The organism is Paenarthrobacter sp. DKR-5, assembly GCF_018531425.1.
Lineage (GTDB): Bacteria > Actinomycetota > Actinomycetes > Actinomycetales > Micrococcaceae > DKR-5.
Genome location: NZ_JAHBOI010000007.1, coordinates 1 through 56885, shown reverse-complemented (window position 1 = coordinate 56885; position 56885 = coordinate 1). Strand labels below are relative to the sequence as shown.

General features: G+C 66.2%; 54 protein-coding genes and 4 pseudogenes (1 of these 58 running past the window's edge). 37 read left to right on the top strand and 21 right to left on the bottom strand.

Going from position 1 to position 56885, the window contains the following annotated elements; genetic code table 11:
* From KIH31_RS15110 to KIH31_RS15100, 3 genes and pseudogenes are all read left to right on the top strand, one after another.
* Positions 1-421, top strand: partial view of a hypothetical protein gene (locus tag KIH31_RS15110; protein ID WP_214427974.1) — the 3' portion only. The gene continues 167 nt to the left of window position 1, outside the view; only the last 421 of its 588 coding nucleotides appear in the window; its start codon lies off the left edge, out of view; its stop codon occupies positions 419-421.
* Positions 422-500: 79 nt separating this feature from the next.
* Positions 501-878: pseudogene (locus tag KIH31_RS15105) on the top strand (helix-turn-helix domain-containing protein); the annotation flags it as partial.
* Positions 872-1345 carry a ZIP family metal transporter gene (locus KIH31_RS15100; protein WP_250546087.1) on the top strand — a complete coding sequence of 158 codons (474 nt, stop codon included), beginning with the start codon at positions 872-874 and terminating at the stop codon, positions 1343-1345. The pseudogene KIH31_RS15105 and the gene KIH31_RS15100, both read left to right, overlap by 7 nt.
* Before the next feature lie 296 nt (positions 1346-1641).
* Here the strand turns inward: KIH31_RS15100 and KIH31_RS15095 are convergent, their stop codons facing one another.
* On the bottom strand, positions 1642-2382 hold the full coding sequence (locus tag KIH31_RS15095; RefSeq protein ID WP_214427972.1) for a DeoR/GlpR family DNA-binding transcription regulator: 741 nt from the start codon (positions 2380-2382) through the stop codon (positions 1642-1644).
* Between the two features lie 219 nt (positions 2383-2601).
* Here KIH31_RS15095 and KIH31_RS15090 point away from each other — a divergent pair, with 219 nt between their 5' ends.
* From KIH31_RS15090 to KIH31_RS15060, 7 genes are all read left to right on the top strand, one after another.
* Entirely contained in the window at positions 2602-3924 is a 1323-nt protein-coding gene (locus tag KIH31_RS15090; protein ID WP_214427971.1) for an extracellular solute-binding protein, read from the top strand.
* Between the two features lie 6 nt (positions 3925-3930).
* Positions 3931-4875, top strand: a complete 945-nt coding sequence (locus KIH31_RS15085; RefSeq protein ID WP_214427970.1) for a carbohydrate ABC transporter permease — start codon at positions 3931-3933, stop codon at positions 4873-4875.
* Positions 4875-5711, top strand: a complete 837-nt coding sequence (locus KIH31_RS15080) for a carbohydrate ABC transporter permease (protein WP_214427969.1) — start codon at positions 4875-4877, stop codon at positions 5709-5711. The genes KIH31_RS15085 and KIH31_RS15080 overlap by 1 nt, the downstream gene beginning before the upstream one ends.
* On the top strand, positions 5708-6670 hold the full coding sequence (locus KIH31_RS15075; RefSeq protein ID WP_214427968.1) for an ROK family protein: 963 nt from the start codon (positions 5708-5710) through the stop codon (positions 6668-6670). Before KIH31_RS15080 ends, KIH31_RS15075 begins: the two co-directional genes overlap by 4 nt.
* Positions 6671-6958: 288 nt before the next feature.
* A complete protein-coding gene (locus KIH31_RS15070) occupies positions 6959-8113 on the top strand; it encodes an SIS domain-containing protein (protein ID WP_214427967.1) in 1155 nt (384 codons plus the stop codon).
* Positions 8114-8202: 89 nt separating this feature from the next.
* Complete coding sequence (locus KIH31_RS15065; protein ID WP_214427966.1) at positions 8203-9183, top strand: 1-phosphofructokinase family hexose kinase; 981 nt, start codon at positions 8203-8205, stop codon at positions 9181-9183.
* On the top strand, positions 9174-10052 hold the full coding sequence (locus KIH31_RS15060; protein WP_214427965.1) for a class II fructose-bisphosphate aldolase: 879 nt from the start codon (positions 9174-9176) through the stop codon (positions 10050-10052). The genes KIH31_RS15065 and KIH31_RS15060 overlap by 10 nt, the downstream gene beginning before the upstream one ends.
* A gap of 21 nt (positions 10053-10073) precedes the next feature.
* Here the strand turns inward: KIH31_RS15060 and KIH31_RS15055 are convergent, their stop codons facing one another.
* The 3 genes from KIH31_RS15055 to mobC are packed head-to-tail and all read right to left on the bottom strand — an operon-like array spanning position 10074 to position 12861.
* Complete coding sequence (locus tag KIH31_RS15055; protein ID WP_214427964.1) at positions 10074-10832, bottom strand: hypothetical protein; 759 nt, start codon at positions 10830-10832, stop codon at positions 10074-10076.
* Between the two features lie 12 nt (positions 10833-10844).
* Entirely contained in the window at positions 10845-12515 is a 1671-nt protein-coding gene (locus KIH31_RS15050; protein WP_214427963.1) for a relaxase/mobilization nuclease domain-containing protein, read from the bottom strand.
* Positions 12466-12861, bottom strand: a complete 396-nt coding sequence (gene mobC, locus KIH31_RS15045; RefSeq protein ID WP_214427962.1) for a plasmid mobilization relaxosome protein MobC — start codon at positions 12859-12861, stop codon at positions 12466-12468. The genes KIH31_RS15050 and mobC overlap by 50 nt, the downstream gene beginning before the upstream one ends.
* Before the next feature lie 291 nt (positions 12862-13152).
* Between mobC and KIH31_RS15040 the strand changes: the two genes are divergently transcribed.
* The 4 genes from KIH31_RS15040 to KIH31_RS15025 all read left to right on the top strand — a co-directional run bounded on the left by KIH31_RS15040 (position 13153) and on the right by KIH31_RS15025 (position 17392).
* A complete protein-coding gene (locus tag KIH31_RS15040) occupies positions 13153-13458 on the top strand; it encodes a hypothetical protein (protein WP_214427961.1) in 306 nt (101 codons plus the stop codon).
* A 942-nt stretch (positions 13459-14400) separates the two neighbouring features.
* On the top strand, positions 14401-14856 hold the full coding sequence (locus tag KIH31_RS15035) for a MarR family winged helix-turn-helix transcriptional regulator (protein WP_214427960.1): 456 nt from the start codon (positions 14401-14403) through the stop codon (positions 14854-14856).
* On the top strand, positions 14834-15388 hold the full coding sequence (locus tag KIH31_RS15030; RefSeq protein ID WP_214427959.1) for a hypothetical protein: 555 nt from the start codon (positions 14834-14836) through the stop codon (positions 15386-15388). Before KIH31_RS15035 ends, KIH31_RS15030 begins: the two co-directional genes overlap by 23 nt.
* Before the next feature lie 681 nt (positions 15389-16069).
* On the top strand, positions 16070-17392 hold the full coding sequence (locus tag KIH31_RS15025) for a hypothetical protein (protein WP_214427958.1): 1323 nt from the start codon (positions 16070-16072) through the stop codon (positions 17390-17392).
* Between the two features lie 210 nt (positions 17393-17602).
* Here KIH31_RS15025 and KIH31_RS15020 read toward each other — a convergent pair whose 3' ends face one another.
* Positions 17603-17947, bottom strand: a complete 345-nt coding sequence (locus KIH31_RS15020) for a rhodanese-like domain-containing protein (protein ID WP_214427957.1) — start codon at positions 17945-17947, stop codon at positions 17603-17605.
* A 149-nt stretch (positions 17948-18096) separates the two neighbouring features.
* On the opposite strand from KIH31_RS15020, the gene KIH31_RS15015 reads away from it, so the two are divergent.
* From KIH31_RS15015 to KIH31_RS14945, 15 genes and pseudogenes are all read left to right on the top strand, one after another.
* A complete protein-coding gene (locus KIH31_RS15015) occupies positions 18097-18369 on the top strand; it encodes an SHOCT domain-containing protein (RefSeq protein WP_214427956.1) in 273 nt (90 codons plus the stop codon).
* Positions 18369-19826, top strand: coding sequence for a multicopper oxidase family protein (locus KIH31_RS15010; RefSeq protein WP_214427955.1), 1458 nt, complete (start codon positions 18369-18371; stop codon positions 19824-19826). Before KIH31_RS15015 ends, KIH31_RS15010 begins: the two co-directional genes overlap by 1 nt.
* A 54-nt stretch (positions 19827-19880) precedes the next feature.
* The gene (locus KIH31_RS15005; RefSeq protein WP_214427954.1) at positions 19881-20291 is read left to right on the top strand and encodes a DUF302 domain-containing protein; all 411 of its coding nucleotides are present in this window, start codon (positions 19881-19883) and stop codon (positions 20289-20291) included.
* Between the two features lie 495 nt (positions 20292-20786).
* Complete coding sequence (locus KIH31_RS15000; RefSeq protein ID WP_214427953.1) at positions 20787-21260, top strand: DUF6153 family protein; 474 nt, start codon at positions 20787-20789, stop codon at positions 21258-21260.
* Between the two features lie 131 nt (positions 21261-21391).
* Complete coding sequence (locus KIH31_RS14995) at positions 21392-22024, top strand: DUF305 domain-containing protein (RefSeq protein ID WP_250546072.1); 633 nt, start codon at positions 21392-21394, stop codon at positions 22022-22024.
* 128 nt (positions 22025-22152) lie between these two features.
* Complete coding sequence (locus KIH31_RS14990; protein WP_307857672.1) at positions 22153-23706, top strand: multicopper oxidase family protein; 1554 nt, start codon at positions 22153-22155, stop codon at positions 23704-23706.
* A 69-nt stretch (positions 23707-23775) separates the two neighbouring features.
* On the top strand, positions 23776-24120 hold the full coding sequence (locus tag KIH31_RS14985) for an NADH-quinone oxidoreductase subunit A (protein WP_214427952.1): 345 nt from the start codon (positions 23776-23778) through the stop codon (positions 24118-24120).
* Positions 24111-25292 carry a hypothetical protein gene (locus KIH31_RS14980; RefSeq protein WP_214427951.1) on the top strand — a complete coding sequence of 394 codons (1182 nt, stop codon included), beginning with the start codon at positions 24111-24113 and terminating at the stop codon, positions 25290-25292. Before KIH31_RS14985 ends, KIH31_RS14980 begins: the two co-directional genes overlap by 10 nt.
* Entirely contained in the window at positions 25289-26221 is a 933-nt protein-coding gene (locus KIH31_RS14975) for a complex I subunit 1 family protein (RefSeq protein WP_214427950.1), read from the top strand. The genes KIH31_RS14980 and KIH31_RS14975 overlap by 4 nt, the downstream gene beginning before the upstream one ends.
* A 4-nt stretch (positions 26222-26225) precedes the next feature.
* Positions 26226-26801, top strand: a complete 576-nt coding sequence (locus KIH31_RS14970) for an NADH-quinone oxidoreductase subunit J (protein ID WP_214427949.1) — start codon at positions 26226-26228, stop codon at positions 26799-26801.
* The gene (locus KIH31_RS14965) at positions 26801-27103 is read left to right on the top strand and encodes an NADH-quinone oxidoreductase subunit K (protein WP_214427948.1); all 303 of its coding nucleotides are present in this window, start codon (positions 26801-26803) and stop codon (positions 27101-27103) included. Before KIH31_RS14970 ends, KIH31_RS14965 begins: the two co-directional genes overlap by 1 nt.
* On the top strand, positions 27100-28935 hold the full coding sequence (locus tag KIH31_RS14960) for a proton-conducting transporter membrane subunit (RefSeq protein WP_214427947.1): 1836 nt from the start codon (positions 27100-27102) through the stop codon (positions 28933-28935). Before KIH31_RS14965 ends, KIH31_RS14960 begins: the two co-directional genes overlap by 4 nt.
* Positions 28936-28937: 2 nt before the next feature.
* Positions 28938-30425 (top strand): NuoM family protein, encoded by a 1488-nt coding sequence (locus KIH31_RS14955; RefSeq protein WP_214427946.1) that lies wholly within the window; start codon positions 28938-28940, stop codon positions 30423-30425.
* Positions 30426-30428: 3 nt separating this feature from the next.
* Complete coding sequence (locus tag KIH31_RS14950; RefSeq protein ID WP_214427945.1) at positions 30429-31877, top strand: NADH-quinone oxidoreductase subunit N; 1449 nt, start codon at positions 30429-30431, stop codon at positions 31875-31877.
* A gap of 105 nt (positions 31878-31982) precedes the next feature.
* A pseudogene (locus KIH31_RS14945) lies at positions 31983-32147 on the top strand (helix-turn-helix domain-containing protein); the annotation flags it as partial.
* Positions 32148-32299: 152 nt separating this feature from the next.
* Here the strand turns inward: KIH31_RS14945 and KIH31_RS14940 are convergent.
* Positions 32300-32689, bottom strand: coding sequence for a heavy metal-responsive transcriptional regulator (locus tag KIH31_RS14940; RefSeq protein WP_214427944.1), 390 nt, complete (start codon positions 32687-32689; stop codon positions 32300-32302).
* A gap of 172 nt (positions 32690-32861) precedes the next feature.
* On the opposite strand from KIH31_RS14940, the gene merA reads away from it, so the two are divergent.
* Complete coding sequence (gene merA, locus KIH31_RS14935) at positions 32862-34304, top strand: mercury(II) reductase (RefSeq protein WP_214427943.1); 1443 nt, start codon at positions 32862-32864, stop codon at positions 34302-34304.
* A 95-nt stretch (positions 34305-34399) separates the two neighbouring features.
* Here merA and KIH31_RS14930 read toward each other — a convergent pair.
* The 4 genes and pseudogenes from KIH31_RS14930 to KIH31_RS14915 all read right to left on the bottom strand — a co-directional run.
* A pseudogene (locus KIH31_RS14930) lies at positions 34400-34946 on the bottom strand (ATP-binding protein); the annotation flags it as partial.
* 220 nt (positions 34947-35166) lie between these two features.
* Entirely contained in the window at positions 35167-35373 is a 207-nt protein-coding gene (locus KIH31_RS14925) for a hypothetical protein (RefSeq protein WP_214427942.1), read from the bottom strand.
* Between the two features lie 13 nt (positions 35374-35386).
* On the bottom strand, positions 35387-35965 hold the full coding sequence (locus KIH31_RS14920) for a sulfocyanin-like copper-binding protein (protein ID WP_307857671.1): 579 nt from the start codon (positions 35963-35965) through the stop codon (positions 35387-35389).
* Entirely contained in the window at positions 35962-36213 is a 252-nt protein-coding gene (locus tag KIH31_RS14915) for an SHOCT domain-containing protein (protein WP_214427941.1), read from the bottom strand. The genes KIH31_RS14920 and KIH31_RS14915 overlap by 4 nt, the downstream gene beginning before the upstream one ends.
* Positions 36214-37055: 842 nt before the next feature.
* Between KIH31_RS14915 and KIH31_RS18330 the strand changes: the two genes are divergently transcribed.
* Positions 37056-37190 carry a hypothetical protein gene (locus tag KIH31_RS18330; protein WP_284676030.1) on the top strand — a complete coding sequence of 45 codons (135 nt, stop codon included), beginning with the start codon at positions 37056-37058 and terminating at the stop codon, positions 37188-37190.
* A 246-nt stretch (positions 37191-37436) separates the two neighbouring features.
* Positions 37437-37559, top strand: coding sequence for a hypothetical protein (locus tag KIH31_RS18325; protein WP_284676029.1), 123 nt, complete (start codon positions 37437-37439; stop codon positions 37557-37559).
* Between the two features lie 136 nt (positions 37560-37695).
* On the opposite strand, the gene KIH31_RS14910 is transcribed toward KIH31_RS18325, so the two are convergent.
* From KIH31_RS14910 to KIH31_RS14900, 3 genes are all read right to left on the bottom strand, one after another.
* Positions 37696-37935, bottom strand: a complete 240-nt coding sequence (locus KIH31_RS14910) for a hypothetical protein (RefSeq protein WP_214427940.1) — start codon at positions 37933-37935, stop codon at positions 37696-37698.
* Positions 37932-38192 (bottom strand): ribbon-helix-helix protein, CopG family, encoded by a 261-nt coding sequence (locus KIH31_RS14905; RefSeq protein ID WP_214427939.1) that lies wholly within the window; start codon positions 38190-38192, stop codon positions 37932-37934. Before KIH31_RS14905 ends, KIH31_RS14910 begins: the two co-directional genes overlap by 4 nt.
* A gap of 287 nt (positions 38193-38479) precedes the next feature.
* A complete protein-coding gene (locus tag KIH31_RS14900) occupies positions 38480-39721 on the bottom strand; it encodes a UPF0158 family protein (protein ID WP_214427938.1) in 1242 nt (413 codons plus the stop codon).
* 129 nt (positions 39722-39850) lie between these two features.
* On the opposite strand from KIH31_RS14900, the gene KIH31_RS14895 reads away from it, so the two are divergent.
* From KIH31_RS14895 to KIH31_RS14885, 3 genes are all read left to right on the top strand, one after another.
* Entirely contained in the window at positions 39851-40834 is a 984-nt protein-coding gene (locus tag KIH31_RS14895; protein ID WP_307857670.1) for a sulfurtransferase, read from the top strand.
* A 260-nt stretch (positions 40835-41094) separates the two neighbouring features.
* Positions 41095-41451 carry a tetratricopeptide repeat protein gene (locus KIH31_RS14890; RefSeq protein WP_307857679.1) on the top strand — a complete coding sequence of 119 codons (357 nt, stop codon included), beginning with the start codon at positions 41095-41097 and terminating at the stop codon, positions 41449-41451.
* A gap of 487 nt (positions 41452-41938) precedes the next feature.
* Positions 41939-42859 (top strand): LysR family transcriptional regulator, encoded by a 921-nt coding sequence (locus tag KIH31_RS14885; RefSeq protein WP_214427936.1) that lies wholly within the window; start codon positions 41939-41941, stop codon positions 42857-42859.
* A gap of 1507 nt (positions 42860-44366) precedes the next feature.
* On the opposite strand, the gene KIH31_RS14880 is transcribed toward KIH31_RS14885, so the two are convergent.
* The 5 genes and pseudogenes from KIH31_RS14880 to KIH31_RS18510 form a co-directional block, all read right to left on the bottom strand.
* Positions 44367-44960, bottom strand: coding sequence for an HPP family protein (locus tag KIH31_RS14880; RefSeq protein WP_214427935.1), 594 nt, complete (start codon positions 44958-44960; stop codon positions 44367-44369).
* 57 nt (positions 44961-45017) lie between these two features.
* Positions 45018-45932, bottom strand: a complete 915-nt coding sequence (locus KIH31_RS14875) for a LysR family transcriptional regulator (protein ID WP_214427934.1) — start codon at positions 45930-45932, stop codon at positions 45018-45020.
* 174 nt (positions 45933-46106) lie between these two features.
* On the bottom strand, positions 46107-47294 hold the full coding sequence (locus KIH31_RS14870; RefSeq protein ID WP_214427933.1) for an NAD-dependent formate dehydrogenase: 1188 nt from the start codon (positions 47292-47294) through the stop codon (positions 46107-46109).
* Between the two features lie 321 nt (positions 47295-47615).
* Positions 47616-50396, bottom strand: a complete 2781-nt coding sequence (locus tag KIH31_RS14865) for a cation-transporting P-type ATPase (RefSeq protein WP_214427932.1) — start codon at positions 50394-50396, stop codon at positions 47616-47618.
* A gap of 196 nt (positions 50397-50592) precedes the next feature.
* Positions 50593-50811, bottom strand: a pseudogene (locus KIH31_RS18510) (transposase); the annotation flags it as partial.
* A gap of 536 nt (positions 50812-51347) precedes the next feature.
* Here KIH31_RS18510 and KIH31_RS14860 point away from each other — a divergent pair.
* Positions 51348-51833, top strand: coding sequence for a cupin domain-containing protein (locus KIH31_RS14860; RefSeq protein ID WP_214427931.1), 486 nt, complete (start codon positions 51348-51350; stop codon positions 51831-51833).
* Positions 51834-51926: 93 nt separating this feature from the next.
* Here the strand turns inward: KIH31_RS14860 and KIH31_RS14855 are convergent, their stop codons facing one another.
* A complete protein-coding gene (locus KIH31_RS14855; protein ID WP_214427930.1) occupies positions 51927-52553 on the bottom strand; it encodes a hypothetical protein in 627 nt (208 codons plus the stop codon).
* Between the two features lie 289 nt (positions 52554-52842).
* Positions 52843-53496 carry a bacterial transcriptional activator domain-containing protein gene (locus KIH31_RS14850; RefSeq protein ID WP_214427929.1) on the bottom strand — a complete coding sequence of 218 codons (654 nt, stop codon included), beginning with the start codon at positions 53494-53496 and terminating at the stop codon, positions 52843-52845.
* A 517-nt stretch (positions 53497-54013) separates the two neighbouring features.
* Here KIH31_RS14850 and KIH31_RS14845 point away from each other — a divergent pair.
* Positions 54014-54688 (top strand): DUF1345 domain-containing protein, encoded by a 675-nt coding sequence (locus KIH31_RS14845; RefSeq protein WP_214427928.1) that lies wholly within the window; start codon positions 54014-54016, stop codon positions 54686-54688.
* A gap of 359 nt (positions 54689-55047) precedes the next feature.
* Here the strand turns inward: KIH31_RS14845 and KIH31_RS14840 are convergent, their stop codons facing one another.
* Positions 55048-56526 carry a N,N-dimethylformamidase beta subunit family domain-containing protein gene (locus tag KIH31_RS14840; protein WP_214427927.1) on the bottom strand — a complete coding sequence of 493 codons (1479 nt, stop codon included), beginning with the start codon at positions 56524-56526 and terminating at the stop codon, positions 55048-55050.
* Positions 56527-56885 lie beyond the last annotated feature (359 nt).

Below are 56885 nucleotides of genomic sequence, written 5' to 3'. Positions count from 1 at the left end.
CAACCCAACAAAAACTCCCCGCGCCTGGCGACTGCATTCCCTGCGTCTCTCCGAAACCTGGATCAGCAGCAACGAGCCCGGCACACCCAACCGCTTTGAACAAACCGATGACGAGCTCTGGCTCACCATCGAAGGAACACTCACCGTGATGTCCTTCCGCTACGAAACACACGGCAGCCAAAACACCCTGACCAGCACCACGACGGCACTGAACCCGCTCACCGCCGCACGCTACGACGCCAAACCCGCATGGAAAGAACAACGCACCGTCCGCGGCACCGAACACATCCATGAAACCTGGCTCGAAATGCTCGGCAAACCCTGGTACCAGAAACCCTTCACCTCCATCACCGACATGCTCACCAACCTCCAAACCGGCACCCGGACCCCCTCCGGCATCTTCAGCCGTCAAGCACACTGACTCGCCGGAGCAAGGCAGCGTCCCCGCCGGGTAATGACAGGGGCCGGAGCGTGCGGAAACGGGGTGCGGGAAGCCTCCTTTGACTGAATCCTGGAAGGCTTCTCTGGTGAACATCGCCCACGTCGCGGCCGAGATGGGCATCTCCCGGGCCTGTGCCTCCAAATGGGTGAACCCGCACCGGCGGCACGGCGAACTTGGCCTGCAGGACCGGCCCAGCGTCCCGCACCGTCAGCCCGCCGCGACCCCCGCCGCGGTCGTGCTCCGCATCGAAGCGCTGCGCCGGGAATAGAAGTGCTCCGCCGCGCGGATCGTCCACGAGCTCGGCACCGAATGCGTCCGGCTGAGCCGGCGCACGGTGACCCGTCATCTGGCCGCCCTGGGCCTGAACCGCAGGCGGTTCATCGACCCGGCCGGCGAGTCGAACCGGGAACCACGAAAAATCCACGCCCGCTGGCCCAGGGTGAATACGGCGCGCACACTCACGGCCGCCCCTCAGGGGGGGTCGTCTCGGCCCTGGCCCTGGCCGGGCACAGCCTCACCGACGGGATCGCCATCGGCCTGGCATTCCAGGTCAGCCACACGGTCGGCTTTGGCGTGGCGCTTGCCGTCATCGGCCACGATTTCGCCGACGGCCTGAACACCGTCAGCCTGCTCTTGACGAACCGCAACAGCCGACGGCAGGTCTTCAAGTACCTTGCCCTGGACGCACTCACCCCACTCGCGGGCGCCGCCCTGACCCTGTTCATCCATGTTCCGGACAACGGCCTACTCATCTACCTCGGCGTGTTCGCCGGATTCCTGCTCTACATCGGCGCCAGCGACGTCCTCCCCGAAGCACACGCCAAACACCCCTCCGCGGCCACCGTTGCCCTCACCGTCGCCGGAGCCGCCGCCATGTACATCGTGATCAGCCTGCTGCCCTGAGCAACAACGCCCTGTCGCGACTCTTGAACGCCCCTGCATCCCGTCGTGATCGGGTAGCCGGCAGGACCCGCTACTCCGTCGCAGCTCCTTCTTCGTCATCCAGGACTCGTACTAACTGACCCGTGCGGCCACCCGGGGCGGCATCCATGAGTATCCCCGTCCCTGCGGCCGGGGAAAGGTAGCGGTCGGGTTGCTCGCCCTGACCCGGCGGTGTTTCAGAACCGCTGCGCCCCGTTGCGGAGGCAGTTAGACGGGCGAATTCTTCGGCGACGGCAGCACTTCGGGGTCTCCATCATTCACACGCACACAACGTCGCAACCCTGTTGGCGGAGCTGCCTTACGACCGCCTGAGGGGCCCTGCTGTCGGTGATGAGCACATCCACTTCCGCCATCGTGCACACAGGGGCCAGCGCCACCTTTGAGATTTTCGTTGCATCGGCAAGGACGACGGTTTTGCGTGAGCGCTGCTGGAGGGCGCGGTTTACTCGCGCGCCCATGGGGTCGTAGTTCGTGCATCCTGCGTCGGGGGCGACGCCGTCGACTCCGAGGAACGCGACGTCGATGTTGTAATCCGACAGGAAGGCCTCGGCAGTAGGTCCTACCGTCTCCTGGCTGCTGGCCCGGGCCTCTCCGCCGGCAACGAAAACACGCAGCGCAGGGTTGGCGAGAAGGCTCGTGGCGATGTTCAGCGCGTTGGTCACTATGCTCAGCTGTTCACGGCCCATGAGCATGCGGGCGAACTCGCTCACTGTGGTGCCCCCCGTCATTCCGATCACCCGCGAGCCATCCAAATAGGTGAGAGCGTGCTCAGCAATGCGCCGCTTCTCCGGCAGGTCCTGAGCTGTTTTGTAGTTCAACGGGAGGTCATTGAACGCCGCATTTGTCGAAGCCCCGCCCCTGGTGCGCGTAACGAGACGCTGCTCCTCCAGAAGTTCGAGGTCACGCCGGATCGTCGCCTCCGAAACGGCGAAGCGTTCGGCAAGCGTCGGCACTTCGATGTTGCCGGCTTCGAGCACGGCCCCAACGATCTGGTTCAACCTCTGTTTTCTTGTCACGAGAGCAGATTAACGTTTTGCGCAGCTTTACGCAACATCCAAGCATTCTGCGCGGTCGTAATTGCTCATTCGGCGCCGAACCGAGCGAAAAACCGCGGGACGGCTTGCACGTTATGTTCGTCACATGCAAGCATTGCGTAAACCGTTGGGGAATGAACAGTCCAAGCATCGTGTGTGCACAGTTTGATGAAAGGTCGGCCGATGATTTCGAAGCGAAACCGTCTGCGCAACGTAGCGCTGGTGGCGGGAGCGGCGGCGCTTAGCGTTGCTGCGACAGGCTGCAGCGGGGGCGGCTCATCCGCCTCTTCCCAGACGAAGGACGTCACGATTACCGTGGCTTTGTTTGGCGCTCCTCCTCCTCAGAAGTCGCTGGATGAGTTTAAGAAGAGCACCGGGATCACGGTGAAATGGTCCACGATCGACTGGGACAGCCTCCAGACGAAGATCGCTGCGGCGTCGACCTCCAACACGTACTTCGCCGACGCAACCGACGTCGACTGGTCGCGGGTGGGCCAGGAGGGCAAGCTTGGCTGGTTCCTGCCGATGGAGAAGTACATCGACCAGAAGGCGTATGCAGCGGACATGCCGCAGCTGAGCTCCTTTACATCCAACGGGCACATCGTCGGTGTTCCGTTCGATGCCTCCTACCTCGTCACGACGGTGAACAAGCAGATGTTCGCCAAGGCCGGCATCACCACCATGCCGAAGACAATCGACGAATACACCCGGGACCTTCAGAAGGTTAAGGCCTCAGGGGTTTCCCCGACGCCGCTGAACATCCCGTTCAACGCCGCGGAAGGATTGTCCACCTACTGGTACCAGACAACACAGGCGTTCGGCGGCAGCATCCTGGACGAGGCCGGCAAGCCGCAGTTCACCTCCCCGGACTCCCCCGGTTACAAGGCAGCTCAGTGGATGGTCGACGCACTGAAAAACGGCCTGGTTCCTGCCGGCAACATCAATGTCAGTGACAGCCAGGGCCAGCAAACCCTGATGGCCAAGGGCGTCACCGCCAGCACCTTCGCAGACTATTCGGGCAACGTCGGCAGCCTGTACGACGTCCCGGCGTCATCCTCGGTCACCGGCAAGCTCCAGTACATTCCAACCCCGGGGCTGAGCGGGACGACGGCGAACGTCAGCAACCCGGACGGCATCGGCATCCTGAAGACAGCTAAGTACCCCGAGGCTGCCGCGAAGTTCATCGAGTGGTTCACCTCTGCGGAAAACCAGGCCGACTTTGCCGGAGCAAGCGGACCCGACAAGGTGATGCCCGGCTACTTCCTTCCGTCCCGGCTTTCAGGTCTTACCAAGCTCACCTCGGCCAAGGGCCTCGCCGGAGGCCAGGAACTAACCTCGATGCTCAAGACCAGCAAGCCAGTCTTCCCCGCCGGCGCGCCGGTCTGGTACCCCCAGTTCTCCAACGCCGTGTACACGAACCTGCACGCGGCCGCCGCTGGCAGCATGAGCGTCGACGCGGCCATCAAAACCATTGCAGACACCGCAACGAAACTGGCCGGTCAGTAGGAAACCATGAGCACGAGCCTGCGCATCAAGCAACAACCGCCAGCTCGGGACGTCAGGCCCGCCCCCGGCAAAGCCGGCCGGGGGCGGCGCCTGGACATCCTTCCCTACGCCCTGGTGACACCCCTGACGCTCTTCATCGTCGGGCTGGCCCTCATCCCTGCAGGATTCACCATCGTCGAGGCGTTCTTCCGTGTTCAGCCACTGAACCCCCCGGATGAATTCAACGGCCTGGACAACTTCCGGCAGCTGTTCGCCGACCACGCAATCACGGCCAGCATGGGCAACACGGCCATCTACGTCGTCATCGGGGTGCTTCTATCGACCGTGCTGGCCATCGCCATGGCCGTCACGCTGCAGAAAGAATTCAGGGGCCGCTCCATCCTCATCGCGGTCCTCATCCTCCCCTGGGCGCTCCCCGGCGTCGTCGAAGGAATCGTCTGGGGAAGCATCTGGGACAGCAACACCGGGCTGCTCAACAGCCTCCTCAACTCGTTCCACGTCATCGACCACTACATGGTGTTCCTTGGCCAGAACCATTTCCTCACCATCCTGGGAATAGAACTCGTCCAGGTATGGCAAATTACTCCGCTGTCGACGCTGCTGGTCCTGGCCGCCCTTCAGAACATCCCCGCCGATCTCTACGAGGCCGCAACCCTTGACGGCTGTTCAGGCTGGACGACGTTCAGCAGGATCACCCTCCCGCTGGCCCGGCCCGGTATCACCATCGCCATGGTCCAGGCCATCATCGCCACACTGAATGTCTTCGACCAGCCCTACATCCTCAATGGATCCGCCGCAACCGGCGCCTCGGTAACCATGCAGACCTACTTCATCAGCTTCCAAAACCTGAACTTCGGGGAGGGCTACGCGCTGTCCCTGCTCATCACGCTGGCCACCCTCGCCGCATCACTCCTCGTACTGAAATTCGTCTATCGGCCGGTGGAATTCTGATGAAACAACGCACACCCCTCCTGCGATGGTTCGGCATCGCCTTCATCCTTCTCTGGTCGCTGGTTCCCCTTTACTGGGCGCTGAACATCAGCCTCCAAACGGACGCGCAAGCCGGCTCCAAACCGTCCAACTACCTGCCGCCGACCCCCTCCCTGGACAATTACAGCTCACTGCTCACCGGCGGAACCGACCTGGCACAATCGGTGCAGCAGTCCTCTGTGAACATCTTCATCGAATGCGCCGCGGCCACAGTGGTCACCCTCGTTCTCGCGACGCTGGCGGCCTACGCATTCGCCCGGATGCAGTTCAAGGGCCGCCGGGTCCTCTTTTACGCCGTGCTGGCAACCATGGCCTTCCCCGCCTACACCACGCTCATCCCGCTTTACCAGATCCTCACCAACTTCGGACTGGTCAACACCTACACCGGGATCGTGCTCGTTTATGTCTCAGGCTTCCTTCCCCTGGCAACCTGGATCCTGCACAACTACATGTCGAGCCTGCCAATTGCCCTCGAAGAAGCCGGGAACATCGACGGTGCGAGCCGGATGCAGGTGCTTTGGCACGTGGTGCTCCCGCTCGCACGGCCAGGCATCATCTCTACCGCGATCATCACGTTCCTCTTCGCCTGGGGCCAGTTCCTCTTTCCATTGGTTCTCTCCAGCGATCTCTCCACCCAGCCCCTCACCGTGGTCATTGCATCCCTGCAGGGCCGGCACCTCGTGCCGTACACGCTCCTGAACGCCGCAGGCGTTCTCGCCCTTGCCGTCCCCGCCGGCATCGCCCTGATCCTGAACCGCTACATCGTCAGCGGAATGCTCGCCGGAAGCGTCAAATGAGCCAGCCGCAGAGCCTAAACCAACAAATCAGCGGCAAGAAACCGGGCACAGCCGACAGCCGTTCCCCCACCCAAGCACAGACCGTCGCACTCGACGTCGGAGGCACCGCCATGAAAGGCGTTGTCCTCTCAGGCTCAACCGTCGTCGGATACCACCGCTGGCCAACCCCCCGGCAAGAAGGACCCGACGCCGTGGTCAAGGCCGTCATCAGCGCCGTGGACGACCTGTTGACCAAAGCTCCCGACGCCCGGGCCGTCGGCCTAGTCGTCCCCGGTCTTGTGGACGACAAAGCCGGCACCGCCATCTATTCCGAGAACATCGGTTGGCACGACGTCCCCTTCGTCAAGCTCGTCACCGAGCACACCGGGCTGCCAGTCGGCTTCGGCCACGATGTAAGAGCCGGTGGACTCGCCGAACGAACGTTCGGGGCCGCCCGCGGGCAGGACGATGTCCTCTTCATGCCGATCGGAACGGGCATCTCCGGCGCCATGTTCGTCGAAGGACACGCCATCGCCAACAAGTACGCCGGCGAGATCGGTCACCTCGATGTCGGCTCCGGCGAACTCTGTGCGTGCGGCGCCATCGGCTGCCTCGAAACCGTCGCGACCGGCCCCTCCATCGCCAGGCGCTACAACAGGCTCACCGGATCCAGCATCGAAGGCGCCAAACCCGTGGCCGAAAGGATGGCTGCAGGCGACCCGGCGGCAGCACGCGTCTGGCACGAAGCCGCCGAGAACATCGCCCGGGCACTCGCCGCCTACGTCAGCCTCCTGGCCCCACAACTCATCGTCATCGGCGGAGGGCTCAGCTCAGCCGGGGACACCCTCCTCAAACCGGTTGAAGCAGAACTGCGCCGAATGCTCGTCTGGCAGCAGGTACCGCAACTGGTCACCGCAGCACTCGGCGACAACGCCGCCTGCCTCGGCGCCGGCATCATGGCAACGCAGGCCCTGCCATGAAACCCGCACTTCTCCGCATCCGTAAGCTCGGGCGCTCAGCCAGCAGCCACCACCGGACCGAAACAGCCCACGGCCGCAGCGTGCCCGACAAAGACCGTCGACGCCGCAGCACCCCGCAGCCGGGCAAACAGAAAGGACCGTGCCTCCAATGCGCCGGTCACCTGCTCGGAGGACGGTCCCTGCTACCCGCTTCATCCTGATCCAACGTCCGGATTCAGGACGCTGATCTTCAGGTCACCCCGGCCAACGACCGGCCCTCAACCTCGCCATATTCCAAGGAGACACCACTTGTCCAGCACCACCAGCACCGACACTGACCGCCAGGCAGGATCGGAGGCCACGGCCCGCGAGATCATCCAACAGCCAGACGTGTGGCGGGAAGCTGCGGATCTGGTCGAAGCTCAGCGTGAAAGCATCGACTCGTTCCTCGCGCCCCTGCTGAACCGTCCGGATCTGCGCATCATCCTCACGGGAGCCGGCACCTCGGCCTTCGCGGGCAACGTAGCGGCACCCTCCCTGGCGCACCAGCTGCACCGACGTGTCGACGCCGTCGCCACGACCGACATCGTCTCCAACCCGTACGAATGTTTTGCCGAGGATGTCCCCACTCTCCTGGTCTCCTTCGCCAGGTCCGGAAACAGCCCGGAAAGCACCGCGGCAACAAAACTCGCCGATGAGGTCCTCACCGACGTGCACCATCTGATCCTCACCTGCGACAAAAAAGGCGACCTCTTCAGGGACCACCAGGGAAGAGACAACTCCTTGGTGCTCCTGATGCCCGAGCGCGCGAATGATCAAGGGTTCGCAATGACCTCAAGCTTTACCTCGATGCTGCTCTCCTGCCTCCTCATTTTCGGCGGCCCAAACAATGAAGCCATCAATGCTCTTGCCGCAGCAGTCGCACGCCTCCTGGCCCAGCGCGAGCCTTTGGAGAAGCTCGCACTTAACGGCTATGACAGGGTTGTCTACCTTGGCAGCGGCCCGCTAGCCGGTCTCGCACAGGAATGCGCACTCAAACTTCTCGAACTAACGGCAGGGAAGGTCGTGGCGTACCACGACTCGTCATTGGGCTTCCGCCACGGTCCCAAAGCTGTCCTTACCGATAAGACGCTCATCATCGTCCTAGTGTCCTCCGATCCCTACACCCGCCGGTACGACCTGGACATTCTCCATGAGCTTCACGCCGGCATCGCCGCGGACAATACGGTAGCCGTTTCGACGGTCCCGCTGTCCGGCGCCGGCCATCTCTGGCTGCTCCCTGAGCTCGCAGGGCTCGACGATGCCTTCCTCGCCCCCGCCTACGTCGTCACCGCCCAACTCCTCGCGCTCTCCGCTTCCCTTCAGCTCGGCCTGACACCCGACAACCCTTTCCCCTCCGGCGATGTCAACAGGGTCGTGCAAGGCGTCCAGATCCACCCTCTGGAGCCAGCCCCCGCTCACTGACCGACGCGTGTCTGCGCCGGCTCTTTTCATCCCCGGTGACCCGGTCTCCGACGCGACGCAGACACCGCTCCCCCTGATTGAAAGGAACCATGTTGATCCCGGCGACCACCGGCGGCGGCCGGAAAGTAGTGACTGTCACGCCGAACCCGGCGCTCGACATAACCTACCGCGTCCCCGTCATCCGCCCGGGGCACAGCCACCGTGTGGATCTGCCCCTGGAACGCGCCGGCGGCAAAGGTCTGAACGTGGCCCGTGTCGCCAGCCAGACCGGCTCCCCCGTGTTGGCGATAGCACCGGTAGGCGGTGCCACCGGCGATCTGTTTCGCGCTGAGCTCGACGAATCCGGCGTGCCCCACCTCCTCGTCCCCGCGGGGGCAGAAACACGCCGAAGCATCGCTTTCGTCGACGAAACCGCCAACGAAACGACCATTTTCAACGAACGCGGCGAGCAACAGCCGTTACAGACCTGGGACGAAATCCTCGCAGCCGTAAAGCACGCCATCTCCCAGGATGAAGCGGCTGTTCTGGTCGGATCCGGCAGCCTCCCGCAGAATGCGCCCGAAACCTTCTACCGCGATCTGGTGGCTCACGCACGCCGCCGCCGTATGCCCGTCATTATCGACACGTCCGGCCGGCCCCTGCTTGAGGCAGCGCGCGCAGGGGCCGACCTGCTCAAGCCCAACCACCACGAGCTGATTGAGACCACGGGTGAACAACACCTGCCAACGGCAGCCAGACGCCTGCTCCAACTCGGAGCAGGCACCGTTCTTGTCAGCGCAGGAGAGAAAGGCATGCTCGCCTTCTCGAACGAGCATCCCGCAACCCACTGGGCGGCGTCCCTTCCGCGCAGGCTCTCCGGCAACCCTACCGGTGCCGGAGACGCAACAGTCGCCGCAGCAGCGGTGCTCACCGCCGCTGGCATATCAGATCTCCCCACGCTCCTGCGCGCCATGACAGCCTGGGGTGCCGCCGCCGTACTCACCCCCGGGGCAGGGGAAATCGACCCCAGCTACCGGGCCCTGGAAAAAGAAGTAATCATCACACATCAAAAGGACACGGCATGCCTCTAACCGCCACCGCAGACCTCATGGGCGCCGCCTCGACGGCAAACACCGGCCAGGGCGCTTTCAACATCATCCATCTCGAAACTGCCGAAGCGCTCATCGCCGGAGCCGAACTGGCAGGGACCCCTCTAATCCTGCAAATCTCCCAGAATTGCGCCAAATACCACGGCGGTCTTGAACCGCTCGCCCTGGCCAGCATGTCCCTCGCCCGCCAGTCCGCGGTCCCCATCGCCCTGCACCTCGATCACGCTGAAGACCCGGGCCTGGCAATGCAGGCCGTAGACCTCGGCTTCGGGTCCGTCATGTACGACGGCGCGCACCTGCCCTACAACGAAAATGTCGAGACAACGGCCAAGGTCACCGAGTACGCACACTCCAAGGGCGTCTACGTTGAAGCAGAACTGGGGAAAGTGGGCGGAAAAGACGGCGCTCACGCTCCGGGCGTCAGGACCGACCCGGTCGAAGCGGTCGAATTCGTCAACGCCACCGGCGTCGATGCCCTCGCGGTAGCGGTGGGTTCCTCCCACGCAATGACTGAACGGAACGCGGCACTCGATCTCCGCCTGATCGCCGAGCTTCACGAGGCCCTCACCGTCCCGCTCGTTCTTCACGGATCATCCGGCGTCTCCGATCACACAATCAAGCAGGCCATCACAGCGGGAATGACAAAAATCAACGTCTCCACCCACCTGAACGGATTCTTCACGCGCGCGGTCCGGGACTATCTGAACACGCATCCAACCGTCGTCGACTCCCGCAAGTACTTAGGTGCCGGGCGTGCGGCGCTGATACCAGAGGTATCACGCCTACTCACCCTGTTCTCCAGCACACCGGCAACCGCCGGGGCCGGACGGGCATCAACCGCCAGTCACTAGCCCGAGCGCACGGTCATCCAGCTAACGGTCCAGACCGTCGCGCTCAAGCCCCCTGGCTTTGCCGTTTCGGTGCACGACCTTGGAGGTCCCGCTGAGACCCGGATTCTGTGTCACTGCGCCGGTTGCCGGTGCGCCCTGATGAAGGTCGGCCAGCAGCCGGGCAGTGACGGCTTCACGGTCACCCCTGCCTTCGAGGCTGCGGGCTAGCCGCGCACGCCGTTCAGCGGAGTCGTACGTCGGTTCATTCTTCACCTCACGCGCGGCAGCATCCTGCCTGTTGCCGCCGGCCACCATGGCGTTCGCGAGTATCTCGTCGCGGCATACGGCCGAGGCATAGTTACGTTCGGCATCAACGTCGATACGAGCTTGCTGCGCCCTGGCAAGAGCTGCGGAAACGGCTCTTTCATCCGCGCCGGTGCTCTCCACATTGATGCCGTAGCGGGACTGCACCTCCCGGCGGATCCGCTCCGAGGCCTGCGCAGCATCGGGGTCGTACGGTTTCCACGCCGTTGCTGTTTCGTGGGCTTGTTCGATCATGGCGGGGGTTGCTTTGCCCCACCAGTCGTCCCGGGCGGTGGGGGCGAGCTGCGCCCGGGCGGCTGCGCGTTGCGCATCGAAACGATGCTGCAATTGGCGGGCGCGTTGTTCCTCAGCTGCGGCGATGGTGCGCTGCTCTTCTTCGTGCAGCCGGGCCAGCTGCTCACCGATACGGGCGGCGACCATCAGCCCGGTCCGCATCGCACCCTCCACCGCCTCGTTGATTCCGTCTGCTTCGGTCATGCTCGCTCTCCCTTATCGTTCGATGCCTGAATCCGCGCGCCGGTCCCGATCGTGTTCCCCGGGCCGGACCTGACCGGCCCGCTGCAGCGCCAAGTCCCTCTCCTGTCCCCTGGTAAGGTTCGCCGGTACGGGTGAGCCGCCCTTGGATCGTTCAGCGATGAGTCGCGCCCGGAGAGCCTCCTCACCCGCTTCCGGGTACTGTTCCCGCAGTGCCTCCATGCTGCCGGGGTGGGACGTGATGGTGTGTTGTGCGGCGCTGGCTTCGACCGCCCTGCCGGCTGCGATGACGGCCGCAGAGAGGCCTCGGACGCGACGGAGGTCATTGGTGGCGTTGTGCATGTCGTGGATGGCACGCGCTGTCAGGGCGAGCTGCCGGAACATCAGGGCGTACGCTGCCCGCTCGCTCCGGCAGGTGCCCGCGAGCAGGACCATGGCCGCGCCGCGCGCCGAGGGCAAAGCGACCGCCGGCCGGTACGGGTAGCGGCGCAGCTGCGCTGATTTGGACAGCTCCCGCGCCGCGTCGGCCAGTGGCCCGGGGGTGGGTTCGATGCGTTTGGACCAAGCACCGAAGACGGCGGCCGTTTCGCGGGCTGCCTGCGCCCAGGCGGCGTGGTCGGTGTACGGGGTGGCGGCCAGCTTCTCGCGCAGTGCACTGATGTCGTTCGCGTACCGGCTCCACAGGTCCGCCGAAGGCAACAGTGTTTCCCGTCCAGGTCGGGCCGGCCGACGGTTGCGGGCAGCGGCGTTCCATTCCGCGACCGCGGCGGTCGCTGATTCGGGGGTGCTTTCCCAGTCGCTGCGGAGCTTGGGCAGGGCCAGGTCCCGCCCCAGGGAGTTCCCGCCATACCAAACGGCCCGCTCCCCTTTCCGGGGGCGTGCGGCGACGGAGTAGCCGGTGACGACGTCGGTGCGGCCGGCCGCGTACCGGGGCCTGACCAGCAGCCCTTCCATGCGTGCGCGGCGGACAAATTCCGCTTCATCGGTTGAGGCGCCAACGCAGGCGCGGACCTTCCGCGCGAGGCCGTGCCGCTCTACCTCCGGCAACCCGTGACGGGCGGCCTTGGCCTGTTCCGCGGGAGTGAAACCGCGCTCCGCGCGGATGGTCTCCAGTTCGGTGAGCCCGTACTTTGCCTCGAGTGTCCGGGCGGTCTGCTGGGACTTGTATTTACTCTTCCAGTTGTTCCACTTGGTGCCGTCGTCCCGGACCATGCTGGCCACAATGTGGATGTGATCGTTGCCGTTCTTGCTCAGTCCGTGACGGACAGCAACCCACCGCGCCGGCGCCAGTCCACCATCCTCCGTGAAACCCATCTCCGTCATGAAGTCCTCGGCGATGGCACCCCACTTCTGATCCGTGAGCTGGCCCTCGTCGGCGGACAGGCTCAGTGAGCAGTGGAAGACGTGGCCGCCGTCGACCTCGGTCTTGTAGAACTGCTGCGCCCGGTCCACGGCGTTGGCGATGTCCAGGGCCGCATCCCGGTTCAGCTCGTTGTCATCGTGCCAGGCCATGAGCGCGGAATCGCCCGCAACCAGGTGCGGTTCCTCGTGCTCATTCGCCCGCCCCGGACCCGCAAGGTACAAGAGCAGGCCCGCCATGCGGTCGCCCTGGGTGATGTTCGGAATCACGCCCTCGTCACCGGCCCGCCAGCTCGGCGAGCTGGCGGTCGATACGGATAATGACACGCCTGGCGTGCGCGATCGACGCCGCCGCTTCAGCAGGGATCACCCCCGTCGAATTGGCGTGCCGGGCGATCTGGTTGATGTTGTTCGCCACCGTGCCGATCAGGCGCTGCAGCTGGGACAACTGCATGAACTGGTCCCGCCGTTCCGAAGGACTCTCACTGTCCTCGTTCAGGGCCGCTTCGATCAGAAGCCGCGGAATCGTCACCCGGTGCTTCTCAGCCAAAGCCAGAAGCTGGGCCTCTTCCTCCGGGCTGACCTTCACCTCATGACGGTGCATCCTTCCGCCATCGACGTTGGCGCGGCGACGGCGCGACTTCCAACCGGTAAACCCGTTGCTTTCCGTCATCTCCCCCGCCCCTCAAAGTTGTTGGCCAGCGCAGCGACCCGGAAAACCCGGGATCAGACACCAGTCTGCCGCGAACCCGACCCGGTCCCGCGGAACGACACGGACTTAGCCCGGCTAAGTTCCCAGCTTGCTCCGCAGGATTCCCTCCGCAGGATTCCCTCCGCAGGATTCCCTCCGCAGGATTCCGTGACGACGGTTTTCGACTTTTTTGGTGGTGCTTCAGAATTTGCTGGCCCGCCGGTGCGCGTCGGTGCACCAATACCGTGGCCCCTCATGGCTAGGGTTGATGGCATGCCAACGATCGATATTGAACAGACACGCAACCAGGCCCGCGCCCTCCTCGACTCACGGATCGAGTCCGTCACCGCCCTGGTCAAAACCCGGCAACGGATCACCGACCTGCGCGAGCAACTCACCGAGGCAGAACGCGAAGACAAGCGCGCCTACGTCCGCGCCACTAAGGACGGCTGGAGCCCTGAAGAGCTCAAGAAACTCGGGCTCGAGTCCGGCGCCGCAGGACGCCGGCGCAAGACGTCCACACCAGCCGGCAGCAGCAACCCAGCGGCCACCCCGACCGAGAGCAACGGCCAAGAGTAAACGTTGCCCCTCGCCCACCTGGGCACGGCAAAAGCAAACTCCTTCGGGCTTTTCCCGCGCACAGGTGGACGACGGGACCCAGCGGACCGGCTGCACACCATCGCCAGGTCACCGCGCTTGCGCCCCTCACCGAAGCGACCGGCGATCCTGCACAGCCTCCAACAGCGCGGTACAGCCACAACCCACACGCCCGCTCCCCTCCCGGCATATCACTGAGCAGGTTCCTTTCACCTGGACAGTGGGGCGCAGCGGGTGCCTCAATTTCCGCGGCAGCGACGGCTCCGGGAAGACCACCCGCCGGGCACTGCCGGGCATCTACCAGCCGACCCCGCGACCCTCAACGTCCGAGCCAAGTCCTTTGCCCGCTTGACGGAGCCGGCATCCCTTCTCCCCCGTTGCTTTTGGCCGCCGGCCGAGCATCGCTTAACTGTTCCCGACGGAACCATAACTGCCGTTGGCAGCCACCGCTGCCCCCTGTTGGCACCCGGCAGCGCCCCGGCCGCGGCCTCCAGAGCCGTATTCGTCCTCGCCCGCGCGGTGTGGAAACATACGCACTTTTACCGATGCGGCCAGTGGCACAGCTTCCTAGTATTTATCGCAATCCATCGGCGCCGAGACACGGCCCGGTGATGTGCCCGTTGGACACCGGTCACGAGGATGTCAAGGTGCTCGAAGAGCTCCCCGATGGCCGCAAGAGGGTCCGGTGCCCAGACTGCGACTATGCGTGGGTGCATGCCCGGCCGGACGCTGCGTCTCCGATCGCAAAGCCGACCCTTCATCCCATGCCGACGACGGACAAGGCCTCCCCGGAGGCAATGGCCCGTGCCGAGAAAGACAAAACTATGACCCGGTGCTTTCAAGGCCCCGTCCGATGAGTGACGGTTGCTTCGCCTGTCGGACAGATAGTTGAATCATCGAACGAGTCGGTTGTATGGTGCAACCATGCAGGAGGATGGCGAGTCGGATGCGGTCGTGCTGCAGGCGCGGATCATCGCTTTCGTGCGCGCGTTCGGATTGCATCAGCCGGACCGGACGCCTTGCGGTCAGACCTTATCGGTTTCCGAGGCACATGCGGTGACCGAGTTGGACAGCGACGGTCCACTCACCCAGGTCGAGCTCGCGGGGCGGCTACGGCTGACCAAGAGTACGGTCAGCCGCCTTGTCGACCAGTTAACAGTCCGCGGCTGGGTGCAGCGCCGCAAACGCGATGGTGACGGACGCCTTGTGTGGCTGGAAGTGACCGACGCTGGACGCCAAGCCGCAAGCGAGCTGGCCACCGCCCGGGCTGCACGCTTCTCCAGCCTTCTGGAGGCCATCCCGGCCGACCGCCGCCAGACCGTAGTTGACGCCCTGACCCTTCTAGTGAAAGCAGCCCATGAACACCCGGACCAGCACTGATGACAGCCGTCCCCTTCGCCGGAAGGGGCGCCGCTGGTGGCTTGCGGGCATCGTCGCCGTGTTGGTCCTGGCGGCCGGTGGCATCGGCTACGCCATGGCCACCGGGCATCAGGCCGCCAACGGAGCGGCGCAGACGATGGTGGCCCACGCCGCCCAGGTCATGCCGTTCGATTTGAACGCCACCACACACACCTTCACCAAGACCACGACCGGAGGCATCGAACAGATCGTCGCCAACAGCCCCGGTGACCAGCACAACATCACCCTGATCCAGCAGCATCTAAACAAGGAAGCCGGGCTGTTCGCGCAGGGAAACTACAGCGATCCGGCGAACATCCACGGTGCCGCCATGCCCGGCCTGCAGGAGCTGCAAGCCGGCGCGTCCCGGGTGCAGAGCCACTATGAGCAGCTGCCTGCGGGTGCAAGGATCACCTTTAGTTCCGGTGATGCGGGACTCGTCGCCGCCCTGCATGCATGGTTCGACGCACAAACCATGGACCACTCGATGCCGGGCATGGGCGGCGGAAACTAGCGGGCACTCTTCGGTGAGATGCCGGGCGGAGCGCGGACCGGCACCGCCGGGACCCTGCAGGGGCGGCCCAAGCCGTTGCTGGTGCCTCTGGCGGGACGGGCCGCGCCAGGCCAGACGGCTCCGTGTCCCGGCCCATGGCTGCTGCGGGACCACTAACGTCTTTGAGCGCGCTCTGGATGCGGGAATGTCCTGAGTGTTGCTCTCGCCCGGGCCTGGATAGAGCGCCGGGAATCCTCCTTGGAGGCGGCGGCAGGGCCGGGCGCAGCAGAGGGCCCCCAATACACCCCCAGGGGTATGTTGGCGTAGTCTTGAAGCAGACGGCTGCGGAGTAGGGCCGGCGGAAGGAGTCACCCCATGATGGGTGGTCGGTACGGATCCGGCATAGACGTGTCCTGGCTGTTCTGGCTGCTTCCGGTCGCAGTCGTCGTTCTACTGGCGGCACGCGCGGCCCTGGCATTGTCCGGTAGCGCCCGCCGACGACGAAGCGGATCAGCCCCGGGGCAGAACCGTAACGCCGCCGCGGGCAGGAGCAACGCACGTCGGATCCTCGATGAGCGATACGCCAGCGGCGAGCTGGGCACGCAGGAATACCGAGACCGATTGTCGGTGCTTACCGGCCCGGGGACCCAGCCGGAAGAACCGGGGGTAAATCCACGCGACGGCGGCCGGAGCAGTCAGCCAGTGGCGTTGAGCCTCCCGGAGCTGAAGCAACGGGCCGCGTCGCTGCTGATAGCAGCCGACGATGCCGTGCGCTCCAACGAGCAGGAAGCAGGATTCGTGCAGGCACAGTTCGGGGACGGTGCCGTTGCGCCCTTTATGAAGGCCCTCGCCGATGCCAGGTCGAACCTGAGTGAGTCCTTCAAACTCCAGCAAACGCTGGAGGATGCGATCCCGGCCACCGAGGAGCAACAGCGGGCCTCGTATACCGAGATCATCAGTCGTTGCGAGGCAGCCAGCGAGGCTCTGGCCGAACAGAAAGTCTCCTTCGACTCCCTGCGCGAACTCGAAAAGAACGCACCGCAGGCACTCGAACTGCTCCGGTCCGGACAAGCCAAGGCAGCGGCCAAGATAGCGGATGCGGAGCACCGCATGGCTGAGCTGTGCGTACGGTACTCCGATGCAGCAGTGGGTCCCGTCTCGGACAACATCGACCAGGCCCGGGAGCGGCTGAAATTTCTGGACACCGCCGCACGAACTGCGCAGCAGAAGCTCTCCGAGGCCGACCCGGCCGCGGCGGCCGTCGCCGTTCGTGCGGGCGAAGAAAGCCTGCATCAGACCAACGTGCTGGTTGACGCCATCGCCAAGGTCCGGCACGAGCTTGACTCCGCCCGGACTAATCTCGACCGCGCGGTGGAGGATGCCGCCCGGGACCTTGCCCAGGCCAAGGCCACCATGGCGGCCGGGCAGCACACCGACCTCGCGGGCCCCGTCGCGGGCGCCGAGGCGGTCCTGAGCCAGGTGCAACAGCAGCTGCAGTCAGACGGGATCGACCCGATCGCCGCGTTGCAGCGCATGGAAGCGGCGCTCCAGGGACTGGATCGGGCCCTCTCCGGGGTGCGGAACCAGCAGGATCAGGCGCGGCGTGCCCGGGACGCTCTCCAGCAGGCCGTCATGAGTGCACAGGCCCGGATCTCGGTCGCCTCGGACTACATTGCCGCACGGCGCGGCGGTGTGGGATCCGGGGCCAGAACCCGCCTGGCCGAAGCGCAACGCACCCTGGACGCCGCGCTCTCCCTCCAGCAGACGAACCCTGAATCTTCCCTGACCCACGCACAACAGGCCGCGGCTCTGGCATCCCGGGCGGCAGAGCTCGCCCGCTCCGATGTGCAGGGTTTCGGCGGCCTGGACAATCGCGGCTACGGCGGCGGCATGTTCGGGAGCCGAGGGTGCGGCGGGGGCCTCGGCGGGGCCATGCTGGGCGGGATTCTGATCGATTCGATCCTGCGCGGCGACGGCGGTGACGCAGGCCGGGACGGCGATCCCGGCGGCAGCGGCAGCTTCTGATCCATCACATCGCGGACCATTTTCGGTCCGTCAACGTCATCAATTCCCCGCCATCAATTCCCCTGGTCACCCCCCTTTGGCCCGGCGCTTCGGGGGTCAGCCAGGTCCGCGGTAGCTCAGGCACTGCCCGATAGTCCAGGCACGGGCCACGGACACGCTGCCGGGCCGCTTAAGCAGCCCACGGTTTCTGTTCGATTGCGGTGGCTTGTTTTACCAGGGCGTCATCGAGGTGGCCCAGTCGTGCAGTCCTCCCCGGTAGTAGGCCAGTCCGGATGCCGGACACCCGGCTTCCAGCAGCGCCCGGATGGCCGTCGGCGACTGCGGGCATTGCGGGCCATTAAGGAAGAAGATGCTCAGCCTCCACACCTCGAGTTGATCCCTGAATCCAATAATCCGGTCGTGCGGGATGTTCACAGCGCCTGGAATCGTGACCCCGGCCCTGGAGTCAGGTACGCGGCTGTCGATCAGGACAGCGCCGCCGCTGATCTGCTCCAGGAGTCCGAGCCCGCCGAGGTGACCACCCCGGGTGCGCACTGCAGGGGCTGCAGCCGGCACGGGCGCCCAGGGCTGAACGCCCGGCTGAAGCCGCGAGCATCAAACACCGGACCGCGCCACCCTATACCCCTGCGGGTATAGGGTGTAGTCTCGAAAGTGATCACCGCAGGCCGGTCAGCACCGGTTACGCGGGGGTAAGGAGACGGGTAATGATGGGTGGATACGGGTCAGGCATGGGCTGGGCCTGGATGTTCTGGCTGCTGCTGATCGTCGGGGTCGTGCTGCTCGCCGGGGCGGGAATATGGTTCTTCTCGGCCCGCAGACGCCGCGGCGGACCCACTGGCTCCCCCGACGGCAGTGGCGCCGGGCCTGCGGGCAGCGGGGGTACGCCCCGGGAGATCCTGGATGAACGTTTTGCCAGGGGCGAGTTGACAGCGGAGGAATACCAGGAACGTCTAAAAATCCTCAAGGGCGAGAGCTGATGCGGCCTGTTCGCCGACGCACTGCCCTCATCCTGGGGGGTGCCGGAACCGCGGCCGCGCTGACGGGCGCGGCAGGCCTGTTGTGGGGCGCCGGATCCGGTTACCAGCCGACCGGCGGACAGGTCCTCAGTGAACCCGAGGTCCTGCGCAGCAGCAACGGGAGTCTCCGGGTGCGCCTGAGAGCGTCACAGGCTCAGGCAAGGATCGCCGGTACGAATGCCACCGTGTTGACCTACAACGGATCGGTGCCCGGCCCGACGATGTTCCTGCGGCCCGGTGACCGGGTGAACGTGACCCTGGAGAACGGGCTGCAGAATCCGACCAACGTGCACGTCCATGGCCTGCACGTTTCCCCGCAGGGCAACAGCGACAACGTGCTCCTCTCCGCTGATCCCGGGACGTCCTTCGAGTATGAATACCGGCTTCCCGCAGACCACCCCCCTGGCGTGTACTGGTACCACCCCCACCACCATGGCATGGTCGCCGACCAGGTCTTCGGCGGACTCTACGGTGCCATCATCGTCGAGGACCCGCACCCTGTCCCGGTCGCCCGGGACCGCGTCATGGTTATCTCGGACATCTCGCTGAACAGCGACGGAAAGGTCGCTGCCGTGTCGGCCATGGAGAAAATGATGGGCCGGGAAGGCAGCCTGGTTCTGGTCAACGGCCAATTAAACCCGCAACTTTCGGCCAAACCGGCAGAACGCGAGCGGTGGAGGATCATCAACGCCTGCACCGCCCGCTACCTGAACCTGCGCCTGGACGGCCAGCGCCTGCAGCTGCTTGGACTCGACTCCGGCCGCTATCAGAACCCCCGCGACGTTGAGGAGGTGTTGCTTGCTCCAGGCAACCGGGCCGACCTCCTCGTCACCGCAGCCCCCGGCACCGCCGTGCTGCGCACCCTGCCGGTGGACAGGGGAAGCGCAGGATCCATGATGGGCTCCGGCACCGGAGGCCAACAGGGCCGGACCGACGCCAACGGGACCGTCCTGGCCACCTATGCCGTCAGCGGCGAACCGGCCCTGTCCGCGCAGCCGCTCCCGGCCCAGCCTGCACCCAGGGACCTGCGGTCAGCGGCGGTCACGGCACGCCGGGAACTGACCTTCTCCATGGGAATGGGCATGGGGTCGGGAATGAGCTTCACCTTTAACGGCAAACCGTTCGACCCGGCCCGGGTTGACACCACCGTCCCGGCCGGGGCCCTCGAGGAGTGGTTGCTGACCAACACGAGCCCCATGGACCACCCTTTCCATTTGCACGTATGGCCCATGCAGATCATCGAAACGGCCAGCGGTCCCGTAAGCGGCCCCGAGTGGCAGGATGTGGTCAACGTCCCGGCCCGCAGCAGCGTACGCGTCCGGATCGCGTTCGATGATTTCACCGGCAAGACCGTCTACCACTGCCATATCCTCGACCACGAGGACAGCGGCATGATGGGCCTCATCGAATCCCGGTAGCACGGCGATGCGGCGTCATTGACTCACAGCAAAACCCAACGAAGGAACATGACCATGAGCTACGCACACACCATCACCGTCGCCCTGCCGTATAAAGAGGCGGTGCACCGGACCCGGGAGGCGCTCCTGGGCCAGGGTTTCGGAGTCCTCTCCGAAATCGATGTCCGCTCAACGTTCGAGGCCAAGCTCGGAGAGGGGAGCGGCCACGCCCTGGGCGACTACCTCATCCTGGGTGTCTGCAATCCCGCCCTGGCCCAACGGGCTCTCACCGCGGAACCGGACATGGGACTGCTCCTTCCGTGCAACGTCGTCATCCGCCGCGGCCGCGACGCCGACGCGACCGTCATCCAGACGATCGACCCGCAGACAATGGTTCAGCTCAGCGACGCCCCGGCCGTCGCCCTGGTCGCCGGCGAAGCAGACGACCGGCTCCGGGCCGCACTGAACGAGCTCAAAACCGCCTGAGACCCGGCCGGTCTCCGGACCGGAGGCGCAGGGGACGCGAAAAACCGATCGTTGTCTCTGCCTGCGCATCGGAGCGTGGCCGCCGCCGGCCCCTGAAGCAGTCTGTATATAACCGCCCTGTTCGGGCCGTCAGGCCGGACGTAGTTTCACAATGCCGCGGCCGGGGGTGTTCGTACACCAGCTCGATGCTCTGCGTCGGGGCGACGTTATACGAGGGCCGAATATCCGGCGCCTCGTGCAAGCCGACCGTGGAACGCCTTCTTAATCTCGGCCTTCGAATGTTCCTGACGAACCGTCCGCACACGGGCATATGCGCCACCCGCGCCGGGGCTGCTTTCCTCAACGGCGGCCCTCGCCCGCGTCGGCCCGGTCCCAAGGCGGGCCTGACCAACCCGCCCGGGCGCGGAGGGCGTCCCGCCCGGTTGCTCGGGGAGCATTGCAGGCAACGATATGCTTGAACCGGCACTTGCCGGGATATGAGGGAAGGAGGACGTCATGCCGCATGCGGACCGATCCTTCCTCCGGCTCGTCCGGGCCGCTGCCACGGTGTTAGGCCTTCTTGGCGTGATCGTGGGCCTGCTGGGCATGCATGTCCTGGCCGGCAGCCACACGTCCGAGGGTTCCGGCCATGCCGGTGCCGGCTTGCAGCGGCAGGCGCCCATGGCAGAGCAGATGGCAGAGCAGCCCGCGACGGCCGTGCGTTCCTACCCCGCGGTGCAACCAGCCGTGACCGGGCACGACCACCACCCTGTTTTCACAAAGGACTGCTCAGACGGCACGAACCGCATGAGCATGGCAGACCCCTGCACTCTTGACCGTCCGCAGGCCTCGGTGGATGGTGTGGTGGACCTCCCCTCCCTGCCGGTGGCCTCCCCCGGCCCCGCGTCCCGGCAACGCCCTGTCTTTGGCGGGTCTTGGTCCGGGGCGGATCCTCCGTCGCTGACCCTGCTTGGCATCAGCCGAACCTGAGAACACCGGCCGTTGACGGATGCACCCAGTGTGCACCCCTGCTTCGGCCCTGCACCCGAGCGGTCTTTCCCTGCCCGCTCCGCCGGACTCTGCCGGCCCACCGTGCACGTTCCCAGACAAGGATTTTTGCGTTGAACCGATACCTCACCCTGTCCGCTGTTGCCCTCGCCGCCGCCCTGGCGCTCTCTGCCTGCGGCTCCGGCTCCTCCGGCAGCAGCAGTACGTCCATGTCCGGCATGCCCGGCATGGACAGCTCTTCCCCGACGGCGGCCGGCTCCTCCGCGGCGGGCACACCCTCGTCCTCGGCCGCGGGCCATAACGCGGCGGACACGATGTTCGCCCAGATGATGATCCCGCACCACGCCCAGGCGATCACCATGAGCGACACGCTCCTGAAAAAGCAGGGCGTGGATGCGCGTGTCACCGCCCTGGCCAGGAAGATCAAGGCCGCCCAGTCCCCCGAAATCGAGACCATGACCGGCTGGCTCACGACCTGGGGCGAGCCGGCGTCGATGTCGGGGGACCAGTCCATGGGCGGCACAATGAGCGCAGACGACATGCACCAGCTCGACGCAGCCACCGGGGCCAAAGCGTCCAGGCTGTTCCTGACCCAGATGATCCAGCACCACCAGGGTGCCATCAGCATGGCCAAGGACGAACTCTCCCAGGGCGCCAACAAGGACGCCCTGAACCTGGCGCAGTCCATCGCCAGCAGCCAGCAGGCCCAAATCACTCAGATGAAGGCGCTCCTGGCCTCGCTCTAACCCTGCGAACACGCGGCCGGGGGCCTCCTCACCGGAGGGACCCGGCCGGCGGCCCGCACCCGCCTTTCTGCCGCCCGTGTCCTCACCGGCGTGCCCCTGATATTTTTCTGAACTTCAAGGAATTATTCGTGAACCCTGACCTTTCCCGCCGCGCCTTCCTTGGTGCGGGCCTGACCGTAACCACCATGGCAGCCATCGCCGCCTGCACCCCCGCCCGGCCCCCCGCGGCCGCCGCTGTGAACCGAATCATGCCCGACAACCCCCTCGTCGCCGCCACTGAAGCGTCCCGCCCAGCCACCGGCACCACGGTGACCCGTGCCCTGACCGCTGATGCCCTCACGGCCGACGTCGGCGGCCACCGTGTAGCGACCTGGGGGTACAACAACACCCTCAACGGGCCCGTGATCAGAGCCAAGGCCGGAGACCGGCTCACCGTGCCCCTGTCCAACCGGCTCAAGCAGCCGACCACCATCCACTGGCACGGACTCGCGCTGCGCAACAACATGGACGGAGTCCAGGGCCTCACCCAAACGGCTGTGCCAGCCGGCGGCGGGTCCATGACGTACGACTTCCGGCTGCCGCACCCGGGCACCTACTGGTACCACTCCCACGTGGAAATGCAGCGCGAACGCGGGCTCTACGGGCCCCTGATCATCGAAGACCCCCGCGAGCCGCTGGCCTATGACCAGGAATGGGTCATCGTGCTCGATGATTGGCTCGACGGGATCACCGGCACCCCCGACGAAGTCGTCAAAGAACTCTCCCGGGGCATGGGCAACACGGGAACCATGGGCGGGATGAACATGGGCTCCGACACGGCGTCCCCGTCGGCGGGCATGACCATGGGCCACATGCTCATGGGCAGCTACAGCGCCTTCCTCGGCGGCGACGCCGGGGACGTGAGCTACCCCTTCCACCTCTTCAACTCCCGCACACCCGACCGGCCCGAAACCTTCACCAGTAAACCCGGTCACCGGATCAGGCTGCGCGTGATCAACGCCGCCGGGGACACCGCCTACCGCGTCGGCGTGCCCGGCCAGAAGATTACCGTCACGCACAGCGACGGCTACCCTGTGAAACACCAGGACCTCGACGCCGTCGTGCTCGGCATGGGCGAACGCGCCGACCTGCTGCTCACCGTCAAACCCGGGCAGACACCGGTGCTGGCCCTGCCCGAAGGCAAACCCGGACGCGCCTACGGCATCGTGAGCACCGGCACCGGCACAGCTCCCGCAGCAGCGGACCTGCCGCGCACGCTCGACGGGACCGTCCTGGACGGCGGCAGCCTCAAAGCCGACCCGTCCGTGCTGCTCGCGGCGAAGGCCCCCGACACCGTGCACGAACTGCACCTGACCGGCGGCATGGCCAAATACGACTGGGGCCTCAACGGGCGCCGTTTCGACATGAACAACCCCCTCGCCGGCACCTTCGACATCCGCCAGGGCAACCGCGTCCAAGTGAAATTCATCAACGACACCACCATGTGGCACCCCATGCACCTGCACGGACACACCTTCCAGCTCGCCGGCAACGGCGCCCGCAAAGACACCGTGATCGTCCGGCCCCGGCAAACCGTCACCGTCGAATTCGACGCCGACAACCCGGGGCAATGGCTCACCCACTGCCACAACGCCTACCACGCCCAGCAGGGCATGATGGGCGTCTTCTCCTACATTGCATAAGGTAAGGGTACTGAGGAAAACCCGTGCGGCTCCGGCGCGGCAGGAAGACCGAAGGAAGCGTGATCGTCAATGTATCTAGGCATTCTGGTTCTGCTCGCTGCGGTCCTGGTGTCCGTTGGCGCTCTGTACGTGTTGTCGCGGCTCACCGCCGTGGCCCGCAATCCGTTGGTGAGCCGGCCTTTCCTGAGCGGGTGGGTCCCGGAGGAACACGCCCTTTCCCGCTACCACGCCCGCTATTACCCCGTCACGTTGCTGTTTCTCGCGTTCGACGTCGAGATGCTGTTCATGTATCCGTGGGCCGCGGTGGTTTCCCGGCTCGGGCCCGGTGCGGTCATCGAGATGTTCGTGTTCCTCGGGGTGCTGATGGCAGGGGTCTTCTGGGCATGGCGGGAGGGGGCGTTCAAATGGGCTTGAGTTCCTTGCTGGCGCGGGTGGCGACTTCGCGGTGCCATGTGCTGCTGGTCGAAGTTCCAGGCGCCGCATCAGTACGGATGGAGGTCCAACGCGAACTGGTCCGCCTGGGATGGGTGGAGGCGGACTCCCCCTCCGAGGCGGACATCCTCTGCGTCTGCGGAGCGCCGTCCGGTGAGCTTCTCGGTGCGGTGGACCGAGTGTGGGAGCAACTGCCCGGACCGCGCGCCAGGACAACGGTCGTGACGGCCGAGCAGGTCGCCCGGGAGCTGCACGGCTGCGCAGAGCGGTTGCGCGAGCCCGCCGCACAGACCGCCGACGCCGCAGGGCGCGACCAACGGCCGGCGGAGCCGGACGACCAGATGGACGACAGCGACGACATGAACCACGGGGGCATGGACCACGGGGACATGGACCACGGGGACGGGAATCACGGGGGCATGGACCACGGGGACATGGACCACGGCGACGGGGACGATGGCATGGACCACGGGGGCATGGACATGGACATGCCGATGCCCGGCGGTATCGGTCTGGCAGGTCAGGAGGAGGACCGGGACGGCCTGGACCTGGACGTTCTGCATCTGCCTCTGGGCCCGGTGCTGCCTTCCTGGCCAGCCGGCCTGGTGCTGCGCTGCACGATACAGGGCGACGTGATCTTCTCGGCTACGGCGGAGCTGCTGGAAGGCACCCCCGCACCAGATCCGCTTGCCGCGGATGCCCGGGCCTTCATCGTTCACCGGACCGATCTCGCCGGCCGGGTGCTGCGGCTCGCGGGCAGCGACGCCGCGGCTGAGCGGATGTACCGGATCCGGAACGCAGCCCTCGCGGGCGAGCCGCTGGGTGATTGCCGCGGACCGCTCATGGCGGAGCTTGCTGCCCTGAAACGCTCGGTCCTGCTGCGCCGCTCGCTCCGCGGGGTGGGCACCATTGGGGCTGATTCCTTCCACGCTGAGGCGGGCACCGATGCATGGGCGCGGCTGACCGGTTGGGTTGAAGGGGCAGTCCGCGCCGCCAACGGGGAAACGGACGCCGCAGGCGTGCCTGCTTCCTGGCCTGTTCAGGCCGCGTTGCTGGAGCAGCTGGTGGCAGGTGAGGAACTAAGCCGCGTCCGCCTGCTCGTTGCGAGTCTCGACCTTGCACCGGTGGGGACCCCGGAGGTGTTGTCCCGGTGAGCGCAGGCGTTGAGCAGGTTTCACCTGTATGGGCGGTCGTCGCCGCGATCGCGGTCCTGGCGGCGGCGTTCGCCGGCGCAGCCGTGGACGGCGCGTTGCAGGCGCGCCCGGGCGCCCGCCGGGCCGGCATGTTGGCACCGGTCGCCGAGGGCGCGCGGCTGCTGCGCCAGCGCCGGCGGACTCTCGTAGCGGCTGACACGCTTCTGTGGCGCGTCGGGGTGGCCGGGTTGCCGGTGGTTGCCGTGCTGATGGCCGCGGTGCTGCCCTTCGGGCGATGGGTCATCTCCGACCTGCCGGTAGGTCTGGTCTGGTTCAACGCCATGGACGTGATGCTGTGGGCGTTGGTGTGGATGGCGGGGTGGGGCCCGAACGCCGCCTACCCCTTGGTGGGCGGGTACCGCTTCCTGGCGTTGGCCCTGGCCTACGAACTGCCGCTGATGTTTGCCTTGACCGCGCCCGCCGTCGCCGCCGGAAGCCTGCGCATGGCGGACATCGTCGCAGGCCAGGACGGGCTCTGGTATGTGGTGTGGATGCCCGTGGCGTTTCTCGTTTTCTGCGCCTCAGTGCTGGCGTTTTCGCTGCACCGCCCGTTCGATGCGCCGCTCGCCCGTGACCTGGCCGGCGGTGTGCTGGCCGAGGCGTCGGGGGTCGACCGGTTGCTGTTGCTCGCCGGACGCCACGCGCTGCTGGCAGTAGGCTCCGGTTTCGCCGTTGCCCTCTTCCTGGGGGGAGGCTCCGGACCGCTGTTACCGGCATGGGTCTGGTTCCTGGCGAAAACCCTTCTCCTGCAATCGGTGCTGTTGGTCGTGCGCCGGCATCTGCCGTCTGTGCGTCCCCAGGCGCTGATGGCAGCGGCCTGGGCCGTGGCCCTTCCCGCCACCTTGCTGCAGGTCGCCGGCGTCGCCGTCGTTGTCGTTGCGAGAGGTTGAATTCATGCTCACCACTGTTCTCTTCATTGTGCTCGCCCTGGTGGCGGTGGCAGCCGGTATCGCCGTGTTCCGTACCGACTCGATGGCGCGGGCCACCTATGCCCTGGCGGCGTCGTTCGTCGCCGTGGGAGCCATGTTGCTGCAGTTCAACCTCGATTACATCGGCGTGGTCACCATCCTGATGATGGTGATGGAAATGGCCATCATGGCCATCTTCATGATCATGTTCATGGGCATGAACCCGGCGCTGATGCCCATGAGCATGGTGCACAACAAGCGCGGCTCCCTGCTGATCGCGGGAGGCGTTTTCCTGGTGCTGGCCGCCGGAGCCCTCCTGGTGCCCTGGCCCGCCCGCCGGGGCGCACCCGCCCCGGATCTGACCGTATCGCTGGGCGAGGCGATCATGGGCAACAAGATGCTGGTCATGCTCACGGTGAGCCCGCTGCTGTTCGCGACCCTGGTTTCCGCCCTTGTGCTCGCCAACCCGCGCGGCCGCTACCGCCCCTACCCGAAGCTGCCTGCGCCGAAACAGTCCGAATCGGGGCCGGAGCACCACGGCCACACGGGAGGGGGTCACTGATGGGCCTGCCCCTGGTTCTGCTGGCGGGCGCCGCACTTTTCAGCGTCGGCCTGTACGGAGCCCTGTCCCAGCAGGTCGTGGTGATGGTCATGATGGGCCTGGAGCTGATGATCAACGGCGTCATCCTCGCCGCCGCCGGTTTCTGGTGGTTCCTCGCCCCCTCCCCCGACGGCCAGGTTCTACTGCTGGTCGTCATCGCCGCCATGACCGTCGAGATGGCGATGGGTTTCGCCGTGGCCGCCCTCCTGCACAGGTCACGGGAGACGGACATGACGGACATGGCCGCGGAGCTTTCCGAATGAGCGCGCTCCTCGTTCTGCTGATCCTCCTGCCGGCCCTTGCGGGCGGCCTGCTCTGCTTGGCCGGGCGCCGCGCCGACAGGGCTGCGCCCGCAGTGGGCGTGGCCGTGTCCGGGTTGGTGCTTGCGCTTGCTGCGGCGGCAGCCGCGACCCGCCCCGTATTTTCAGCCCCATTCATGGCCGGGGCGGCCTTCGGCCTGGGGGTCGACGATTTGAGCGGGCCGATCCTTCCCGTGGTGGCGGCCGTGACGGTGTTGGTTCTGATCTTCGCAGCGGCGGCCGGGACAGCGGACCCGGCCCGCTTCCACGGATTGATGCTTCTCTTTTCCTCCGCGGTGCTGATCACCCTCACCGCCACGTCGCTTCCCGCCCTGCTCTTCGCCTGGGAAATCATGGGGGCCGTCTCCTACGCCCTGATCGGTTTCCGGTGGCGCGACGTCCACCGGGTGGGCTCGGGGCTGACGGCGTTTGTCACCACCCGGACCGCCGACCTGGGGCTCTACCTGGCGGCGGGCGCTGCCTTGGCGGGCGGGGGTTCGCTGGCGCTGGCGGACCTCCCGGGCCTCGACGGCGGCTGGCGGGACGCAGCCGCGGCCGGAATTCTCGTTGCAGCCTTGGGCAAGGCGGCGCAGCTGCCCTTCAGTTTCTGGCTCTCCCGTGCCATGGAGGGCCCCAGCACGGTGAGTGCCCTGCTGCACTCCGCAGCCATGGTCGCGATGGGCGGCTATCTGCTGCTGCGGATCCAGCCGTTGCTGGCCGCCACCGGTTGGGGTGCGACGACGGCGGCCTGGGTCGGTGCCGGAACCGCTGTGCTGCTCGGGGTGGCAGCGCTGGGCCAGCAGGACCTGAAACAGCTGCTGGCGGCATCAACCTCCGCGCAGCTCGGCTTCGTGGTGCTGGCAGCCGGCGTCGGCAACGTTGCCGGAGGCGCGGCGCACTTGATGGCGCATGCGGCTACCAAGGCAGGCCTGTTCCTGGCCGCCGGGGCATGGCTTGCCGCCCTGGGCACGAAAAAGCTCCCGGCGCTGCGTGGAGCGGCACGGCGCTGGCCGGTCATCGGCGCCTCGTTCACTGTCGCCGCGCTGAGCCTGGCAGGCATTGCCCCGCTCTCGCTCTGGGCGACCAAGGACGACGTCCTGGCTGCCGCACTGGAGGCGTCCCCGTTCCTGTATACGGCAGGCCTCGTCGGGGCGGTTCTTTCAGCAGCGTACGCAGGGAAGGCTGTGGCCATGGTGTGGCGTCCCCTCCCGGCTGACGCCGCCTCCGCCTACGACACGGAGGAACGAGGCACCCGCAGGATCAGTCCCTGGCAAACCGTGCCCGTCCTGCTGCTGGCCGCAGGAGCGGCAGTCGCAGGCCTGCTGGTGTTCGGCCCCGTCGCCCAGGCTTTAGGCTCGGGCCTGCGGGCCGGCCCGGAGCCGGGCCCGCTTGAGTTGGCGCTCTCCGCCGGCCTCGCCGTCGCAGTGCTGGCCTTGCTGTGGCGGTACCCCGAGCGTTTCCGGTCCAAGAGCGCTGCCGACTGGTTCGGGTTGGAGCGGGCCGCGCAGGCGGTGGTGGTCCGCCCGGTTTTGGCCGCCGCCGGCAGCCTTGCCCGCTTCGATGACCGGGTGCTGGACCGCGGCGTCGACGCGGCCGCCCGGCTGACCGTGCTGGCCGCGGGCCGCGCCGCGAAGACCGACGCCGTGGTGGACGGCACTGCCGAGGCAGTGGCCCGGGGAATTCGCAGTGCCGGCCGGCAGGCCCGGCGGCCGCAGACCGGCTTGATTCACCAGTATTACGCCCAGGCGGCGCTGCTCATTGCGGGCGCCGTCGTTCTTCTGGTTCTCGTGAGGTGAGCGTGCTTAGCTTGATCATTCTGCTTCCGCTGGCGGCAGCCGCCGGACTCGCAGTCCTGCGGCGGCTGCCCGATGGCGCCGCCCGCACTGTGTTTGCTCTGGCGGCAGTTGCTGAAGTGGTACTGACCGCCGCAGTGTGGCTCGGGTACTCCCGCAGCGGCTCCTCAAGCCTGGCCTACGAAGAGAGGCTGCGGTGGATCCCGAACGTCGGCAGCAGCTACCACCTGGGAGTGGACGGCCTCTCCTTGCCGCTGCTCGTCCTCACCGCCGTGATTTTCCTGGCCTGCGCCGTCTACGATTGGAAGGCCCGCGACAGGGCCCGCTCCCGGGCGGCCCTGTTCCTGTTCCTGGAGGCCACGTGCATGGGCCTGTTCGCTGCGCAGGACCTCATCCTGTTCTTCCTGTTCTTCGATCTGTCGATCGTCGGGATGTACTTCGTGATCGCCGGCTGGGGCCACGGTGACCGGGCACGCTCGGCGTTGAAGTTTTTCCTTTACACGTTCCTGGGTTCCCTGGCGTTGCTGGTGGGCTTCATTGGCCTGTACCTGGCCTCCGACCCGCACACCTTCGACATTCCCGAGCTGGCGGCGGCGGACGCCCTGCGCGGCAACCCGGCTGGCGGGTTCGTGCTTGCGGCCATCCTCGTGGGTCTGGCCGTCAAGACACCAGTCGTCCCGTTCCACACTTGGCTGCCGCCCGCGCACACCGACGCGCCGGCAAGCGGGTCCGCTGTCCTCGCCGGTGTGCTTCTGAAGATGGGCGCCTACGGGTTTGTGCGCATCGCCATGCCGTTGCTGCCGGACTCCTGGCGCGCGTGGGCACCGGTGATTATCACCGTGGGCGTTGTCTCTGTGCTTTACGGGGCGCTCGTCGCCCTGGCCCAGAGTGATCTGAAGCGGATGATCGCGTACACCTCCGTCAACCACATGGGCTACATCGTGCTCGCACTCGGGGCGGCCGGCGCGGCAGGCGGAACCGCCTCCGCGGTCCGGGCCACCGCTGTCACCGGGGCTGTGACACAGATGGTCAGCCATGGCTTGATCACGGGCGCTCTCTTCCTGCTCGCCGGGGTCCTGCAGGACCGGGCGGGAACCTACGACATGGGCGCCTTCGGCGGCCTGGCCGGCCCTGCCCCGCGCTACGCGGGCTTTTTCGCCGTCGCAGCGTTCGCCTCGCTGGGACTGCCCGGGTTCAGCGGGTTCATCGCGGAGTTCCAAGTGTTCGCCGGCAGCATCGGCGTCGTGCCGGTCGTCGCCGTCGCCCTCCCGGGCATCGTGATCACGGCCGCACTGTTCCTCAGAGCCCTGCAACGCGTCTTCACGGGCCCCGCCAAGGGCAGGACGAAGGGCTTCGGGGATCTGCGCCCGGTGGAGATGCTCTCCGCCGGCGGCCTCCTGGTTCTCTCCGCCCTGGTTGGCCTGTTGCCGGGGCCGCTGCTGGGAACGATCGCGCCCGCGGCGGACGCCGTCATCGCGCTGGCACGGTGGTAGCCGGTGGCCTTCCCTTTACTCGCCCAGGCGTCATCGGCCGGCCCGGCCCCGCTGGCATTGCTGCCCGAAATTTTCCTTCTGGCCGGAGCGGTCGTTGCCTTGATCACCGGCTCGTTCCTGCCCCGGCAACGGCAGTGGGTCAGCCGGCTCATCGCCATTGCTGCACTCGCAGCGTCGGCAGCAGCAGCAGCCTTTGCCATCACGGAACCGGACCGGACCATCTACGAAGGCGCCTACACGGTCGACGCCGGCACCTCCGCGGCCCGGCTGATCGTGGCGGTGGCCGCCGCGCTCGTCATCGCCCTCGGCACCGATGAGCTTCGAGGCACGGAGCGCGAAAGCGAAACCTATGCCCTGATCCTGCTCGCCTCGCTCGGCACAGTCGTGCTGGCCGGCACCAGCGACCTGCTGGTCCTCGCGGTCGCTTTTCTGCTGGCCAGCATCCCGCTCTACGCGCTCATCGGGATCAACCGGTCCCGCAGCAGCGCTGAAGCGGCACTGAAGACCTACCTGCTCGGCGCGCTCCTGGGGATCGGCCTGCTCCTGGGCGTGACGGTCCTATACGGACTGGCAGGCACGACCACCTACAGCCGGCTGGGCCAGAACCTTGGCACCGCACCCGGAGCGGCCGTCGCCGTCGGCCTCACCGGTGTCCTGGCCGGACTAATGTTCAAGGCGGGCGCCGTTCCCGGCCACTTTTGGGTGCCGGACGCCGCGCAGGGCTCAGGACTCACCGGCGCCGCCTTCGCCACAACGGTCCCGAAGATCGGCGGTTTCCTCGCCGCTTACCGGCTGCTCGCTGCCCTTCCCGGCACGGTCAACTGGCCGCTGCTGGTGGCCGTGCTCGCGGCCCTGACCATGACGCTCGGGAACCTCGCCGCCTACAACCAGGACGATCCCCGCCGCCTGCTGGGCTGGTCCACGGTCAGCCAGGCCGGATACCTGCTGATGCCCGTCGCGGTCACCGGGCAGGCGTCCTTGGCGCTGCCGGCCCTGATGGTGTATCTCGCGGGATACTCGGTGTCCAACCTCGCCGCATTCGCCGTCGCCGGCGCCTACCCGGGCCGGCGCACCCTGAACGCCTTCCAAGGACTCGCCGGGGCCCGGCCATGGCACGCCGCCGCCCTCACCGTTGCCCTCCTCAGCCTCGTCGGAACGCCGCCCACCGCCGTTTTTTTGGGGAAGCTCACCGTGTTCACCGCAGCCTGGGAAGGCGGATTCTGGTGGCTGACCGTCCTCGCCGCGGTCAACACCATCATCAGCCTCTTCTACTACCTGCGCTGGCTCGCCCCGGCGTTCCGTGCCGCCAGGCCAAGCACGCCCGGCGCCGGTGACTTCCCGGCCCAGCGGTGGGCAGCCGGAACCGCCGTCGCCGCAGCCTTGTTGCTCCTGATCTTCGGTGTTACCGCGGGCCTAGGCTGGGCAGTCATAGCCGGGCCGCCGCACGGCTAGCTGTACTGGGCCGGGACATTGTTGACATTTGGGGCTTGAAAAGGAGGAGGACCTCCGGGCTAAGTGGAGCTGTCTAGTTCACACACTTTGCACACGGAGGTCCTCATGTCCCACGCTATTGCGCGTTTGACGGTTCATGGAAGGCGGCTGATCATCGACCGGGTGGCTGCGGGCCGTCCGGTCGCTCACATCGCCGCCGAGCTGGGCGTGTCCCGGCAGACCGCGTACCGGTGGGCGAATCGTTTCCGGGCCGAAGGAGCCGCCGGCTTATGATTGTGTCAACGTGATCGGAGCCCACTAGGACGGCCTGAATGGTACCCACCAGCCAGACTCTTGGGACGCTCTCTTGAAGGTACTAACCACTGCCACGGGTCGGGGCGAGAGCCGATGTCCCGGAATGTGGCATCCGGAGGATGATGGTGTCAGAGGTAGCTGCAGATGCGTCCGGGATCGCAGCTTGCGTCGGTCCCGGACGCGGCGGTGGCGTGGAGGCCGGCAACGACGGATCGCAACGCCATCAGTTCGGCAATCTGGTGGTCCAGATCGGCTAGCTGGTTGGAGAGCAGGTCTTGGACGTGGGCGCAGGGGGCTTTTCCGGCGTCACGCAGGCCAAGGATTTCCCGTATCTGTGTCAGGGCGAGGCCTGCAGCCCGTCCGCGTCGGATGAACTCGAGCCGGGCCACGGAGTCTTCGGTGTAGTCCCGGTATCCGTTAAGGGATCTTTTCGCTGCGGGGAGAAGCCCGCTGTCCTCGTAGAAACGCAACGTCTTGGTTGTCATTCCTGCCGCTGCCGCGGCTTCACCGATACGCATCTTGAACCTTTTCATAACAGGTCACCAGGACGGCGATTCCTTGACATTCCAGTGTAGGGGAAGGTTGAGAATGAGATGCAGAGCAGGTCTTCGATCGAGGGCCGGCCAATGGCAGCAGCTGGGCCAGTAGTTGTTCGTGCGGCTGTTCTCCCTCCCATCTTTAGGAGTCCTTGTGTCGGTACCAGCCTTCGATTATGACCTGGCCATTATCGGTTCCGGTGGTGGTGCTTTCGCTGCGGCTATCCGGGCAACCAATCGCGGCAAGCGGGTGTTGATGGTTGAGCGCAGTACGGTGGGCGGCACGTGTGTGAACACGGGCTGCATTCCTTCAAAGGCCCTGCTGGCCGCCGCGGAAGCCCGCCACGTCGCCGTGGACGCTTTCGGACGGTTCCCCGGCCTCAGGACCTCAGCCGGACCGGTGAATATGCCGGAACTGGTCAGCGGGAAGCGGTCCCTGGTCGAAGCCATGAGATCAGAGAAGTATGTGGACCTCGCCGCGGACTACGGATGGAAGCTTCAGCATGGGACGGCGGCGTTTGCCGGGACCGCGGCTGCACCGGTTTTGAACATCACCGTCCCGGACGGGACCACGGAGACAGTGAGCGCCCAACATTATCTGGTGGCAACTGGTTCCAGTCCGTGGATCCCGGAGGTGCCCGGAATGGATGAGGTGGATTATCTGACGTCCACGAGTGCGATGGAGCTGCAGGAAGTTCCCTCTTCGATGCTGGTGTTGGGCGGCGGGTATGTGGCGCTGGAGCAGGCGCAGCTTTTCGCCCGGCTTGGGACGAAGGTGACCATGCTGGTCCGCTCCAGGCTCGCCTCGGCCGAAGAGCCGGAAGCCGGGAATGCCCTCGCAGGTGTCTTTAGCGATGAGGGCATTCGGGTTATCCGCCGGGCGTCAGTGTCTTCGATCCGCGCCGATCCGGCCAGTGGGGATGTGGTCGTGAGCGCTTCAGTGTCAGGAGGGCAGGAGGAGTTCGAGGCCGCCCGCCTGCTCGTGGCGACCGGCCGGCGCCCGGTCACCGACAATTTGAACCTCTGCATGGTCGGTGTTGAAACCGGGGAACGCGGTGAAGTCCTGGTCGACGGGTGCCTTCGCAGTACTAATCCGAGGATCTGGGCCGCGGGTGACGTGACAGGGCACCGGGAGTTCGTCTACGTAGCTGCCGCGCACGGGACCCTGGTGATAGAGAACGCCTTCGAGGGTGCCGGACGTGAAGTCGACTACCGGCACCTGCCCCGGGTCACGTTCACCAGCCCTGCCCTGGCGGCCGCCGGGATGACGGACAAGGAAGCGAACCAGGCAGGGATCCGGTGCGTGTGCCGGGTTCTGCCGCTCAAATTTGTCCCGCGCGCACTGGTGAACCGTGACACCCGCGGCTTCATCAAAATCGTTGCTGACGCGGACACGGGTCGGATCGTAGGGATCACTGCTGTGGGTAAGGAAGCCGGGGACATTGCCGCCGCCGGGGTCTACATTCTGGAGGCCGGGATGACCGTTGATCAGGTCGCGAACCTTTGGAGCCCCTACCTGACCATGGCTGAGGGCATCAAGATCGCAGCCCAGTCCTTCACCACTGACGTCTCCAAACTTTCCTGCTGCGCGGCCTGACACTGGGCTGGCCGCGAACGCTGCTTTGGGTGGCGGATATGACGTGGCCAATGACAACGCTTCTTGCTCGCGGGGAGAGCCGGCACGGCTCCCTTTTAGTGCGCGGTCCTCGTCAGGCTCTGGGCGAGTCGGTAGGAGTCAGTGCCCGTTTCGATAATGGAGCCGTTGAAGGTCAACCGGTCAACGATCGCGGCGCAGAGGCGCGGGTCGGTGAATGTCTTGGTCCAGCCGGAGAACGACTCGTTGCCGGCGATCGCGATGGAGTTCTTTTCTTCGGGTTCGGTCAGAACCTGGAAAAGGAGTTCGGCGCCTCGGCGGTCCAGTTCCATGTAGCCCAGTTCATCGGTGCAAAGCAGATCCACACGCCCATAGCGGGCGATGGTTTTGGTGAGGACTTTCTCGTCGGCGCTTCGACGAGTTCGTTCACGATCCGGGTGGCCAACGTGTATTTATCCCGGCATCCCTTCTCCGCTGCAGCGGTGCCCAGACCGATAAGCAGGGGGATTTGCCTGTTCCGGAGTCCCCGATTAGGCATAGTGGTGCGCCTTTGCGGATCCAGTCACCGGTAGCGAGGGTGTAGATGGTACCGGGGTTTATGTTCGTGTTCGCGTCGAAGTCGAAGTCACCGAGCCATTTGTCCCGGACGAGTGCCGGAACCGCGGCCACCGCGGGAGCTGTAACTGCTGATCTCCTTTCAAATGAGGGGCCCGCACTGAAGGGCGGCCGAGCCTGACCGGTCGATCTGCTGCGGCCCGCCCGGCAACGATAAGCTCAAATGATGGGCGCCAGCCTCGGAAACACGAACACCAGCACGGCTGACGTGCGCATGCCATGCGCTGCCGCAGGAAGGGCGCCCTGCAGCTTAGTCGGGCCGGGGCGCAGCGTCACCCGCAGGAGTCATGGGGCTGCTTCGTAGGAATGTTGTCCACACGCGGAGCTGCACGACGACGCCGAGGGTTGTGAAGAGCACCATCACGGGTGAGGTTGGGCCGGCCAGGTCCAGGATCAACAGTGCCACCGGTACCCCGAGGAGAGCCCAGGCGACCGCTCGGGCGCGGGCTGTGTGCATGGTCCGGATCCGCTCAGGTTACGGTGATCTGTGCGTACATGCCCGCTGCGTAGTGGCCGGGCAGGTTGCAGACCAGTTCGTAACGCCCCGGCGACAGGGTGACAGTGACCCACCCGGCGGCACCGGGCAGGATGCCCTGCCCCGCCCCGGACGCGCAGGTGGCCGAAGCCTCACCGAGGCTGCCGGTTTCGTCGATCTTCCCGTCGCCGCCGGTAACCCTGCTCCCCGCAGTCTGCGAGCCCGGCAACGGAAGGATAACCATCTCGTGGGCCAGGCGCCCGGCATTCGTGACCAGGAAAGACACCTCGCCGTGCTGCACCACGGCCCTGTCCGCGCTCAGGCGCATGCCACCCATCCCGCGGCCACCGCCCATCATCGGGCCGCCCATGTCGGTCGCCGTCACATTGACGACGGTCCCCGCCAGAGCCGGCGTGCTGCAGCCGGCCCTGGAACGAAACCCGGCACCCGGCCCGGACGAGCCGTCAATCACCCCCGGTCCCAGCAGAGCAACCGCCGCCAGCGAGACGCCCGTCAGCACGAGGGTGGCAACTATTCCGAACAGCACAAGCATGCCGCGGAAAGGCCTGCTCACGGCTGGCGCCTCAGCGCCTCACGCCTGGCCCGCAGCTCCGTCTCGTCGATCTCACCCCGTGCGAACCGCTCACTGAGGATCCGCTCCGCGTCCCCGTGCGGCGAACCCCCAAAACCGGGTCCCCCGGGCCGGGCGCCCCGCAGCAAAAGAACCACCACGGTCACAACCCCGCCCCAGAACAGCAGCATCATCACCGCCATCGCGATCCACCCGCCAAGACCCCAATTCCCACCCCAGCCGTACATCATGACCCGTAAACTCCCTTCAGGGAGCACCGCTCCCGCAACGTCAGCCTCCGCTTTCTCCCAATCCACGACCAGAGTACTTGGTCACGAAGAACCCGGATGGCAGCGGCTCCAGCCCCACCCGGACCTCAGCACGCGACAAACCGAGATGAATATGTCAGCGTAATTCAAGACTACCGAGGCGGCCTGATTCAGGTCCGTCCAGGCCCCAGACCGCTGCCCTTACGTGGCGTGTACCCGAAGTGACAGGGGCAACGGTGTCACCGGCTAGTAGCACGGATGTATGGCTGCGTGGGGCGAGATCCTGGCGCTCCACGCGGGCGGATGGGTCCCCGGGAACATCTCGTTAGCGAAGCGCTGGAGCTCGGGAGTAAGACCCCAGCTGACCGGTGTTTCCCCTTCTGGATCGTCGCCCCGATTGCCAGCTACGTCGTAGAGCCGCTGACGGAGCCCGGACCAGCCGTGGGCGTGGATAGCGGAATCGAGCTTTACAACGCCCCCAGGGCTGCAGGTAGTCCGGGGCGTTTGGGAACTGAAGTCCGTGCACATCATCCAAAGATAAGAACGGGCGCATCCCTGCACGCAGCAGCTACGGCCATGATCCGCTCACAACATGCGAGGCCGGCCGTGGCTGACCGCGCAGCAACCGAAGACCACCGCCACGCCGTCAGAACGCAACCGCAGCCTGGCCCCTGCGCCCCCCGGATCCGCCAACAGATACAGGCAGGCGCCCACGTTCAGCACACACGGGGACGACTTTAGGTGCCGTGCCGTATCGTCAGGGATACGGGCCGGTTCCTGCCCGTATCAGGGTGCAGCCACAGGGCTGCCGCTAGGAGTACACCATGGCCGATAAATCCCCACGACAATCCGCCTCCAAGAAATCGGGCAAATCCATCAAGGAAAAGCGAAACGACAAAAAAGCCAAAGCCGCCGGAAGCCCGCCGTCGGAAACCGTCACAGCCGCCAAAAAACGCTAAGCCCTAGGGTCATCACCGAGCCAGGAGTACAAAATCCTCCCGTCTTTCAGCCCGGCGGCCTGCTTCCGGCCACCGCGCGCGTTCCCGGCATCGCGCGACGGTTTCCGGGGCCCACGCCCTCGTCAACAGCGTCCCGGCCCTCACCGTACAACCGAATGAAGGCCGGCCGCCCCGTGCCAGGGGCCGACGGCGGAACCGGACAGTGTTTTGGCCTGGCCTCTCTGGCGCTTCCGTGAGGCGTCGCGGGTGGTCTCCAGCCGGGGCTTGTACAACTGCGAGGTGGTCTGGCCGGTGAGCGGCGAGGTCGGAACCGTCATCATCGGCGTGCTCGACGCCTTCGCCCTGATCACTGTCGCTTCGGCATGGTGAACATGCTGCTGAGGTCCGCGGGGGAACGCACCGGCGAAATCGCCCTGATGAAGGCAATGGGCCTGGTCGGCGGCCTCATCGTCGCCTTTTGATAGGTCGCGCCTTTGGTGCGGGTGCTCTGGCGAGATAGCGCCAGCTAGCCGAGCATCCCGAGGTATTGGGGGCGGCATTTCATCGCGTGGATGAGTTCTTCGCTACCGTCGTCCCAGACGAGCACCACGAGTTCCAGGAGCCGCCCGTGGGTGTCGAAGCCGAGGCGGAGGAACCTGCGCGGATCCTCATCATCCAGGGGGACCGAGACCAGCGGCCAGGTCGCGGCCTCGATCGCGTCAGCGGAGCTGATTCCGTGCTTGTGTGCGGAGCGGCGGACAATCACGCCGCGTGCGACCAAGCGGCCAGAGCGGCACGGATCGCCTCGGACCGGTTGAGGTGCTCGCGCTCGGCCCGTGCCATCACCGCTGCAAGCTCTTCGACCGTCAGCCGTACGGGAACGACCTGAGACGCTTCCGCACCCCGGGCGGGGCGCCCCATCCGCGCCTTCAGCTCCTCAAGGTGGTAACCGGCCTCGGCTTCCTCGACCCACCCATCGATCTCGGCCTCCGAGACTTCCCGTCCGTGCATCTTGCGTTCCATGCGGACAATCGTATTACGAATACTTCCCCGTGACCAGAGGATCTGACCGTTGTCTGTAAGGCGGTTCCCTTACAGGGCGGATTCCTTTTCCTGGTCCAAGTTGCTGTTTCGAAACCTTTGCATCTCGAAACACCTGCCATGCAAGACCACTCAGAGCATGGCAGTAGGACACCGAGCGCATCGCAGAATGCCGCTTGACCTTATGATCGGTCTAATCAGCCGCTCCACCGTTGTTGAGGGTACGCGGGCGGCACGGTCTTGTGCCGACGCTGACCGAGCCCGGTTTGTCAGCCCACGCGGATGCCGTTGTCAGCGAGGAATTCGCGGGCACGGCCCATCTGTCGGTCTGTGGAGAAAACGTCCCACTGTTCGCTAAGGTTCTCGGCCTGGACGAGGTCGCGGAACCGGCAGAAGGCACCTTTGCCCTCGATCGCCTGCTCCAGGCGCTCTCGGAGGGGCGCATCGTGCTGCCGTTCGGCGAAGGCCGCCATGTCCAGCCAACCGTTCCGCGAACCGGTGCGGTCGAGTCGAAGCCAACGGTCCGGCTCCTCCGCCACGTCGATGGCGGCTTCCTCCCCGACCATCATCGGGTCAGTGGCACTGTCGTCGTACACCTGCCCGGTGCGCAGGTCGAGGTAGCCACCGGAAGATATGTCGGGATCCCCTTCCAGCACGGTGCTGAGCATGTCGAGGTCTACCGGCACCACTTGGCCTGTCAGCGGCACGCGGCGGAGCCCGGCCAGCAGGTCCTCTGCCAGGACCCGGTCACCAGCCCCGCCGCGCCAAGTCAGCCGGTTGATGACCGACATGGCCACCGGCTCGGCTTTTTGGCGTCTGTGCTCCAGCGCCATTGGTATGCCGGCTCCCACCTGCTGCAGAGCATCATCGACGTCGCATCCGGTCACCACCGCGAGGAAGCGGGCCGCATCTGCCGCCGCGATGGCTTCACGCAGCCCGGACAGGTCCAGCGCCGGCACCTGCACCTGCCCGGGCCACGCGGGCAGCAGCATGGGGTGCGGTCGGCTCGGTTTCCCCGGCGCCCAGCTCTGTCCGTCGTCGGTAGCCCATCGGCGCCCGTACTGGTCCGGGATGGTGCCCCAACCCCAGTACGGCAGAGGGACATCGGGACGGATACCCAATACCTCCAGCGGGTCGACCTTCACCTCCCCGACTACACATCGGTGAGTCCAGGCGTCACCAAGGTCGAACGTGAATTGAAACTCAGCCCCCGGCTCCAGCGTCCGGACAACCTTGGCTGCAGCGATGTCGATTGGTGCGATGATCGGGCCGCCGACCGATCCGGCCATCTCCGCTCCCGTCTCCTCGTCAGTGATTACCCGGCCGTCGGCCAGGGTGAACATTGACAGGTGCGAGCGGTCCCATCGAGCGAAGGCATCGTTGATGGCATTAGCGAGAACCATGAAGGTATGCGACGGTCCGACCGCGAAGACGCGCCCGGGCCACGGCCACAGCTCCTCACCACGACCGCCGAGCAGTTCCACCGTCACCGATAACCAGGTTCGTGCCATACCCCCAAGGTATGGCACCAACCACCGCGGTGCCACAGTCCTGTTTACCGCACCGCTTCGCTCGAAGCCGATGAAGGGTCTCTTGATCCGGCTCTTTCCATCGAAACCTCCAGGCCTTGAAACGCAGCCATGCAAAAACAACTTTCCCGCCCGCGTATCCGGCCGCCGCTAAGCATCCCGGGGCTAAAGGACGCCTGCAGTGGTGCGGCGCTTCCTCCCGCATCGTGGGATATTTTTGCTCAAAGTATGGACACGTCATCTAGCCTGCACTGTATGGACGGCAGCCGGATAACCCAAGAAGTTCTTCCACCCTTTGTTGATGCCGCGTGGCTCAAGGCGCACCGAAGTAACGTTGTCACCGCTGATGTTCGCTGGTACCTCAACGGCGCGTCGGGCCGTGCAGCGTACGACGGCGGGCATCTTCCTGGTGCGGTGTTCGTGGACCTGGACGCATGGCTGTCGGGAAATTCGGGACCACGCGGGCTGAACCCGCTTCCCGACCCTGAAGTGTTCGCACATGGAATGTCCGCCCTGGGAATCGGCGACGACACGACCGTCATCGCCTATGACGACGCAGGGGGAGTCATCGCCGCACGGCTCGTGTGGATGCTGCGGGCTTTCGGGCATCGGGCGGCGCTGCTCGACGGCGGTCTTGCCGCGTGGACGGGACCGCTGGAGACGACGCCCGTGAAGCCGACGCCGGCGACCTTCACGCCGTCTTCGTGGCCTCAGGCCCGTCTCGCCCAGCTGGAGGACGTCACGGCAGGGGCTGCCGGGATCATCGTCGACGCCCGCAACGCCGACCGCTTCGACGGAAGCCTCCAGCTGCCCACCGATCCCCAGGCCGGACACATCCCCGGCGCAGTGAACGTCCCGTGCCGTGGGAACCTCGCCCCCGATGGACGCCTGCGCCCGATCGCAGAGGTCCGACGAGCGTTTGCGAAAGTTGGGATCGACGACGCGACTGCCGTCATCTCCTACTGTGGCTCAGGCGTCACGGCCTGCCACAACCTTCTCGTTCTCGAGCATGCAGGACTCGGCCAGGGCCGCCTCTACGCAGGCGGGTGGTCAGAGTACGGAGCCGAGCCCGGCCGCCGAGCCGAGCTTGGCTGACAACCGATCTACGACACCCGCTCGGGCCCAGACCACGACCTCCATCCTGAACAGTGGAGACCGTCTCAGTCTGGCCCGGTAAGGGTTGGGCTTACGGGCATAGAAGGTGATGTCGTCATGGAAGAATCGGCGCATGACGGACACCTGGGAAAGCCGCGTGCAGGAGTTTTGGGCGCACGCTGACGCCGGAGACCCCGCCGGAACGTTCAGCAGCATGAAAAGCGCTCGTTGATGAGCGGCCTGATGGGGACGCCGCGGCTCTGTATGAGTGGGCTTCTGTTCACGACTTCCTGGGCAGCGAGACGGAAGCAATTCCCCTGTACCGACTTGCACTCGACGCCGGTCTCGACGATAGAAGACTGCCTCAGGCACTCATTCAACTCGCCAGCTCACTGCGCAATGTGGGCGAGTTCGAGGCGGCCATTCAAGTCCTCGGGCATGTGGAAGAAAACGACGTGACCGGGGACGCACATTTTGCCTTTCTCGCCCTTGCACTTTTTGACGCTGGCCGCCCGGATCAGGCACTCCGTGTCGCACTTCAGGCCCTGGCCAAGACCCTTCCCCTCTATCGTCGCGCAGTCACCGGGTACGCGGCAGAGCTTCCACCGAGCTGCTGACGTTCCCATCCAAGGGGTGGCCCCGAGACTTCGTCTGCGTAATCGAGAGCCCGGTAAGGGATCCACAACCGTGCGCCCGGTCGCGGACGTCATCCGCACGGCGCCGAGGTCTCTGAGGCTTCCGTCCGTCATGCTCGGCGGAGCGTCAGCGGAATCGCTTCCCGTCCCTGCACTGCCTCTTCTACCTGATCCTTTCGGCCAGCACGTAAGCAGCTGGCGCGGGGTTCGGTTTGTAGCCAGCGGCAACGGGAACGTCTTCTTCGACCATGAAGTTGTCGAAATCCCGGACAGAGTGAAGAGCGGACGGTGGGACCCTCTTGCGGCCCGTGTAGCGGGCCAGACCGATGTGTTCGGCCGCTTGCCTGCCACCTCTGAGCATCCAGTAATAGAAGCCGACAGGGAAGACCGGAACCAGATACCCGATCCCAGCGGCCCGATCTACTTGGTGACGAGAAACCCCGCCGTTGCGTGCGGTAGACCAGAGGTCATGATCTTCAGTCAGCTTGAGTACATTGTTGCCTTGGCGCGCGAGCGTCATTTCGGGCGGGCGGCTGCGAGCTGCCTGGTTTCCCAGCCGGCTCTGTCGGAGGGGATCAGGAAACTTGAAGTTGAATTGGATGTTCCTTTGATCCGGCGTGGCAACACTTTCGAGGGCTTGACGGCCGAGGGTGAACAGATCGTAATTTGGGCGCGCCGCATTCTCGCGGACCGCACCGCCATGACCGAGCAGATCCGCGAGATGCGCTCCGGCGTCACCGGGCAGCTCCGGATCGGGTCGATTCCGACAGCGTCTTCGGCTGTTTCCTTCCTGACCGCCCCGTTTTGCGAGGCGCATCCCCTGGCCCGTGTTCATGTCGCTTCGGATCTGCGCTCCGATGATGTGCTCAGACTGTTGGCGGACTACGAGGTTGACGGGGGCATCACCTATGTCGAGGACCGGCTGCCGGAGGGCTTCAGGGTCACGCCGCTATTTTTCGAGAAATATGTTCTGCTCACCGCGGGGGAAGGCGGATTCGCCGCAGGGGCTACCGCTACCTGGTCGGACGCGGCGGCTATGCCGCTGTGCCTGCTTGACCGGTCGATGCAGGGGCGCCGCCTGGTGGATGAAGCGTTCCGGGACATCGGACTGAGGGCCGCTCCGCGGCTTGAAACGGATTCGGTCGCTTCGCTCCTGGCCCAGATGAAGGCCGGGCTGTGGGCCACGATCGTTCCGGCGGCGTGGCTGCATGTGTTTGCTCTGCCGCCCGGCGTGCGCGCCTTTCCGCTGGTTCAGCCGGAACGGCGCGTGCGGGTCGGCCTGATGACCCTCTCGCGGGGGCCCGAAACAGTCCTTGCGCGGGCGGTAACGGCCGTCGCACGTGGGACCGATCTCACATTCCTCGAACAACTGCCGTCTGAACAGGTCTAATAGGCGACCCCTATCGAACTATCGGTTTTCCTTCTTTGATACCTATCGCGCGCTGGTGAAGAGTGGATTACAGGTGCAGAAGATCCGGTAGGAAACGGGAGCCGGGTGCGGGCCTGCGGGAGAAAGAATGGCAACGATCTCCGGTGCCCCGGCCGCCGGGTGCTGACCACCCCTGACGGCCCTCGCCGAACAGCGGGATGGCTTTCGCGGGCTTGCGGAACGAAGTGTTCCGCAGTGGCCGCTGCGACAACCGCACGAGGCAAATCCTGCAAGCCGGTCGGGTCGCCTGCACAGCCAAAGACAGCTCCGGCAACACCCGGGTGTCCGGCGCACGGCGATCGGGGCAATCATCCCCGTGCTGCCGGATGGACCTACAAACATGACCTATCCAATGGAGGCTTCCTTGAGCACATTTTCGGTTTCCCCAACCGGGCCCGTCTACGGCAGGAGGGGCGCGTATACCGACGTCGACGTGCTCCGCCGCACGGCAGGGACCGGGAACTACAGGCCGGGGCGTTACACCGATGTGGACGTTTTGACCAGGGGTAGAACCGGGGATGCGGCACGCCCGGGCAGCTACACCGATATCCATGCGCTTGCCGGGCGGCGCCCCGCTTCCACACCCCCCGGGCGCTACACGGACACGGAGCCCTCAGGCCGCTAAGACCCGCGACCGATACCCATCCGGGGCGCGCGGACCCGCACTCTCACGCCATGGGCTCTCGCTCACGCAACACGCCGAGGCAGCGTGCATGAGGGACCGGTCGGGCGATTTTGGCGATGTCCGGGAGGCGGGAGATCCGAGCCGGGGCCTCGCCACGCTGTCCGTTGTTCCGCCTCCGGGCCGGCCAGTATTGTGCCGCCGAACGGCGGTTGCCACGAGCACCACGGTGCAGGACAGCTAAGTCAACAACGATGCTTCGGGTTTTTTGACAGCCGCGGTTTCCGGCATCGAGTTCCGGTGCGGCCCCCTTCCCGGGCCTCAGACTCCCGTGGACGCGACAGGCATCAGTGGTTCGCCACTTTTTCCTGGTTGATCGGTTCCGTGGCGCCGATTTACGCAGAAGACCGGCGCCCATCTTCCCGGCTCCGCCGGGGTTTTTCGTCCCCGCCCTTGAACCGGGGAAGCCAGACGGATGCTTCCGCGTGGCTTCCCCGGTTTGTCGAGCTTTTGAGCAGCTGATGGACGCACCGTACGTGATGGACCGCTCAGGGGCGCTCGGATGACAAAAGGGGTTCTCTCGTCGGTGTCGGCGACACCCTCGTGTCCTCGGCCGATTTTCTCTCGGACCAACGGCCTCGAATCCCCCCGCCCGCGGCCGGGCCGAAGAGAGTGCCGCGCCCGGCTCGACCATCCAACACGGCCCACTCGCCAAACCACCGCAGGGAAAGGGCCCCGCCCCGGGCCCCCACTCCTGCCCCCGGCAAGGGCCGCGGCCGCGGGCCGCAGGCCCAGCGCGGGGACGGAGAGGGACGCACCGCGGGCTTGGGGGTGCTGTCAGTTCGTTCAGTGTGCGGCGCGGTCGCGTAGCAGCACCCGGTACAGCAGGGCGCACGCCGTGAGGATGAGCGAACCTGCCAGGACCGGGGTTAGCAGGTAGCCCCACCCCTCGTGTGCCAGCAGGATCGCGATCGGGGTGCCCCCTGCCGGCGGATGGATGATGCGCAGCGCGGCCATCGCTGCCATGGCCGCTCCCACGGACAGGCCCAGGCTCCACCACGCGGTGGGAAGGAACGCGTGCGCGGCGACCCCGCAGAGGGCCGAGACCATGTGGCCGCCGACCACGTTGACGGGCTGCGAGAGCGGGGCGTCGGGCAGGAGAAAAACCAGGACGCAGGATGAGCCGAAAGCCGCAATGAGAATGGGGGTGCCGGTCGCGTTCCCGGTGAGTGAGAGTACGGCGATGGTCAGCGCGCCGCCCAAAGCCGCCACGAGGATCGCCGGCCAGGGTGCGCGCGGCTGCGTCGGCGTCATGAAGCGACGGACGGTGGCCCGGGTGCGGACCCATACCGCACCCGGGGCCAGGGTGGGGACGGAGGACGGGCCGGCCGGGCTTGTTCCCGGCCCGGCGTGCCGGGGTGAGGAATTGACTTGTGACATGGTGCGGGACCTTTCAGATCGCGGGTGGGGCGCCGGCCCCGGGCGATCCCGGTCCGGCTAGGAAGGTGTTGAAGATGGACGCGGGCGCGCCACGACGGCCCGCGTGGCGTCGTCCAGTGCGCGCATGAGCGCCGGCAGCGGTTTGGCGGCCAGACGCACCACGGCCAACGGGGTGGAGATCGCGGGCTCTACCAGCGGCAGGACGTGGATCGAGGGGTCCTGGCGTCGCATGGCTACGGAGGACTCCGGGACCACCACCGCCCACATTCCGGTCCCTACCAGCCCGAGCAGCGCCTCGATCGAGTCCGCCTCAGCGGCGGGCCGCAGTTCCAGGCCGGCCTTTCGCCACGCTTCATCGGCGACCTGTCGCGCCCGCATTCCCGGGGCCAGCAGCCCCAGCCGCACGGAAGTCAGCATCGGGCCGCTCACGGCACCCAGAGCCTCGTCGAACAGTCCCGGCGAGGCGACCACGACGCTGGTAGCGTCCCCCAGGGGCGCTGCCACGAGGTCCGGGCCGTCCGCGGCGGAGGGGTGGATGATCCCGGCATCGAGCTCGAAAGCACGCAGCCGCGCCACGACGTCCTCGCTGCTCAGGCCGGTCCGCACCGTCGAACGCACCAATGGGTGCGCCTGCGTGAGCGTGGACACCAGGTGCGTGGCGCCGCCGATCCCGGAAGGAATAGTGCCGATCCGCGCGGCGCCGGTGAGCTTGCCGCGGGCGGCGGAGAGCTCCTCGGTCAGAGCGGTCCGGTCCGCCACGACACGCCGTGCCCACATCAAAGCGAGCTCCCCCTCGGGTGTGAGCCCTTCGTACGCGTGCCCTCGACGCACCAGGGGCACCCCGAGCTCTACCTCCAGCTTGCGCACGGCCTCGGAGAGTGTCGAGGGTGAGACGAAGCAGGCCGCGGCCGCGTGTCCGAAGTGGGCCTCGCGGGCCAGGGCCACGAAGTACTCGAGCTGGGTCAGGAGCATGACATCCCGTCTGTTCAGTGGCGTCGCCGCCGTGTCCCGGGACCGTGTGGTCCGGGCCCGGGAACGGCTGGCCGCCGATGCGGTGCCGCCCGCCGCCCGTGAGCGGCAAGCGGCCTTCCGCATCGACCCTAACGCGCCGGGGGCGCGCCGAGCGGGCCGCGAAGCGTGCGGGGTTTACTGCGCTTCGGCCGGCTCCGCCTGCTTGGCGTAGGAATGCGCTCCGGTGCCGGCGTAGGCGCCGCCTTCGACGATCAGGTACTCCGGGCGGAGGGGACGTCCCGAGAAGAAGTCCTCGAGGATCTCGCGCGTGCCGGCAGCGTACTTGGCCTGCGCGGGAAGGGACGTGCCGGAGGTGTGCGTGGTCATCGCGTTGTTCGGCATGGAGCGCCACGGGTGATCGGCAGGGGCGGGCTGGGGCGCCCACACGTCGCCGGCGTACCCGGCCAGCTGGCCGGACTCCAGGGCGCGGACGATCGCGTCACGATCGGCGATCGCACCTCGGGCCGGGTTGACGATATACGCGCCGCGGCGCATGGTGGACAGCAGCTCGCCGTCCAGCAGTCCAGCCGTTTCCTCCGTCAGCGGTGCGTGCACCGTGAGGACGTCGATGTTCTTGACGAGTTCCTGGATGTTCTCGTGGAACACCAGGTTGTACTTTTCCTCGTACTCCGCGGGCAGACGGAAACGATCCGTGTAGTGCAGGTGCACGCCGAACGGAGCCAGGCGCTCGATCACGGCACGGCCGATGCGGCCGGCAGCGAAAATGCCCACATCCATGCCCTCAAGGTCATAGGAACGCTCCACCGCGTCGGCGATGTTCCAGCCGCCCTCCACCGCGATCCGGTGCTGGCGCACGAAGTCGCGCACCAGGACCAGCACCTGCATGACCGTGTGCTCGGCAACCGCGAGGCTGTTGGAGTAGGTGACCTCCGCGACCGTAATGCCGTGTTCGTTGGCCGCGTTGAGGTCCACGTGGTCGCTGCCGATGCCGGCGGTGATGGCGATTTTGAGGTTTTTGGCCTTCTCGATGCGCTCCGGGGTGAGGTAGGCGGGCCAGAACGGCTGGGAGATGATGACGTCGGCGTCGACCAGCTCACGGTCGAAATCCGAATCCACACCGTCCTTGTCGCTGATGACAACCAGCTCATGTCCGGCAGCCTCAAGATAGCTGCGCAGGCCCAGCTCGCCGGAAACCGACCCGAGCAGCTCGCCCGGAGTGAAGTCGATGGCCTCCGGCGTGGGGAGGGTCTGGCCGTTGGGGTAATCGGTCAACGCGGGCACAGTGTCCCGCGCATAGTCCTTCGGGAAAACGGGGTAGCCGTTCACGGGATCCGGGTAGAGGACAAGCAAAACCTTGGCCATGACACTTCTTTCATGTTCACCGCGTGACTTTCACGCCGTGTTTTCACCCTAGGCACCACCCTTATTCGGCGTCCATGAGGCACCTTCAACCAACCATTCGGCGCCGCCGAACGACTCCCAACGCTGGACTGGCAAAGCATTCATTTATTACGACCCTCCTGCTTGGACGGTCGTCTGCCGGCCCCACCTGTTTTAGGCGGGTCGGGCTGGTACGGGGTGCAGAACTTGGCGTCAAGGTCCGCGGCATGCCCGGGACAGGTCCGCCGGGCCGGCGGCCTGCCCGTTCCAATGGAAGAACGGTTCCTCGGTGATTGCCCGGTACTAGGCTTCACTGGTGGGAACCAGCGCGCGGCGGTGTCGCCGTCGTGTGTAGCGCCAGAGCTCATCCGTTCCCCATACCAGGAAGGGAAACGGGGTCAGGGCCAGGATTTGCCAGGGTTCGGGGATGCTAGTGCCGAAAACTTCCTGGAAGGGCGGGATGGCCACCACGGCAGCGGTGAAGATGATTTCGAAGGCGATGCCCCACAGCAGCAGCCGGTTGCTGGTGAGCCCGATGCTGGCCAGGGAAGCGCTCTGGGTGCGTGCGGCCAGCGCAGTGCCGATCTGGCAGGCGACAATGCCTAGGAAGCTCATCGTGGTGGCCTGCATCCACACCGGGTGGAGGGGCCCGTGGCTGATGTCGTCACCCGGGCGCCAGCCGCCGATCAGCAGGGTGGCAAGGAAGGCAGTTGTGACCAGCAGGGCCGAGACCCCGCCGAGAAGCCCCCAGGCGCGGGCGAGCATGGCGCCGTCGATCACGTTTTGTCCCCTGCGGCGGGGCGGTCGGTCCATGGTCCCGGGTTCTTCGGGTTCCCGCCCGAGCGCGAGGGCAGGCAGGGTTTCGGTGCCCAGGTCGATCGCGAGGATCTGCATGACGGTTAGGGGCAGCGGGATCCTTCCGCCGGAGGCGGCGTAGATCAGGAAGGGAATGACCTCCGGGGTGGCGTGCGCGAAAATGTAGATGATGAATTTGCGCACGTTGTCGTAGACCCGGCGTCCGGCTTGGACGGCGCTGACGATGGATGCGAAGTTGTCGTCGGTGAGGACCATGGTCGCCGCTTCCCGGGCGACGTCGGTTCCGGACCTTCCCATGGTGACGCCGATGTCGGCGCGGCGCAGCGCGGGTGCGTCGTTGACGCCGTCGCCGGTCATCGCCACGATCTGTCCCAGGTCCCGCAACGCGTCCGCGATGCGCAGCTTCGCTTCCGGTGAGCTGCGGGCAAAGATCAGTTCCTCCTCTGCCTCCAGGAGCTCATCGAGCTCCCGTTCGGGCATCCGGTCCAGTTCAGCGCCGGTGATGATGCGGGTTTCTGCGTTTCCGATGCCGACGCGGGCTGCGATACCGCGGGCGGTCAGCCCGTGGTCCCCGGTGACGATAATGAGCCTGATTCCCGCGCTATGGCAGCGCGCCACAGCGTCCGGGACTTCAGGTCGGGGCGGGTCGAACATGGCAACCAGTCCCAGCAGCGTCATGTCCTGCTCGGCCTGCTCACGGCCCAGGCCCGGGTCTTCGTGCGCGCCGAGGTCCCGTTCCGCGACGGCAAGGACCCGCAGCCCCTCGTCTGCCCACTGGTCCACCACGGCTGCTGCGGTGTCCCGTCCGGCCTGCTCCAGCGGCCGGTCGCCGCCCGTGGCCGCCACCGTGGTGCACAGCCGCAGCAGCTCTTCCGGGGCCCCTTTGCAATGCACGCGCACTCCCTGCGGTGTCCGGTCGATCGTGGACATCCTCCGCAGGACCGGGTCGAAGTGGAACTGGGCGAGCCGTTCCCCCGGGTAACGGCCGCCCGGGACGCCGAGACTGACGGCGGCGTGCAGCAGCGCCAGCTCCGTCGGATCACCGCTCTCCGTACCCGAAGCGTCAATGACCGCGTTGTTGCAGTAAACCGAGGCCGCAGCCAGTCTCGCCGCCGTCGAAGCCGGCCCGGTAGGCAGCGTCCCGGCGTCCAGGTCGCGGCCTCCTTCGCCGGCGGTCCAAAGGCTCGTGACACGCATCCGGTTCATGGTGAGCGTGCCGGTCTTGTCCGTGCAGATCACAGACGTGGACCCAAGGGTCTCGACCGCGGAGATCCTTTTCACCAATGCACCCTGACGGGCAAGGATCCGCACCCCGACAGCCAGCGCGAGGGTGATTGTGGGAAGCAGCCCTTCGGGCACATTCGCGACAAGCAGCCCGACCGCGAAATTCAACGTCTCCCCCAGGGACATGCCTCCCAGGAGGGTGCCCACGGGGATGAACGCGATGCCCATGGCCACCGCAACGACCGCGATGATCCGGGCCACCCGCGTGACCTGCTTCTCCAGGGGACTCTCATCGTGCCCGACACGCTCCGACAGCGCAGCGATACGTCCCAGTTCCGTGTGCATGCCAGTGGCGAAAACCACCGCCACCCCCTCACCGCCAGTGCACCCGGTCCCGCTGAAAATCATGTCCGGGGCCTCCAGCAACGCACCGGATACCGACAGTGGCTCCGCGCTGCGCAGAACAGGAAGTGACTCCCCTGTCAGCGCGGACACGTCCATCTCCACCGAACCTTCCAGCAGGCGGGCGTCGGCACTGACACGGTCCCCTTCCCGCACCACCAGCACGTCCCCGGGCACCAAGGTTCCGGCCGGCACCAGCTTCTCCCGCCCTTCGCGCAGCACCCGGGCCTGCGGCGGAAGATATGCCGAAAGCGCTTCAACCGCCCGCTCCGCATGGCGCTCCTGAAGGAAGGCGAACCCCGCATTTAAAAGAATGACCGCGACAATCGCCGCAGCCAGCGGCGCCGAACCGCTGAAATAGCTCAATACCGCTGCCAGCCACAGCAGCAGGGCCAGAGGGTGTACCAACTGCCGGACAATCTGACGCGGCCACTGCACCCCTCCCCGACGCGTCAACTCGTTCGGCCCGTAAACCATCAAGCGCCGCGCCGCTTCCCGATCAGACAAACCCGTGCGACGGGCCCGCAAGTCACGCAGAAACCGTTGCACCGGCTCCTGCGGATCAGGAACACCGATTTGCTCCTCCCCGCCACGCGCGCCCGTCACCGAACCTGTTCGGGGAACAGCATCCTGCGCATCCATCAAGCCAGTGCAACCCGCAGCAGGCGGAAACACCAGAGACCAAACGCCCCAGCTAAGGGTCCAAAGGAAACAGGCGGCGACCGCATCCCCTCAAAAGAACCGCAGTTCTCTCCCGCACACAGGGGTGCCCGTTCGTCGGCACCATCGATCTCAGGAGGGCCTGTCAGATTGACGGTGGGCCTGCCCTGGGTTGGGGCTAGTTGATTCTGCCCCTCGAATGCGACCGCGAACCCTTCAAAGCCGGCTTCCTCCTCGCGGCCCACCGTGCCCGGCCCGATGGGGTCAAGGGACCGGGTCACGAGGTAGAGACATTTCAGCGCCACCGCATCGTTCGGGAAATGGCCCACTGCCCGCACCGCGCACCGGTAACCGGGGGCTGAGAGACGATCACATTGGTCGAGCAGATCACCCGACGGAAACCCCGCCACCCCAGTCAAGAAGCCCGCCGCCGCTGCGGCGTCATAGACTCCATGCTCAGGCACGGCACCTTCTACGAAAAAAGCCAGCCAAGCCGCCTGACCAAAAGCACAGCGACAAACCCCGGTGCCCGCCGTCCACCAGGAGGCACGAAGCGGATAGCCATCTCCTGCTCCGTAGGACTCGACGCTGCTCGGGCAACCAAGAACGTCTTGGACCAGGGCATACCCAACCTGACGGTCAGAGAGACATCTTCCGTGGATTTGGTGGTAAATACTGTTGCTCTGGCCGGTTCATCCCCGCTCAGCGCCGGATACCCCGGCAGCGGCTTCGATGACGGCGTCGGTCTCCCGGGAACCTGTGACGGAGTCGAGTCGACGAACGCCGGGCAGCCCCTGCGCTTCGCTGGCCGGTCCGGGACGGCATTGCTTGTCGATAGGACCCGACAAGCGTAGAACTGGAACACGCCGCGCCGCCCCGCCGAAACCCTCCGCCGATCATGGCGTCGAAACCAGCCCAGAAGGATCCTCCGCTATGACACTCACCGACATGGGCCCCCAACCGGGCTCCTTCGACCTTGAAACAGCCACGACCGAGAACACCAACTACCGCACCGTGGCCTGGACCGGCCGGTACCTTCAGCTGACCCTGATGTCTGTCCCCGTCGGGGAATCCATCGGCCTGGAAATGCACCCCGACACCGATCAGTTCCTTCGCCTGGACGCCGGCACCGGCAGGGCCCAGATGGGACCGGAGAAAGACAACCTGACCTTCGAGCAGGACGTGTCGGACGGATGGTGCATTCTGGTTCCAGCCGGCACCTGGCACAACGTCATCAACACCGGCGACGCACCGATGCGGCTGTACGTGATTTACGCACCCGTCCACCACGCGGCCGGCAATATCCACCGCACGGCCGCCGACGCGGCCCATGACGAGGAAGCCGGCACCGACAATCCGCCGGCATGGGCCGAGCAGCCCACCTCAGCCGACCCCGACCAGCACGCGGACAACCATTAACCGTTCCATCAGGCGACGATCCAGGCCCCAAAAGGGTCGCCCCGTAGCAGATCAGGAACGCAGACGCAGCCAAGACCCGACGCACCCCCAGTGTCACCGGTGGCGCTTGCGTGCCCGTTCCAGCACGCCGGTTTCCAGCCGGGGGTCGGCTCTCAGAAGTGCAAGCAAGCGGGCCCTTTCCTTCGGTCGGCAGCCATCGAGCACACGGGCGAGCCGCTCCGGGCCGACACCACGCAGACGCACCAACCGGTCAGCGGCGGCAACACTGCCCGGGTCCCACAGCGGGACGAACTCGTCCCAGTCACGCATCGGATGGGTACCGTGGCGTGCCCCGAACTGCGACCACGCGGTCTTGTGCACGTCGAGCCCCGTAAGAATCCATCCGTCCGGGGTGCCCGTGAACCCCACCTCGAACGCCTTCACCAAGCCGGCGGCTTCGACATCAATAAGCCGGTGACGCAGGAGATCACCTTTGACCAGGACCTCGGTGGTTGCCAGCTCCACACGGAACAACTCAAGCACATCCGAACTCAAGACAACCCGGTCAAGCTCAATCACCTCAACGGCACTCCACGGCACATACATCCGGCTTCGCATCAGAGACAGCACAAGACCGGTCAACACCGGGCGACGCCGTTGGTGAAACGTAATCACGCCGTCCGCAAGATCACCGACCCTGTGCCCGTCCGTGTCCCGCACAACGCGTCCGAGCAACGCCATGAACCGCAGGCTCCGGTCCGGACCACCGGCTGTCCTCACGAAGCCCGCCTCTCCCCGAGCCGTCAAGATCTGTGCGTGACGAATGTACGCCCAGTGACCCTGACTGCATAGAGGCCGCCCTCGGACACATCAAGGGGCCCATCTTTCATCGGTAGGTAGACGTCCACGTCCGGCGCACCTTCGGAGGCTCCTTCCGTTTCGTCATGCTGACCGGATACACACATTTGTCAGCTCTGCCTACACCCCCAATCTGACACTGGCTCATCTTTCAAGTTGTACGCAGTGGTGCTCACGGGCCTGCGTTGAGCAGGTTCGTGAACCTGGGGCCGGGTGCGGTGCCGAGTTGGGCCCGGATAGTTGCTTCGAAGTGCCGGGCGCGGCGAGCGGCTTCCTGCCTCCGGCCGGCGGCGAGGTGCGCGCGCACGATCGTCCGGTGGGGTGCTTCCCGAAGAGGTTCCAACGCCGCAGCGCCTTCAGCGGCAACGATCGCCCGGTCAAGATCACCAATTTTCAGGCAGTGCTCCGCCGCGCACTCGAGCGCGGCCACCCGGTCCTGGAGCAACCGGTCCTGCTCGAACAGGACCCAGTCCTCGTACCAGCCCAGCAGCAGATCCGCCCGCAGCAGCGCATCAATCTCCCGCGACGTCGGTACGCGCACACCCTGCTTCACCTCATGGATCAGTCCCCTGACCCGGGCCAGGTCCGTCTCCACCGAAGCTGAGAGCCCAAGCATCGTCCCGTGGCTTTCGACCAGGCCCGGCTGGTCACCGCCGACACGGAAAACGGCGGCCCTCAGGTTCGCCAGCGCCAGGGCGCTGCGGGTCTGCGGCCACAGCAGGGAGGCAAGCGCGCTGCGGGAACGGTCGCCCCCGATGGCCAGGGTCGTGATCAGGCGTTGCTGACGCACGCCCGTCAGCGCCGGTTGCCCGTCCGCGGTGAGCATCCAACAACCAAGAAGGTTCAACTCCCAGCGGGTTCCCGGTCCGGAAGACCCCGAAGGTCCGCGCCGCACGCGGTCATCGGTCGAAAAGGGACCGGCGATGGTCTGGGGGGAAGTCTTGGTCTCAAAAGACTTATCCATCGCCGGCCCCCGTCTCAGGGCCTGTGCGCCGTGACGCCAGGCAGGCGGCTACTGCTGCTGCGCCTGTTCGAGTGCTGCCACTCTCATTCATCCCGGACCCGCTTCCCGTGACCGGGATGGCCTCCCGAACACCCAAAGCATAAGAGCGTGCAGTTGCGCGCACACGAGTAGCCACTACCCGAAACACAGTGCCGACACCCGCCCCGGTCACGGGTCATTACCCGTTCACGCCGGCATGCAGTAGCCGGCCCCTTGACAACCCGCCGCCCGCACCGTTTCTCCAGCTCCCCCGGCTTTCCGGGGCTCCCGGTGTTCGGGTTTCGTTAAGGCCCGCGGTTTGCGCCCGGTCCCGGGCCCGCGCCTGTGAAGATGAATTGCCATGAACACTTTCACGCCCCCGGCGGACCGGCACGAGGACTTCAACACCAGGTCGCATCATTCCCGCCTCCGGCTGGTTGTGATGCTGGCCGTCGGAATCCTCACCGCCGTACTGGTCGGCAGCGTAAAGAACTGGGCGTACGCGCCCTCCCTGGGCTGGGCAGCCGCGTCTGCGACCTACCTGATCTGGGTGTGGGCAGTCATCGGCAAACTCAATGCTTCCGCCACCGCTGCCCATGCCCGCCGGGAAGATCCCGGCCGCGGATACGCCGACATGCTCGTACTCACAGCCACCCTGGCCAGCTTCGCCGGGGTTGCCCTGATCCTGCTCGAAGCTTCCAACGCCCAAGGCCGCGCCAAGGACGCCATCGTCGCCCTCGCCCTGGGCAGCGTCGCCCTCTCTTGGTTCCTCGTCCACACCCTCTTCACCCTCCGCTACGCCTCCCTCTACTACCGGGACAAAGACGGAGTGGACTTCAACGAGCAGACACCGCCCAGATACATGGATTTCGCCTACCTGGCCTTCACCGTCGGCATGACCTTCCAGGTCTCCGACACCGACCTGAAAACCGACGCCGTGCGCGGAACAGTCCTGCGCCACGCACTCCTGTCCTACCTCCTCGGCGCCATCGTGCTCGCCACCACCATCAACCTCGTCTCCGGACTCCTCCACTAAGCGATGGAACAACGTTGAATCAACGGCTCCTTCGCGGCTTTCTCCTGTTTCTCGCCGCAGCCGGCATCGCGGTCCTCACCTTCGACAGGCTCACCCCGACCCAGACACCACATGCTCACCGGCATTCGGGGCGCCGCAACAGCCTCCCTCGCCCTGACCCTCTTCACCCTCACAGCAGACTAAAGCGCCCCGCAACGCCGGCTGCGTGGCCTTCAGCGCGGGACAACCGTGCACGTGAAGGGGCCCCCACACCTCGTCACGCGTCGCTTTCCGAGTTTTTGGCACGGCTCAGAGGCCGCAAGCCCCCGGAGTGATGGACCGGCTTGCGCCATTTCGACGGGCAGCGGTGCTTGCGGGGGTTAGACGGCGGGCCACCGGTACCGTCGTGCGAGCGGCCCCTGCGCCGTGGCGGTGATAATGTTCCGGGTGACCTGGGCGGCGAAGGCACGCGAGCGGGCCGGGACGGCGGGGTCCTGCTGGGCCGGGAGCCAGTTCGTGGACGCCAGGTTGATAACCGCCGCCCCCGATTTGACGGTGTAGATGGAGCCGTCGCTCCAGCCGCGGGCCCGATAAACGCCTTGTGAGGGTGAGTGCGAGAAGATTAACAGGTTCCGCGGCTGGGATACGCTGCGGGAGTCCGCGTCGGTTTCGCCGGCCACCAGGCCCGGGAACACTGTTCCGCGCCGGACCCCTGTTCCCTGGAAGGCGAAAAATCCGGGGTCCGTGACGGTGAAGGTGCCCTGGGCGCCGAGGTCCCCGTACATGCTGCCCGTCAGGGAGCATTCCGGCTCAGGGTGCGGCGCGTCCCGCCACCGGGTGGTGGCCAGTTCCGGGTGCGCGGAGGCAAGCGGGTCCAGCACAGGGTTCCGGTAACAGACCACCAAGCGGTCGGAACCCAGGGCGGTCGGTTCGGTGCGGGCACGCCAGTACACGTTGTTCGCCCCGAAGAACACCACGTTCGTCCCGGTGTCCCGGGCCGTTTCCACGCTGCGGCGCATCCCCGCTGTCCAGTACTCCGAGTGACCGGAGAACAGCAGGGCCGCCGACCCAACCAGGAGGGCCGGGCTTCCCGCCAGCCGCGCTTCGGTGGTGTAACCCAGCGACACCCGGCCGTCCGTGATGGTTTCCGCGGTGCGGATCAGGGGCGCGTTGTAGATCTCGAAGACGGCAGGGTTGCCGTACGGCCGGTCAAAGGAGACCTTCAAAGACCGGCGCGCAGCGCTTCCCGCAACTCCCGTGTACAGGGACGCACCGCCCCAGTGGTTGTAGGCCTGCATCGTCAGGTCGTTGAAGACCACCACGGCCTTGCCGGCCAGGGACGCCGATTCCACCACCAGGGGTATCAAGTGGGCCTGCGCCCCCGGGGCCGAAAGAACCAGGTAATAGAACCCCTCAGGCCACGCCGAGGTGTCCACCCTGAGGCTGATCTTCCAGTCACACGACACCGTCCGGGTCACCGGGTGCACGGCCGCCGGTGCCTGGACGCGGGCCGGTGTCACAGGTGAGGACCAGACCAGACGCTGGCCCAGCCCGGCATAGTGTCCCAACCGGTACGCGTGAACCTGGAAAGTCTTTTGCGTGGAACTCACGTACAGGTCGATGACGCGGCGCTGTGCGGTCGACGCGTGCTGACCCAGGAAGCCCTCCAAAGCGCCGCTGGTCCCCCACCACGTCGGCAGCTGCCCTCTCGGAGTGCCCCGCAACCGGTTCTCTCCCTGGAACGTGAACCCGTTCGTCAACGCTCCGGCCGGGGACGTGGCGGTCAGAGCAGCCGTTGTTCCCGCCAGCGCGGCAACCATCAGGGCACGGCGGGAGAACCCCGGAGACTGAGACGACACGCGGCGCCCATCCTTTGCTAAGCGAGACCCATGGAACGCGCACCGCGGTTCCGAGCGAATATTACACAGTCCTCAAGCACCCATCGACCGGGGGACGCACGACACGCGCCGACCGGCCTACCCCTTCAGCTGACTCAGTAAGTCGCCACACCGCTCGGGGTATTTCCGTTTTCGGTTGCCACCGTGTGCTGCTCCCGGTCTGCGATGTGCCGCGTGGGGCGCTGCCGCGACGGGTGAGGGCGGCGTCGCGGGTGTTTAGACGCCCGCTGCTCCCAGGAGGCGCCCGACGAGGAAGGTGAACGCGAGGGCGATGGCGCCGCCGATGACAACGCGGAGGGCAGCCCTGCCCCGGGAACCGC

Coding starts and splice junctions, on each gene's coding strand:
- KIH31_RS15090 (WP_214427971.1), top strand. CDS start 2,602: ATGATTTCGAAGCGAAACCGTCTGCGCAACGTAGCGCTGGTGGCGGGA.
- KIH31_RS15085 (WP_214427970.1), top strand. CDS start 3,931: ATGAGCACGAGCCTGCGCATCAAGCAACAACCGCCAGCTCGGGACGTC.
- KIH31_RS15080 (WP_214427969.1), top strand. CDS start 4,875: ATGAAACAACGCACACCCCTCCTGCGATGGTTCGGCATCGCCTTCATC.
- KIH31_RS15075 (WP_214427968.1), top strand. CDS start 5,708: ATGAGCCAGCCGCAGAGCCTAAACCAACAAATCAGCGGCAAGAAACCG.
- KIH31_RS15065 (WP_214427966.1), top strand. CDS start 8,203: ATGTTGATCCCGGCGACCACCGGCGGCGGCCGGAAAGTAGTGACTGTC.
- KIH31_RS15060 (WP_214427965.1), top strand. CDS start 9,174: ATGCCTCTAACCGCCACCGCAGACCTCATGGGCGCCGCCTCGACGGCA.
- KIH31_RS15055 (WP_214427964.1), bottom strand. CDS start 10,832: ATGACCGAAGCAGACGGAATCAACGAGGCGGTGGAGGGTGCGATGCGG.
- mobC (WP_214427962.1), bottom strand. CDS start 12,861: ATGACGGAAAGCAACGGGTTTACCGGTTGGAAGTCGCGCCGTCGCCGC.
- KIH31_RS15040 (WP_214427961.1), top strand. CDS start 13,153: ATGCCAACGATCGATATTGAACAGACACGCAACCAGGCCCGCGCCCTC.
- KIH31_RS15035 (WP_214427960.1), top strand. CDS start 14,401: ATGCAGGAGGATGGCGAGTCGGATGCGGTCGTGCTGCAGGCGCGGATC.
- KIH31_RS15030 (WP_214427959.1), top strand. CDS start 14,834: ATGAACACCCGGACCAGCACTGATGACAGCCGTCCCCTTCGCCGGAAG.
- KIH31_RS15015 (WP_214427956.1), top strand. CDS start 18,097: ATGATGGGTGGATACGGGTCAGGCATGGGCTGGGCCTGGATGTTCTGG.
- KIH31_RS15010 (WP_214427955.1), top strand. CDS start 18,369: ATGCGGCCTGTTCGCCGACGCACTGCCCTCATCCTGGGGGGTGCCGGA.
- KIH31_RS15005 (WP_214427954.1), top strand. CDS start 19,881: ATGAGCTACGCACACACCATCACCGTCGCCCTGCCGTATAAAGAGGCG.
- KIH31_RS15000 (WP_214427953.1), top strand. CDS start 20,787: ATGCCGCATGCGGACCGATCCTTCCTCCGGCTCGTCCGGGCCGCTGCC.
- KIH31_RS14985 (WP_214427952.1), top strand. CDS start 23,776: ATGTATCTAGGCATTCTGGTTCTGCTCGCTGCGGTCCTGGTGTCCGTT.
- KIH31_RS14980 (WP_214427951.1), top strand. CDS start 24,111: ATGGGCTTGAGTTCCTTGCTGGCGCGGGTGGCGACTTCGCGGTGCCAT.
- KIH31_RS14970 (WP_214427949.1), top strand. CDS start 26,226: ATGCTCACCACTGTTCTCTTCATTGTGCTCGCCCTGGTGGCGGTGGCA.
- KIH31_RS14965 (WP_214427948.1), top strand. CDS start 26,801: ATGGGCCTGCCCCTGGTTCTGCTGGCGGGCGCCGCACTTTTCAGCGTC.
- KIH31_RS14960 (WP_214427947.1), top strand. CDS start 27,100: ATGAGCGCGCTCCTCGTTCTGCTGATCCTCCTGCCGGCCCTTGCGGGC.
- KIH31_RS14940 (WP_214427944.1), bottom strand. CDS start 32,689: ATGCGTATCGGTGAAGCCGCGGCAGCGGCAGGAATGACAACCAAGACG.
- KIH31_RS14925 (WP_214427942.1), bottom strand. CDS start 35,373: ATGCACACAGCCCGCGCCCGAGCGGTCGCCTGGGCTCTCCTCGGGGTA.
- KIH31_RS14915 (WP_214427941.1), bottom strand. CDS start 36,213: ATGATGTACGGCTGGGGTGGGAATTGGGGTCTTGGCGGGTGGATCGCG.
- KIH31_RS18330 (WP_284676030.1), top strand. CDS start 37,056: ATGGCCGATAAATCCCCACGACAATCCGCCTCCAAGAAATCGGGCAAA.
- KIH31_RS14905 (WP_214427939.1), bottom strand. CDS start 38,192: ATGGAACGCAAGATGCACGGACGGGAAGTCTCGGAGGCCGAGATCGAT.
- KIH31_RS14900 (WP_214427938.1), bottom strand. CDS start 39,721: ATGGCACGAACCTGGTTATCGGTGACGGTGGAACTGCTCGGCGGTCGT.
- KIH31_RS14895 (WP_307857670.1), top strand. CDS start 39,851: ATGCAAAAACAACTTTCCCGCCCGCGTATCCGGCCGCCGCTAAGCATC.
- KIH31_RS14885 (WP_214427936.1), top strand. CDS start 41,939: ATGATCTTCAGTCAGCTTGAGTACATTGTTGCCTTGGCGCGCGAGCGT.
- KIH31_RS14880 (WP_214427935.1), bottom strand. CDS start 44,960: ATGTCACAAGTCAATTCCTCACCCCGGCACGCCGGGCCGGGAACAAGC.
- KIH31_RS14875 (WP_214427934.1), bottom strand. CDS start 45,932: ATGCTCCTGACCCAGCTCGAGTACTTCGTGGCCCTGGCCCGCGAGGCC.
- KIH31_RS14870 (WP_214427933.1), bottom strand. CDS start 47,294: ATGGCCAAGGTTTTGCTTGTCCTCTACCCGGATCCCGTGAACGGCTAC.
- KIH31_RS14865 (WP_214427932.1), bottom strand. CDS start 50,396: ATGGATGCGCAGGATGCTGTTCCCCGAACAGGTTCGGTGACGGGCGCG.
- KIH31_RS14860 (WP_214427931.1), top strand. CDS start 51,348: ATGACACTCACCGACATGGGCCCCCAACCGGGCTCCTTCGACCTTGAA.
- KIH31_RS14855 (WP_214427930.1), bottom strand. CDS start 52,553: ATGGCGTTGCTCGGACGCGTTGTGCGGGACACGGACGGGCACAGGGTC.
- KIH31_RS14850 (WP_214427929.1), bottom strand. CDS start 53,496: ATGCTCACCGCGGACGGGCAACCGGCGCTGACGGGCGTGCGTCAGCAA.
- KIH31_RS14845 (WP_214427928.1), top strand. CDS start 54,014: ATGAACACTTTCACGCCCCCGGCGGACCGGCACGAGGACTTCAACACC.